We start from the raw sequence: 44,819 nt of genomic DNA on the forward strand, positions 1-44,819 counted from the left end.
GAAGTACATGACTCGCCGCTGGCACGCGTGGCTTCCGATCACCTGCCCATCAAGGCCGTGGTCAGTCTGGAAGCGCTCGACATCAACGCCCAGGCGCATTCACAAACTGCCTAAACGTTGTCGAGATGCTTCATGTCGATCCCACTGATATATGTGATGACGGGCGGAGGACCATCTTATAGGCTGCCCGCCGAAATGACCGATCCGGGAGACAATCATGCTGAAAACTCTGTTGCTGACCGGCGCCGCCGGCGGTGTTGGCCAGGCGATCCGGCCGCTTCTGTCGCAGATCGCCGAGAATGTCGTATTGTCGGACCTCGCGCCGATAAGCGACCTGCGCCCGAACGAGCGTTTCGTCGCCTGCGACCTCGCCGACCGCAGCGGCGTCGATGCGATGGTGAAAGGTGTTGATGGTATCATCCATCTTGGGGGGATATCGGTGGAAAAGCCCTTCGATCTGATCCTGCAGGGCAATATCCTCGGCCTCTACAATCTCTATGAGGGCGCGCGCGCCGCCGGCAAGCCGCGTATCGTCTTCGCAAGCTCCAATCACACGATCGGCTTCTATCGCCGCGACGAGCGGATCGACAATAAGGTGCCGACCCGGCCGGATTCGCTTTATGGCGTCTCGAAAGTCTTCGGTGAGGCGGTCGCAAGCCTCTACTTTGACAAGTTCGGTCAGGAAACACTTTCGGTACGTATCGGCTCCTGCTTCCCCGAGCCGCGCAACACGCGCATGCTCGCCACGTGGTTCAGCATCGGGGATTTCGTCTCGCTGTGCGATTGCGCCTTCAACGCCCCGCGCCTCGGCCATACGATCGTCTATGGCGTCTCGGACAATGACGAACAGTGGTGGGACAATAGCAACGCCGCCTTTCTCGGCTGGAAGCCGCGCGATAGTGCGGCTCCCTGGCGCGCCGAAATTCTGTCGAGGACACCCGCTGAGGATCCAAACGATCCTGCAATCGTCTATCAAGGCGGCGGTTTTGTTTCTGCCGCTCACCCCGACGACTGATCGTCAGACGCCGTTACGAAAGAGCTTCCAGCGTGTCGGCCTGAAAGCAATGCGGTTGCGGTCCAATGCATCCGCCTTGTTCGGCGGCAGTTCGATCTCGATAGGATCGTGCTGGGCACCGATGTTGATCTCAAGATGGCGAGTGCCTGCTACGCGCCTGCTGGCAACGAGCAGACCCGCGATCGCGCTGCCATCGCCATCGCGAATCTCGATATCGTGGGGTCGGAAATACAGATAGGCTTCGCCATCAGGCTCATGCGGCGTGCTGAGCCCCAGAGGCTTGTCATCGAACCAGATCTCACCGCTGGTGATGCGCACCTTTAGACGATTGGATTGGCCGATAAAGCCATAGACGAAGGGAGAGTTCGGCGCGTCGTAGATCTCGTCTGGCGTTCCGACCTGTTCGATCGCGCCCTTGTTGAGCACGACCACCCGGTCGGCGAGCTCCAGCGCTTCTTCCTGGTCATGGGTCACGAAGACGGTGGTGTGGCCGGTGCGGTCGTGGATCTCGCGAAGCCATTTGCGCAAGTCCTTACGGACTTGCGCGTCGAGAGCACCAAAGGGCTCGTCAAGAAGCAGGACATTCGGCTCCACCGCCATGGCGCGCGCCAGTGCAACACGCTGGCGCTGGCCGCCGGAAAGCTGGGCCGGATAGCGCTTCTCTAGGCCGTTCAGTTGCACGAGTTCCAACAGCTCGATGGCACGCCGGCGTATTTCATCGCGTGGCGGACGACGCGATGCCGAGCGGACTTTCAGACCGAAGGAGATGTTGTCGAGCACCGTCATATGCCGGAATAGCGCATAATGCTGGAACACGAAGCCGATATTGCGCTGCTGCACGGTCTTTCGCGACGCATCCTCTTCGCCGAAGAAGATCTGCCCCTCCGTCGGGGTCTCCAATCCGGCAATCAGGCGCAGCAGCGTCGTCTTGCCGGAGCCGGATGGACCGAGAAGCGCAATTAATTCGCTCGAGCGGATATCCAGCGACACGTCATGCAATGCGGGAAAGCGACCGAATTCCTTACGCAGGTTTTGAACGCGAACTTCCATCAAGAATTCCTTCAGTGACGCCGGCTGGCTGCGATCTCTTCGCTATAGCGCATTTCCAGCAGCGTCTTCAGTATCAATGTGACAAGGGCAAGCAGGGCCAGGAGCGTGGCAACCGCGAATGCCCCCGAAAAATTATATTCGTTATAAAGAATTTCGACCTGCAGGGGCATGGTGTTGGTTTCGCCGCGGATATGACCCGAAACGACGGAAACGGCTCCGAACTCACCCATGGCGCGGGCGTTGCAGAGCAGCACGCCGTAAAGCAGGCCCCATTTGATGTTCGGCAGCGTGACATGCCAGAAGGTCTGCCAGCCATTCGCCCCGAGCGAAAGTGCTGCCTCCTCGTCTGCACTGCCCTGCTCCTGCATTAGCGGGATCAGTTCGCGCGCGACGAAGGGAAAGGTGACGAACATCGTCGCCAGCACCAGCCCGGGAACCGCAAACAGGACCTGCAGGCCATGGCTTTGCAGCCAAGGGCCGAGTGTGCTGTTCGAATTGAACAACAGCACGAAGACCAAGCCCGATATGACCGGCGACACCGAGAAGGGCAGATCGATCAGCGTCGTCAGTAAGGCCTTGCCCTTGAATTCGAACTTGGCGATCGCCCAGGCGGCCGCAACGCCGCAGACGAGGTTCAGCGGCACGCTGATGCCGGCAACGATCAATGTCAGCCGGATCGCCGCAAAGGTTTCCTCGTCAACCAAGGCTTCGAAGAAGGTCTCGATCCCCTTGCGGAATGCCTCGACGAAAACGGCGGCGAGGGGCAGAAGCACCATCAGCGTCAGGAACGCGAGCGAGATCAATATGAAGACGATGCGCGCAAGCCGACTTTCGGTGATGACCGAATGACCGGTTTCGACTGATGCAGAAAGATCATGCGCCATAGCCATATCTCCTTCTGCTCCACGACTGGATGAGATTGATGATCAAAAGCATGGTGAAGGAAATGAACAGCATCACCGTCGCGATCGCCGTCGCTGCGGAATAATTATATTCCTCCAGACGAATGACGATGAGCAGCGGTGCGATTTCCGAAACGTACGGCTTGTTGCCGGCGATGAAGATGACCGATCCGTATTCGCCGGCTGCACGCGCGAATGCCAGCGCAAAGCCCGTCAGAGCCGCAGGTGCGAGGCCTGGAAGCAGCACGCGGGTTATCGTCTGGAAACGCGAGGCACCAAGGGTCGCCGCCGCCTCCTCGACTTCGCGGTCGATCTCCTCCATGACGGGCTGCGCCGTACGCACCACGAACGGTAAGCCGACGAAGATCAACGCGATGACGATGCCGACGGGCGTGAAGGCGATCCTAATGCCGAGCGGCGTCAGGAACTGTCCGATCCAGCCATTCGGTGCGTAGAGCGTCGTCAGTGCAATGCCGGCAACCGCCGTCGGCAAGGCGAACGGCAGGTCGACCATCGCATCGAGAACGCGCTTGCCGGGAAAGCGATAACGCACCAGCACCCAGGCCAGGATAAGTCCGAGCACGGCATTGACGAGCGCGGCGATGAAGGCGCCGCCGAAGCTCATGCGCAGAGCATAGAGCGTGCGCACGTCAAGCGCGAGGGCCCAGAAATTCTGCCAGCCGAGGGCGCTGCTTTTCCAGAGGAGCCCCGATAGCGGGATGAGAACTATGAATAGGAGCCAAGCCAAGGTAACGCCGAGCGCCAATCCGAATCCCGGAATGACGCTCGGCTGCCGTAACCGCCACCGTTTGCGGGTTATAGAATGCATTCAGTCTTATTGTCCCGGCTTGTAGATCTGATCGAAGACGCCCCCGTCAGCGAAGAATTTCGGCTGAGCTTGAGACCATCCGCCGAAGTCGTCAATAGTTGCGAGCTTCAGGGACGGGAAACGAGCGACATCCTTGGGATCGGCCGCTTCCGGCTTGATCGGCCGGTAATAGTGCTTCGCAGCAATCTTCTGACCTTCATCCGAGTACAGGTAGTTCAGATAGGCTTCCGCGACCTTGCGCGTGCCCTTGGTGTCGACATTGCCGTCGACAACGGCAACCGGCGGATCGGCGCGGATCGAAACGGACGGTGTCACGATCTCGAATTTGTCGGGACCGAGTTCGTCGAGCGAAAGGTAGGCCTCGTTTTCCCAAGCGAGCAGGACGTCGCCAAGACCACGCTGCACGAAGGTCGTCGTCGCCCCGCGCGCACCGGTGTCGAGGACCGGCACATGCTTCAGCAGCTGAGCGACATAGTCCTGCGCCTTGGCATCATCGCCGCCATTGGCCTGCTTGGCCCAGGCCCATGCCGCCAGAATGTTCCAGCGTGCACCGCCTGATGTCTTCGGGTTCGGCGTAATGACTTCTACGCCGTCCTTGACCAGATCCGGCCAGTCCTTGATGCCCTTGGGGTTGCCCTTGCGCACGAGGAACACGATGGTCGAGGTATAGGGAACCGAATTGTTCGGGAACTTGGTCTTCCAGTCGGCGGGAATCTTGTGCGTCGCCTTGGCGATCGCGTCGATATCGCCCTCAAGGGCGAGCGTCACCACATCGGCATCGAGACCATCGATAACCGAGCGGGCCTGCGCGCCGGAGCCGCCATGCGAAGCCTTGATATTGATGGTTTCGCCCGTGTCCTTCTTCCACTTGGCAGCAAAGGCCGTGTTGAAGTCCTTATAGAGTTCACGAGTCGGATCGTAGGAAACATTGAGAAGCGTCTTGTCCGCCGCCCAGGTCGGCGCGACGGCCGCGATCGAGAAACTGCCGATCAGAATTGCGGTGGCGAGAAGCCGAGAAAGCTTAATCGTCTGCATGGATGCACCCCCTTCGTTTGTCCTTAAACCCTATCAACTTGGTCGTATAAAGTAACGAAGGCAGTTTCCGTTTTCGGTAACTGCGGAGAACAGCATCCCATAGAATCCGAAAAAGTGAAATCACATTCCCGAATGACGCCAGACGTGCAACGAGTGCGTCGTCAGCAGATGGTGTCGGACATAAAGACGGAATAGAGTTCGTCGGCGCTCTTCGTCTGCCGCATCGCCGTCAGAACGCCTTCCGTGCGCAAACGCCTCGCGATCGCGGCAAGCACATTCAGATAGTCGCCCCGGCCGCCCTCTCCGAACAACAGCACGAAGGCCCATTCCGTCGGTACGTCGTCGATGGCTTCGAAATCGACAGGATGTGCAAAATGCACCATCAGTCCCCGAGGCCTCGTCATGCCAGCGATGGCGGCGTGCGGCACCGCAACGCCATTGCCGATACCTGTCGTGCCCAATTTTTCGCGCGTCTCCAGCGCCCGCATGACCACTGCCTCGTCCAGGCCAAAGCAATGGGCTGCCTTCGACGACAGCATCTGCAACGCCCGCCATTTCGTCGGAGTGGAGACGCCGACAAAGACGTGTTCGGGAAGAATGATCGTGGAAAGGTCCATGGTCGCACTCAAGGTCCGGCAATAAATTCTGAAATGGCATTCATCGCCACAAGTCCGAGGCGAGATCGCCTCGATCATGGGCTCGAAATCTCCGCTGCCTCAATCAGGCTCGCGCAGCCGATAGCCGACGCCTGTCTCGGTGGTGATATAGTGCGGCTGATCGGGAATCTCCTCGATCTTCTGCCGAAGCTGGCGGACATAGACGCGCAGATACTGCACATCGGCCGCAGGCCCCCAGATCTGCTTCAGCAGGAACTGGTGCGTCAGCACCTTGCCGGCGTGCTGGGCAAGCACGCGCAGGATTTCGTATTCCTTCGGCGACAGCTTGATCTCCTTGCCATCGACCTTGACGATACGCTTGACGAGATCGATGGAAAGACCGCCGGTCTGGAAAATCGCCTTCTCGCCCTGTTGCTGCAGGCGATGACGCAGCGCCACACGGATGCGGGCAGCAAGCTCGTTGACGCCGAAAGGCTTGGTCACATAATCGTCGGCGCCACTCTCGAGCGCCTTGACGATGCCGGCTTCATCGGTGCGGCTTGACAGGATGACGACCGGGATCTGCACCCCATCCTCGCGCCAACCGAGCAACAGCTCCTGGCCTGATTTATCCGGCAGACCGAGATCGAGCACGATTAGATCGGGCTGGTCTTCATCGATTGACGCCTGGGCTGACGCGGCGCTCTGTGCCTCATTGACGACATAGCCCTGGGCACCGAGGCCTACGCGCAGCAATTTGCGGATCGGCGGCTCATCATCGACAACGAGAATCTTGACGGCAGTGGTGTTCATTTCAGTTCATCCAGCTTCGGGACATCTGTTGGTTTCGGCAGGCGGATGGTGAAAACTGCCCCCTGCCGATCCGTTCTGTTACCGGCGGCGATCGTGCCGCCCATCGCCTCGATGAAACCGCGGCAGATGGAAAGGCCAAGCCCGGTTCCGGCGCGCACCTGATCACCTTTGCGTACCCGATAGAAGGTATCGAAGACGCGTTCCAGGTCGGCGGGCGGAATGCCTTGTCCCTCGTCCATCACGCGGAAGACGATATTGTCGATATCGGCCCAGGCCTCCAGGCGGATGGCCGATCCTTCCGGCGCATATTTGGCGGCATTGTCGAGCAGGTTAAACAGCACCTGTTCGAACAGGACCGGATCGACCTTCACCATCGGCAGATCGACCGGCATCCGCACGTCGACACGATGATGTGCCAGGATCTTTTCCGCCCGCCGCAGCGCGCTGCCGACGATATCGCCGGCATAATGCAGAGCGTAATTCGGCTCCATCGCGCCGGACTCGATCTTGGTCATGTCAAGCAGATTGGCGATGAAACGGTTGAGGCGTTCGGATTCGTCGATGACGGTGGACAGGAGATCGACGCGATCTTCGTGTGGCAAGGTTTCCAGATAGTCACGCAAGGTGCCTGCCGCCCCAAGGATGGCAGCGAGCGGCGTCTTCAGGTCATGAGAAATGGATGTCAGCAGTGCGGAGCGCAGCCGATCCGCCTCCACGGCCAGCTTCGCGCGGTCGACATCGGCCACCAGCTGCACCCGCTCGATGGCAAGAGCCGCCTGATCGGCGAGCGCATCGAGCAGCCGCTGCTGTTCCGGCGTCAGAAGTGGGCCATCACGGCGGTCGCTATCGAGACCGATGACGCCGACGGCGGTTCGGCCGGTGCGGAGCGGAACGTAAAGGCGCTTCGCGCCAGGCAGGGTATCGGCGCCGCGGCCGGCGGCATGATTATGCTCCCAGGCCCACCGTGCCGCCGCAATATCGGCGTCGTCGAGCGTGTCGTCAGGCGGATAGCCGGCCTTGACGGCGATCGTGCCATGCTCCGGCAGAAGCAGCACGACCCGCAGTTTCAGCATCGACGCCAGCTGGAAGGCGGTGGCCCAGAGTACATCGTCGAGCGTGCCGGTTCCCGCGAGCTTCTTCGAGAAAAGATAGAGGTCTTCCGTGGTTCGCGCGCGTTGGCGCGCGGCTGCCGCCTGGCGCTGCACCGTCGCCGTCAGGTTACTCGCAATGACCGCGACACCGAGAAAGAAGAAGAAGGCAAGCACGCTTTCGGGATCACTGATCGTCAGCGTGTAACGCGGAGGCAGAAAAAAGAAGTTGAAGGCAAGAGCGCCGAGAAAACAGGAGTAAAGTGCCGGACGCAGACCTTGGGTCACGGCGCTTACCAGCACCGCCATCAGGAAGACCAGCGCCAAATTGCGGACATCCAGCACCTGATCGAGGATGACGCAGAAGCCGAGCGCGATGGCAACATAGAGCGTTGCCAGGACATAACCACGAAGCTGGAAGGGCGGCGGCGAAGGCGCCACTTTGACACCACGCCTTGCAGCCTCGCCATCCGCTTCGCTACCGGAAATGACATGAACGCTGATGTCGCCGGCTCTGCGGATGAGATCGTAGGACACCGAACGGCGGGACCAATCGCGCCAGGAGCCGATTTTCGGTGAACCGATGACGATGTGCGTCACGTTGTTGCTGGCCGAATGGCGAAGCAATTCCTCCGCCACCTCGCGGCCCGGAAGAGTAATCGCCTCACCGCCGAGCTGTTCGGCGAGCCTGAGCGTTGCGGCAATCGTGTCGCGCTGTGCCTCGCTCAAACTGATCGAGCGGTTGGTCTCGACATAGACGGCTGCCCAGGGGGCCCGCAGACGCGCAGCCATGCGGGCGGCATAGCGGACAAGTGCAGCCGAGCGGGGGTGATGATCGATCGAAACGAGCACGCGCTCGCCGGCAGCCCAAGGGCCCTGGATCGCGTGCGCCTGCATATGGGTCAGAAGCTGGTCATCGACGCGCTGGGCGGTGCGCCGCAGCGCGAGCTCGCGCAGTGCGGTCAAGTTGCCGGGCGTGAAATAATTGGTCAGCGCCCGCTCAGCCGTCTTTGACACATAGACCTTGCCGTCATGCAGCCGTTTGATGAGATCATCAGGCGTCAGATCGATGATCTCGACATCATCGGCCATGTCGATGATGGAATCCGGCACCGTCTCGCGCACGCGGATGCGGGTAATTTGCGAGACGACGTCATTCAGGCTTTCGACGTGCTGGATATTCAACGTCGTGTAGACATCGATTCCGCGGTCGAGAAGCTCCTTCACATCGAGATGGCGCTTCGGATGCCGGCTGCCATGCGCATTGGTATGCGCGAGTTCATCGACGAGCACCAGTTCGGGACGACGTTTCAGGATGGCATCGAGATCCATCTCCTCGAGCGCCCTGCCCTTATAGTCGACATTGACTCGCGGAACGATCTCAAACCCTTCGAGCAAGGCCTGAGTCTCCCGTCGGCCATGGGTCTCGACGACACCGACGACGACATCGACGCCGTCGGCGATCTTCGCCCTGCCCGACATCAGCATCTCGTAGGTCTTGCCGACACCCGGCGCCGCTCCGAGGAATATCTTCAACCGACCGCGTGTCTCGGCCCGCGCCTTTTCGAGAAGCGCATCGGGAGAAGGCCTGCCCAACATATCGCGGCTGTCGTCTGCCATTCGCTGGTTGTCTTTCCTGATAAGATTGAGACGGCGCTAACCGTCTCAACCTCTTCAACTTATTGAGTCATAGAAGCATCGAGCGCCTGGTTCAATGCCAGCACATTGACCACAGGTTCCCCGAGAACGCCGAGCTCTCGCGGCTCTATGGCTGCCTCGACGAGCGACTTGACCTTGGCCTCATCCATGTTGCGGACCTTGGCGACGCGCGGGACCTGGAAATAGGCATCTTCAGGCGAGATGTCCGGGTCAAGTCCGCTGCCCGATGTGGTAAGCAGATCGATCGGAACCGGCGTATTCGGGTTCTGCGCCTGCAATGTCGCTGCATCACCCTTTATACGCGTGATCAGGCTCGAATTGGTCGGACCGAGATTGGAGCCGCCGGAATTGGCGGCATTATAGGGTGCGGAAACCGATTTGGTCGGGTCATTCGGATCGGCGCCGGTCGTGGCCGACGGACGACCGTGAAAATACTTATCCGCCGTAAAATTCTGACCGATAAGGCTGGAGCCGATCACCTTGCCGTCCTTCTCCACCAGGCTGCCATTGGCCTGATGGGGAAAGAGCGCTTGGGCGACACCGGTCATGGCAAGCGGATAGGCAAGGCCGGTCAGAACGGTCGTGGCGACGATCATGACGATCGCAGGTCTGATTTGTTTCAACATGAGAGAAACTCCTTAGGCGAGGCCGATGGCGGTAATCGCCATGTCGATGGCCTTGATGCCGATGAAGGGGACGATGATGCCGCCGAGGCCGTAGATCAGCAGGTTGCGGCTAAGCAGCGCACCGGCGCCGATCGGACGATAGCGGACACCCTTCAGTGACAGCGGGATCAGTGCGACGATGATGAGCGCGTTGAAGATGATGGCCGAGAGAATGGCGCTTTGCGGCGTTGCCAGTCCCATGACGTTCAGCATCTTCAGCTGCGGATAGAAGGCGATGAACATCGCCGGGATGATGGCAAAGTACTTCGCGATATCGTTGGCGATGGAGAAGGTCGTCAGCGCGCCGCGTGTCATTAGCAGCTGCTTGCCGATCTCGACGATCTCGATCAGCTTCGTCGGGTCGCTGTCGAGATCGACCATGTTGCCGGCTTCGCGGGCAGCGACCGTACCGGTATTCATGGCAACGCCGACATCGGCCTGGGCGAGCGCGGGCGCATCGTTCGTGCCGTCGCCGCACATGGCGACCAGCTTGCCCTGTGCCTGCTCTTGACGCATCAGCGCCAGCTTCATTTCGGGCGTTGCCTGGGCGAGGAAGTCGTCGACGCCGGCTTCGGCGGCGATAGCAGCAGCCGTCAGCGGATTGTCGCCCGTGATCATCACGGTGCGGATACCCATGCGGCGCAGTTCCGCAAAGCGCTCACGGATGCCGCCCTTGACGATATCCTTAAGATGGATGACGCCGAGAAGACGACCGTCTCGCGCCACGGCAAGCGGCGTGCCGCCGGCCTTGGCGATCTCATCTGCGATCGCCTGCAACTCGCGCAGCATTTCGCTTGACGTGCGCGACATGACCGCAGTGCCTTCGGTTGCACCATTTGCTGCGCCCTCGACATAGGCCACAACAGCATCGACCGCACCCTTGCGGATCGACGAGCCATCGAGATCGACGCCACTCATGCGGGTCTGGGCGGTAAAGGGAACGAAGGTCGCCTTCAGGCTCGTCATGTCGCGCCCGCGGATCGCATATTTTTCCTTGGCAAGCACCACGATCGAGCGTCCTTCCGGTGTTTCATCGGCAAGCGAGGCAAGCTGGGCCGCATCGGCGAGGTCCTGCTCGCTGACGCCCCGAACCGGGCGGAAGGCGGTTGCCTGGCGATTGCCAAGCGTGATCGTGCCAGTCTTGTCGAGCAGCAGTGTATCGACGTCGCCAGCGGCTTCGACGGCGCGGCCGGACATGGCGAGCACGTTGAAGCGTACCAGACGGTCCATGCCGGCAATGCCGATTGCCGAGAGCAGAGCGCCGATCGTGGTCGGGATCAGCGTCACGAAGAGCGCGACGAGCACGACGGTCTGGATCGAGCCACCGGCATAGGCGGCAAAGCTCGGGATGGTGACGGTTGCGAGCACGAAGATCAGCGTCATGCCGGCCAGCAGGATGTTGAGCGCGATTTCATTCGGCGTCTTCTGCCGCTCGGCGCCTTCGACTAGCGCGATCATACGATCGATGAAGGTCGAACCGGCTGCGGCGGTGATGCGCACGCGGATCTCATCCGACAGAACCTGGGTACCGCCCGTTACAGCCGAGCGGTCGCCACCCGATTCACGGATGACGGGCGCAGATTCGCCGGTGATTGCAGCCTCATTGACGGAAGCGACGCCCTCAATGACCTCACCGTCCGAGGGGATGATATCGCCGGCTTCGACCAGAACGACATCCCCGACCTTGAGGCTGGTGCCGGGCACCATCTTGTAATCGGTACGGCTAGTGCCGCCGAGCAGCTTTGCCTGCGTTTCGGTGCGCGACTTACGCAGCGAATCCGCTTGCGCCTTGCCACGGCCTTCGGCAACGGCTTCCGCGAAGTTGGCAAACAACACCGTGAACCACAGCCAGATATTGATCTGCAGCGAGAAGGCGAGATTGCCGCCGCCGGTGACGAGGTCGCGCAGGAAGAGAACGGTCGTCAGCATCGAAACGACGGCGACCACAAACATGACGGGGTTCTTGGCAAGCGTGCGCGGGTTCAGCTTCTTGAACGAAGCGCCGATCGCCGGAACGAGGATGCGAGAATCCAGAATACTCGCTGATTTTAACTGGCTCATAAGAGGCTCCAGCGTGAAGAGGAAAACGTCAGATCGGAACGCCGCCGATCAGCCGATTAAAAATCCGAAGACGACAAGGCCGAGGAACAGGGCAACCATCGCCAGCAAAATGGCATCGGACGCGCAGGTTGTTCCGGCCGGGCCACGCCTCCTGTCGAAGGGGCGTGGATCGATGGCTTTTCTAAGCTTGCCTAGAAGCGGTTGGCTCATGGCCGTCATTCCTTAGAAGGTCTGGCCTGCGATCATCGCCAGATGTTCGACGATCGGTCCGAGCGCCAGCGCCGGGAAGAAGGTCAGACCGCCGACGATCAGGATCGTGCCGACCAGCAGGCCGACGAAGAGCGGGCCATCCGTCGGGAAGGTACCGGCCGAGGCAGGAACCGTCTTCTTGCTGATCAGGGAGCCGGCAATCGCAAGGGCCGGAACGATGACCAGGAAGCGGCCGATGAGCATGACGATACCGAGCGTGATATTGTACCAGGAGGTATTGCCGGTCAGGCCGCCGAAGGCCGAGCCGTTGTTTGCCGCGGCCGAGCTATAGGCATAGAGGATTTCCGAGAAGCCGTGCGGACCGGCATTCGCGATCGAGGCAACGGCGGAGGGCAATACAACGGAGATCGCCGTGAAGATCAGCATGCCGAAGGGCAGGCAAAGCACGGCAAGCATTGCCATCTTCACTTCCTTGGCCTCGATCTTCTTGCCGAGATATTCCGGCGTGCGCCCGACCATCAGGCCCGCAACGAAGATGGCGATGACGACGAACATCAGGATGCCGTAGAAACCGGCGCCGACGCCGCCGACGATGACTTCGCCGAGCTGCAGGTTGATGAGCGGGATCAGGCCGCCGATCGCGGTGAAGCTGTCGAGCATGCCGTTGACGGCGCCGCAGGATGCCGCCGTGGTGATGACGGCGAAGAGCGAGGAGGCGGCAATGCCGAAGCGGACTTCCTTGCCTTCCATATTGCCGCCCTGGACGCCGAGCGCATGAACAAGCGGATTGCCTGCCGCTTCAGCCCAATAAGTGACGATCACGCCGGCGATGAACAGCGTGCCCATCGCAGCCAGGATCGCCCAGCCCTGCCGCTGGCTGCCGACCATGCGGCCGAAGACGTTGGTGAGCGCTGCGCCGACGGCGAAGATCGCCAGCATCTGCAGGAGGTTGGAAATCGCGTCCGGGTTTTCGAAGGGATGCGCCGAGTTGGCATTGAAGAAACCGCCGCCATTCGTGCCGAGCATCTTGATGGCAAGCTGCGAGGCAACGGGACCGACGGCGATCGTCTGCTGCGCTCCTTCGAGCGTCGTCGCATTGACATAGGGACCAAGCGTCTGCGGCACGCCGAGATAGACGAAAGCAATCGTCAGCACGACGCAGATCGGCAGAAGGACGTAGAGCGTCGCACGGATCATATCGACCCAGAAGTTGCCGATCGCCTTGCCCGAAGCACGTGCGAAAGCACGGATCAAAGCAATGGCAATCGCAATGCCGGTTGCAGCGGAAACGAAGTTCTGCACAGTCAGGCCGGCCATCTGCACGAGATAGGACATCGTGCTTTCGCCGCCGTAGTTCTGCCAATTGGTATTGGTGACGAAGCTCGTTGCCGTGTTGAAGGACAGTTCCGGGCCAACTGCGGTCATGCCGGCCGGATTATACGGCAGACTGCCTTGCAGTCGCTGCAGGGCGTAAAGAACGAGGAAGCCCGCGAGGCTGAACAGCAGCATGGAAACCGAATAGGTCGTCCAGTGCTGCTCTTCGCGCTCATCCGTGCCGGCCAAACGATAAAGCCCCCGTTCCACAGGACGGAGGACGAAGGAGAGGAAGGTGCGCTCGCCGGTAAAGACACGCGTCATGTAACCGCCGAGCGGTTTGACGAGCAGGAGAAGGATCCCGATATAAATGAGGATCTGAAGCCATCCGTTGAAGGTCATGGAGGTAACTTTCCCTATCCAGCGCTGTCAGAAGCGCTCGGGGCGAATGAGAGCATAGACCAGGTAGACGGTGAGAAAGATCGTCACGCCGCCACCGAGAATGTAATCGAGAAGCATTGCCATCTCTCCGACTAGAGGCTGTCGCAGGCCTTGGTATAAGCGACACAAAGGAGGAAGAATAAAACGCCGATCCCGACAAGAAGAATGTCCATCATCGATCGCGAGTCCTTGATTGTTATTGTTGAATGCAGAAATGATGGAGAGCGCCCTTGCTCAGAGCGCCTCTTTTTCCTGCCGGCTAGGAAGATCACTTGGGGTGCATCTTCCAGACGCAATATGCGGCCGAACCGCATTAAGGTTCGAGACGGCGGAAAAGCGGAAGATATAAAAATCTTATAAATGCCAGGGCGGACGATGACGGTCTAAAACTATGTTCATACGCGAAGCAAATGCCTGCCTGCATTGCCGAACTCGTTCGAAGAACGAGGCATATTCCGTAGGCATGTGGCCGCTATTTTATTGAATTTCCTGAATGATCCGCACAAATCACGTGAGATGCCTCATCGATCTCAACCGCCCTCCATAATTGCAATCATACGATATGCAAGAAGTCTAATGTAGAAGGATTTGGCACAGCCAGATATTAAGACCGCATGGATGCCGCTTGATGCGGCATTCTGGCGGTGATTAAGTCCGAGGGCGAGTTGGCCTGCACTCCGACAGTCTTGCTCCCAACCATTCGACCGCAAGCCAAAGAAACGCGAGCAAGTGACGACCAGCATCAGACATATCGCCAAATTTGCGGGAACATCGGTCTCGTCGGTCTCGCGCGTGCTGAACAATAGCGGCTACGCCTCTCCAGAACTCCGGGAGCGCGTGGAAGCTGCTATCCGCACGCTTAACTACACACCAAGCAAAGGCGCGCGCATGCTGCGCGGCGCGCCGAGCCGGATGATAGGATTGATGCTGCCGTCGATCGACGTGCCCTTCTTCGGCATCCTTGCCCATGCGATCGAGCAGGAATTGTTCCAGCGCGGCTATCAGACCTTGATATGCAGCACCGCCGAAAACATCGAACACGAAGCGCGCTATATTTCCATGCTCCTATCCCAGCGCGTCGATGGCGTCATCGTTGCGAGCGCCTTCGGCAGCACCGAGCATTTCGAAGCGCTGCGCGAGGCCCATATCCCGATCGTCGCCATCGACCGCGAGCTTCCGGGAATAGCTGCTGAAGCCGTCATGGCCGATCACGAGGAAGGTGGGCGATTGATGGCCCGTCATCTGATCGAACTCGGTCATCGCGCAATCGGCATTGTCGGCGCCCCTGCCCATAGTCAACCGGTCCAGCTTCGGCTTCGCGGCATCAAGGAGGAAATGGCCGAGCGCGGCATCGCACCCGCCGCCATCGTCATGGCCGAAGAACATAGTTTTGCCGCCGCCTATCCGCTCGCAAAGCAACTGGTCGCCTCCCGGCCTGAGATGACTGGTATCATCGGCACGACCGACATATCGGCGATTGCTACGATCCATGCCGTTCAGGATCACGGCTTTTCCGTACCACGCGACTATTCCGTCATCGGCTTCGACGATCTGCCGGAGGCCGCCTATGTCTTTCCACGCCTGACGACCGTCGCGCAGCCGATCCGCAGTGTTGGCGAGCAGGCAGTCCGGCGATTGGAGGCCCTGATCGAAGAGCAAGAGGCGGACGGCGAATCCCGAGAAGACGCGATCGTCAAAATACCTGTCAGATTGATCACGCGCGACTCCACCGGCCCTGTCCGCAAATGAATGCGCACCGCCGTCAATCGGCTTTTACGGCCGGACAATGACCTTGATCTCACCGGCCAATGGCGCGCTGCCGACCACGCTCGCCACCTCTTCGAGACCTATGGTCTTCGTGACAAGCGAATCCAGTTCCAGAATACCGCTCGCCACCATGGCGGCCGCGCGGGAATGGGTGAAGGGATTGAGATAGGCCGGCCTGATCTCGACTTCGTTGACGAGCAGATCGAACGGTAGAACGGGCACTTCGAAGCCTGCCGGCGTCACACCAAAGAGAATGAAAGCGCCGCCGCGTCGCACCATCTGCACGCCCGTCTGCAGCGTCTCGGGCACACCGGCGCATTCTATGACGACATCGACGCCCCCGCCGGTAGCATCCCGCACGGCGGCAACGGCATCGGTCGCCGTCGGATCGAGGGCCTGTGTTGCACCCAGGCGCAAAGCTGCTTCCCGCCGTGACAGCTGCCTCGTGATCAGGATGATCTGATCAGCGCCTGCGAGGCGCGCCAGTTGGACCATGAGCAGGCCAATGACACCACCGCCCAATATGGCGACGCTGTCGCCCGGACGGATTTGTGCCTTGTCGATGGCATGAATGCAGCAGGCTAGCGGCTCGCAGAAGGCGCCATGAACGGGATCGAGATCCGCAGGCAGTATGAACGCCTGTCCGCAGGGAACTACGACATATTCGGCAAAGCCGCCATCGCGCGTCACGCCGATAGCCGTGAGGTTGGCGCAGAGATTCGGCCGCCCGCGCCGACAGGCGGGGCATGTGCCACAAGCGATATTCGGGTCTACGGTGACGAGTTCACTGCCCACGAACGAGGTAACGCCCTCGCCCACCTCCTCGACGAGGCCACAGAACTCGTGGCCCAAGGTCACGGGGATCGCCGTCGGATATTCGCCCTTGTACATGTGCCGGTCTGACCCGCAGATACCGGCAGCCAGCACCCGCACGACAATCTCCCCCGGACCGGCGCTCGGCTTCTCGACCATATGCATCGCCATATCGCCGATTGCTTCCAAACGGACTGCCCTCATTCGCCTCCTCCAAGCGTAAGATTTGATTCGCTCCCGCGCCGATCCCATCGGCACTATAGCACTCAATGATGAGCGCTGCCGCTTACAGCCGGTGCGCTAGGCACCGGCGGGCTGCATCTCCTTTATATCCTCCAGAAGTGCCGCCATGTCGGGGATGCCGTCCGTCGCGGTCGCTCCTCCAAGGCAACGGGCGGCGGCGGCATGTGCAACAGCGCAGATGCGCTCGACGGGCCAATTCTCATGCAGACCGTAAAGCACAGCGGCGCAGAAAGCATCGCCCGCGCCGACAGTGCTGACAATATCGGCCGGCTCGACCGGTCGGGAGCGTGAGATAATCGGCTTTGCGCCCGAAGCAAACCAGAAGCAGATTTCCGGGGCGTGAATGATTGCACCCTTTGCGACGCCTGCCGCCAGCAACCGTTCGCCGGCTGCCAGAAGTGCGGCCTGGTTCAACTCCCCTGCGGTGCCCCGTACGGTCACGCCGGTTGCCCGCCCTGCTTCGATTTCATTGATGATAAGGTAATCGCAATAGGGCAGCGCCGCGCCAACCTTCGCCGCAAACTCCGGATCCTCGCTGGAGACGAAATCGACGCAGGTGGTCAGGCCGGCATTGCGCGCGGCCTCCAGAAGGCGCGATGCTCCGGATCGGCCATCCACATCGATCCCGTCGAGACCAGGCAGAAGCATCAGATAGCCGAGATAAAACAGCCGATAGCCGGCATTGGCAAAGGTCGCGGGCGAGATGAGCGTGTCTGTCACCGCATCATTGGCACCGCCGTGATAGAAGAAGGTGCGGTTCTGCCCCGGCACGTTCATGACATGCGTATGGGCTGTTGCGCGGTCCGGACGCTCCCGCAGACCGCTTACATCGATGCCGGCGCTCTGAAGTCGGGTCTTGACGATCTCTCCATCGATGTCCGCGCCGATACAGCCGGCGGCGGCGAGCTTTCCGGGAAAGCCGAGGGAGGCGAGATCGGTGACGACATTGGCGGCCCCGCCGCCAACGCCCACATCCTGATGCTGAATATAGGCAAGATTACCCTGCTCGGGCCAATAGGACAGCGTATGGACACGGTCGACGATGAAATTTCCCGCGCAAACGATGCCTCCCTTGTCTTTCTTTTCACTAGCGCGAACCTCCTCCCCGGTCCTCATCAGCCACCTGCCTCGTTCCACAGAGGCCTTAGAGGCGGTTCATCCTCCTCGATCGCGGCGAAGCGCCCGAGCGGCTCCAGGAAGTAATTATCGCTATTGTCGTCATTGACTTGGCTGACCTCGCCGACGAAGACCGGACCGCCGCCCTTGTGGCCGTAGAAGCGATGATAAAGCCCGGTTCGGATCGTCACGCTCTGGCCAGGAGAAAGCACCAACGGCTCCCATACAGCAAGCTTCCTCGGCAAGCCGTCGACCGGGACGGTCACGTCATCCTGCAGAACATTGCCTTCGGCGTCGGTCGCCGCGAATTCAATGACGAGATCGCCGCCGGCCCTGTTGATGATGTCTTCCATCTTCGCTTGATGGCGGTGGGTCGGCGTGACCTGCCCTTCCGCGACGAAAAGCAGCTTCTCGGCATAGGTCCGCTCGCCTTCGACACCGACAACGCCGTTGCGCAGGCAAAAGAGCACGAGGCCGCATTCGGCAAAACGGCCGGAGCCGAAATCCGTGACGTCCCACCCCAGCTGATGGGCACGCAAATAGCGCGCCGCCTCCGGATTGGCGGCGAAATCCGCCGCAGTCCAATAACCCCATTCCGGCAGCGACCAGCGCCAATGGTCTAGGGTTTTGCTTGCGCGCCGCAGCGCTTCGTTGATTTCGGAGCGCTTCATCAGGTGGTCGCTCCTTCGTAATCGACCGGTACGACGATATTTTCACGGCCGGATTTCAGTGCCGCCGTCAGTACTGCGTGATGCGCCTGCGCTTCTTCGGGCGTCGCACAGGCAAAGCCATTGGCGTTTCCGCCGGCCAGTTCATCGACGAAGGCAGCCCACATTTGCTGGATGGCATCGGCGAAGCCGAACTCGAAAATCTTGCCTGTTATCGCCGGGAAGAGCGAACCATATCCCAAATCTTCAGTGCTCCAGGCCTGCGCGCCGCCATCATAGTCCATCCACTGCCACTGCCGCGGCGCTTTCGTGGTGAAGAAGGCACTCTTCTTCATGCCGAGGATGCGGATGTACCAGGTATTGGCCTCGCCCGGTGCGATCCGCCAGGTCTTCAGCACCATCGGAAAATCCTGGCCACCCGCGTTGACGCGCGTGCTGATCGTCGCATTGTCCCAGGTCGTACACGGTACCATGCCGCCCTTGCCATCCGGGCGCTCCGTGATCTTCTTGACCAGTTGCGCATGCAGCGTCTGCGGGCGCCAGCCGAGCCGCAGGGGCACATGCAGGACATGCATGCCGAGATCGCCCATGCAGCCGTATTCGCCGTTGATATCGGCCATGCGCTTCCAGTTGATCGGCTTCTGCCTGTCGATATCGGAGGAGTGCAGGAAGCCGGCCTCGACCTCGAGAATATCGCCCATCTCGCCGCTTTCGGCGAGCGCGATGACCTTCTGCGCCCCAGGAAAGAAGGGCATTTCCGACGAGCAGCGAACCAGAAGCTTCGGGTTTTCGGCAAGAACCGCCATGATCTCGCGGTTCTGTGCCGCATCCATGCCGAACGGCTTTTCGCCGAGCAGATGCTTTCCAGCCTTCAGAATGTCGACATAGAACTGCTGGTGCAGCACATGCGGCACGGCGCAATAAACCGCATCAACATCCTGATTGGCCAGCAGCTCCTTATAATCGCCGGTGAACTGCCTGACTGATGGCACATTGTCCTTGAACCAGTCGAGAAGCGCAGGATTGGTATCGCAGACGGCAACGATTTCCGGCCGTGCCCTCGTGTCGGCGAGATGCAGCCAGCGCGCCGCAGCGCTTGCGAATTCACGCCCCATCAGGCCGCAGCCGATGACGCCGAAGCGGAATACCTTCTTCATATTTCCTCCTCCAAGAATGCGTCAGGCGAGATGCCGCGAGGCGTCTTCGACGGAAGCCTCCTCATGGACGATCGCCATCAGGGCGCGCGTCATGCCCGCCGGATTGTTGTGCTGGATGACGTTGCGGCCATAGACGATCCCGCGGGCGCCCTGCTCCATCAGCTGTTTCGTGCGTGAAAGTATCTCCTGATCTGACACGCGGCCTCCGCCGCGAACGAGCACAGGAAGCCCTTGGGCGATCTCAATGACACGATGGTAGTTCTGAACATTGTCACACGGGTCGGCCTTGATGATGTCGGCGCCGAGTTCGGCGGCCTGACGCACCAGCGGCAGAATCTTGTCGATCGCGCCATCGACCATATAGGCGCCCTTGGAGTTATCCTGCATGACCAGCGGCTCGACCATCAGCGGCATGCCATAGATCTCGCACTCGCGCTTCAGGCTATTCACGTTGCGCACGCAGGCGCGATAGACTTCGGGCTGGTCCGGCAGCATCAAAAGATTGACGACGACACAGGCTGCATCGAGTGCCACCGCCTGTTCCACGCCCCGGTCGATCATCTCGGAAAACAGTGCGGAGGGCAGCGGATTGCCATAGATATTGGCGATATCGGTCCGCAGCACTAGAGCCGGACGATGCTTGCCGGGGATTGCCTGCAGAATAGGCGCGGTACCTGGCGGAAGCTGAATGGCATCGGGCGCAGCATCGGCAATGACCCTGATCGCTGTTCTCATATCCTCGATGCCGGCGAGAAAGGTCCGTTCATTGAACATGCCATGATCGATGGCGACGTCGAAGCAATTTCCGGACACGCCGAACAGGCGGTTGAGCCGCGCGGATTTCATCTATTTCCTCCCAGTGTGGTAACGTTTCCACATCAGCACATTAAAGGAGAGATTTGGCGAGTCAAGGCGAATGCCGCGTCGTCTTCGACACCCACCAGACGCCTTCAGGTTTAAAGGATGAGGACAATCAATTTATGGATATGACGAGCCGCCCGCGATCCCTCGCGAGGCGGTTCTTTGCGGAAGCTGCGCAGGATTAGTGCAGTTCCGTTCCCTGGATTGCTGAAAGCGTCCAGTCCGAACCGGGCTTGCGCACGAAGGTCCAGAGTTCCGTCGTTTCCGAGGGATTGCGGTCGTCGCCGTCGACGAGTTTCCCGGTCGCACGATCGACCATCGCGTCGATGCTCGAATAGCGCATGGCAAGCGTCGCATATTCGGCATTGCCCTCGCGCCACGCCTCAGCGATATCGCCTTGCAGCAGGCGGACGTCGGAAACGCTGTTGCGTACGCCGCTGGTCGCGTTTTCCCCAAGTTCTTCGGCGAGGTAGGACATCGCCTCCGGCGTGGTCAGCCGGCGCAGCGTAGCATAGTCTTCCTTGCCATAGGCCGACTGGATTTCGGTCAGAAGGTGCTCGAAGCGATCGAGATCGGCCTGCTGCAACCCGATCTCGTCATTCGCTTGGCGCGCCTTCGGCGCGGCTGCCGCTCCACCACCGATAGACGGAATGGAGAAGGAAGGGCGCGGGGAAGCACCTGCGTTGTTCATCGGATTCATATTGTAGGACGTGCCCGATCCCGGTGCTGCATATTGCGTCCGCTGGCGATTTGCAAAGAAACGCATGGCAAAACCGATCAGCAACACGATCAGACCGATCTGCAGCAGCATGCCGAGGAAGCCGACACCGCCGCCAAAACCGTGACCCAGCATCATGCCAAGCAGCCCACCGGCGATCAGGCCACCGATCATCGATCCGCCAAAGCCGCCGAAAAGGCCTGGACGCTGTGGCGCGCCGAGCGGCGGCTGCGTCGTTGTCTGCTGCTGCGGCCGCTGCGTCATCGACCGGTCGATCGGGGCAGCCTGCGTAGGCGCCGTCCGCGTTATGGCCGGTGTATCAAAGGTGCGCGTTCCGCGGCTTCCGAAGCCGCTGGATCCAGCCCGACGCGCGTCGGCGGCATCAAAGGTCGCCACGGACGAAGCGGCGGCAACGACGACGATGGCTGCAATCTTGGCGAAACGCGGTACTGCACTGAACATTGGCTCTCCTGTCATAGGGCAGAAAGACTAATCCGCCCCCTATATGGGGATGCCTGTTCGTGATTGTAAGGCTGCGATTTTAAGTTGGTGCAACTTTCAGATTTCAATCCAGAGCAAGCCGGCCGCGCGAGCACGCGGATGACTGGCCACACCCTTCGAGACGATCCTAATCTTCATCCGCTCCTTCGATCAAACCGTCATAAACCTCCATCATCGCGTTGGTAATGGCCTGGCCAAGTGCGTTACCGGCCGCGCGGACATCATCCTCTGTGCCGTCCCGTGCGGCTCTTGCCAATTCAAAGCCCTCATCGCTGATGATCTGCTTTGCGACCTCGATAGCCCAAAGCCCGAAATCACCGCGGTTGTCTATCTTGATCTCGTGTTCCATTGTCCGTTCCATCCGTTGATCACAGCCGAGCCTCTATAGACCTATCAGGCAAAAGGCCAGTTTCAATGAATTCGTCACCGCTCGCATCCGGATGGCGAAGAGAGTGCCGGAGCTCTGATTCCGGCCCTTCCCGCAGATTCGCAGGCGTCTGCGGGTATCATGGAGCGCTCTCCCATCGGCCGCCCAACCGAGCCATTGACTGGAAAAACGCCTGCGGAAAGCGTTCGAAATGGCCCCGATGCGTCGGAACCTGTGGAAATACAGGCATTCTCGGCCTTTCCGACCCCGACTCCAGGTGACAATGGACATCGGCAATGGAAATGATTCCAGCGTCATCAATGCGGGGGAAGCCTCATGACCACCACCAATGAAATCGCAGACAAGATCGCTGCAGACCACAAGCTTACCAAAGTCCAGAGCAAGGCGATTGTCGAAGCCGTCTTTGCAGCCATTACCGGAGCCGCAACATCCGGCGCCGAAACCTCGATCCCGGGCTTTGGCAAGTTCAAAGTCAAGGATACGCCGGCGCGCGAAGCACGCAATCCGGGAACGGGCGCAACCATCAAGGTTGCCGCATCGAAGAAGCTCGCCTTCACGCCGGCCAAGGCGTTGAAGGATGCGCTGAACAAGTAATCCGGATCGTCAGGATCCGACAGTTCAACGGCCGGCTCTATTTGTTAGAGCCGGCCGTTTGTGTTTCCAAGCGGAGGCGAGCGCCGCTCAGCGACGGCTGCCGTCAGGGCACCGTTTCCAAGGCGACGGCTCGAACCGCCTGAGCTGCGCCAAGCTCGATCCTCAGAAATTCCAGTCCTCATCCTCCGTCGCAACGGCCTTGCCGATCACATAGGACGAGCCGGAGCCGGAGAAGAAGTCGTGGTTCTCATCCGCATTCGGAGACAGCGCCGAAAGGATGGCCGGATTGACCTTGCAGGCTTCCGCGGGGAAGAGCGCCTCATAGCCGAGATTCATCAGTGCCTTGTTGGCGTTGTAATGCAGGAACTTCTTGACGTCCTCGGTCAGACCGACGCCGTCATAGAGCGCTTCGGTGTACTTGGCTTCATTGTCATAAAGCTCCAGCAGCAGATCGAAGGCGAAATCCTTGATCTCCTGCCTGCACTCTTCCGAAAGCCGCTCAAGCCCGCGCTGGAACTTGTAGCCGATGTAATAGCCATGCACGGCTTCATCACGGATAATGAGACGGATCATGTCGGCGGTGTTGGTGAGCTTGGCGCGGCTCGACCAGAACATCGGCAGATAGAAGCCGGAATAAAATAGAAAGCTTTCAAGGAAGACGCTGGCGACCTTTTTCCGTAGGGGATCTCCGGAAGAATACTGCTCCATGATCAGCGTCGATTTCTTCTGCAGGAACTCGTTCTCTTCCGACCAGCGATAGGCATCGTCGACATCGGGCGTCAGGCAGAGCGTCGAGAAGATCGACGAATAAGAGCGCGCGTGCACCGCCTCCATGAATGAGATGTTCGACAGCACCGCTTCTTCATGCGGGGTGGCGGCATCGGCCATCAGCTTGACGGCGCCGACGCCGTTCTGGATCGTGTCGAGCAGCGTCAGGCCGGTGAAGACCCGGATGGTGAGCTGCTGCTCCTCAGGCTTGAGTGTCGCCCAGGATTGAATGTCGTTCGACAAGGGCACCTTTTCCGGCAGCCAGAAATTCCCGGTCAGGCGATTCCAGACTTCGAGATCCTTGTCGTCCTCGATGCGGTTCCAGTTGATGGCGCGAACGCGGTTTGCCGGCTTGAATTGCATGTTCATTGTCGTCCCTCAAAGGTTCAGAGCGTGCAGGAAACGCAGCCCTGAACCTGCGTGCCTTCGAGCGCCATCTGGCGAAGCCGGATATAGTAGATGGTCTTGATGCCCTTCTTCCAGGCGTAGATTTGCGCCTTGTTGATATCGCGCGTGGTTGCGGTGTCGCGGAAGAACAGCGTCAGCGACAGGCCCTGGTCGACATGCTGGGTGGCCGCGGCGTAGGTGTCGATGATCTTTTCAGGCCCAATCTCGTAGGCGTCCTGATAGTAATCGAGATTGTCGTTCGTCATGAAGGCGGCCGGATAATAGACGCGGCCGATCTTGCCTTCCTTGCGAATCTCGATCTTGGAGACGATCGGGTGGATCGAGGAGGTCGAGTGGTTGATGTAGGAGATTGAGCCCGTCGGCGGCACGGCCTGCAGGTTCTGGTTATAGAGCCCGCCCTCCATGACAGCTTTTCTCAGATTCTGCCAATCTTCCTGCGTGGGGATGGCAATACCCGCCTTTTCGAAGATTTCCGCGACGCGCTCGGTCACTGGCCTCCATTCCTGCTCAGTATATTTGTCAAAATATTCGCCGGAAGCGTATTTCGAATTCTCGAAGCCCTTGAAGCTCTGGCCGCGCTCGACCGCAAGCAGGTTCGAGGCGCGAATGGCGTGGTAGGTCACTGTGTAGAAATAGATATTGGTGAAATCGACGCCTTCTTCCGAGCCGTAGAAAATGCGCTCGCGGGCGAGATAACCGTGCAGGTTCATCTGACCGAGGCCGATCGCATGGCTTTCGTCATTACCCTTTTCGATCGAGGGTACGGAGGAGATATGGCTCATGTCGGAAACAGCCGTCAGCGCACGGATCGACATTTCGATCGTCTTGCCGAAATCCGGGCTGTCCATTGCTGCAGCAATATTCAGAGAACCGAGATTGCAGGAGATGTCCTTGCCCATATGCTTGTAGGACAGGTCATCGTTGTATGCGCTGGCTTCGCTGACCTGCAAGATTTCCGAGCAGAGATTGCTCATGGTGATGCGGCCGGCAACCGGATTGGCGCGGTTCACCGTATCCTCGAACATGATGTAGGGATAGCCGCTCTCGAACTGGATTTCGGCGATCACCTGGAAGAATTCGCGCGCCTTGATCTTCTTTTTGCGGATGCGGCTGTCGGCCACCATCTCGCGATACTTCTCCGTCACCGAAATCTCGGTGAGCGGCACGCCATAGACGCGCTCCACGTCATAGGGCGAGAATAGGTACATATCCTCGTTGTTCTTCGCGAGCTCGAAAGTAATGTCCGGAATGACCACGCCGAGCGACAGTGTCTTGATGCGGATCTTCTCGTCGGCATTTTCGCGTTTGGTATCGAGGAAGCGCATGATGTCGGGATGGTGAGCGTTCAGGTAGACGGCGCCCGCCCCTTGCCGCGCGCCAAGCTGGTTGGCGTAGGAGAAGGAGTCTTCCAGCAGCTTCATGACGGGAATGATGCCGGACGACTGGTTCTCGATATGCTTGATGGGTGCGCCGGCCTCACGGATGTTGGTGAGCGATAGCGCCACGCCTCCGCCGCGTTTCGAAAGCTGCAGAGCCGAGTTAATGGCGCGGCCGATCGATTCCATATTGTCTTCGACACGCAGCAGGAAGCAGGAGACCAGCTCTCCGCGCTGCTTCTTGCCGGCATTGAGGAAGGTCGGTGTTGCCGGCTGGAAGCGGCCGGAGATAATCTCGTCCACCAGATCGCGCGCAATCTGCTCGCTGCCCTGCGCCAGCGTCAGTGCGACCATGCAGATACGGTCTTCATAACGCTCAAGATAGCGCTTTCCATCGAAGGTCTTCAGCGTGTAGCTGGTGTAGTATTTGAAGGCGCCGAGGAAGGTCGGAAAACGGAATTTCTTCGCATAAGCGTGGTCGAAGAGATCGCGCACGAAATTGAAGGAATACTGATCCAGCACCTCCTGCTCGTAGTAGCCTTCCGTCACTAGATAATCGAGTTTTTCCCTCAGGTTATGGAAGAAGACCGTGTTCTGGTTGACGTGCTGCAGGAAGTACTGCTTGGCCGCCAGGCGGTCCTTGTCGAGCTGGATCTTTCCGTGCTCGTCATAGAGGTTCAGCATGGCGTTCAGTGCGTGATAATCCAATGCTGGTTCCGCGGCCTTGGCTGGCCGATCATTCGTGGTAGCAGAAAAAGTGCTCTGCGGTTTTTCGCCCGCGTCCCGCGACAAAGAAGAGCTTAGCGTATCCAAAATCGTTCCAATCCCTGTCTGACATTGGCGACATCCTCATCCGTGCCCAGAAGTTCGAACCGATAGAGATACGGCACCTGGCATTTGGCAGAGATGATGTCGCCGGCGATCCCGTAGGTCGCGCCGAAGTTGCTGTTGCCCGCGGCGATGACCCCGCGGATGTTCGAACGGTTGCCCGCATCGTTGAGGAAGCGGATCACCTGCTTGGGCACGGCCCCCTTGCCACCGTCGCCGCAATAGGTCGGGACGATCAGGACATAGGGCGAGGTCGCACAAAACTCATCTCCCACGGCAAGCGGGATACGAGCAGCCGGCAATGCGAGCTTGACAACGAAGCGATGGGTATTTTCCGACCGGCTGGAGAAATAGACGATCTCGCCCACCGCCCGGCTCCCTAAGCGAGAGCGCTGATCATGTCGGGACGGAAGCCAGCCCAATGCAGTTCGCCGGCGACGACAACCGGAACCTGGCGATAGCCGAGACCCTGCACCAGCTCATAGGCGGCGGCATCGGTCGATACGTCGACGATAGTGTAGTCGATGCCTTGGCGATCAAGCGCACGAGTCGTGGCTGTGCACTGGACGCAGGCGGGCTTGCTATAGACGGTGATGCTCATGAGATATCCTCGTATGGATGGGCACGGAAAATCGCTCGGGCATCGGATGATGCCCGCTCGGCGGGTGAAAAGTGGAGGCAAACCTAGCCGGCGGCTGGACGCATTTAAGCGGCCGTCACTCGCGCGGGCGACTATGGATACTCAGGAACATGCACTTCACCCCGAAGTTGTTCATGCGGGATCTTCGAGGAAGCGACGGCGGCCATCATGCCGCATGGATCATCGCTCGCCAGCCGAACACCCCGCCCGTGGACGTCAATGCTCAAGGCAGGTCTCCTGGCTCGCGGGTCATAACATTCGTCCTGCCTTCCCAAGACACGAGGTCTCAGTGACGTCATCAAACGAATGCTCACCGCTCACAGTTGCGGGGGCAGCTCCGGCTTAGCGATCATCATGTTCGCCGACCGGATTCCCGTCTTAGCCTCCAATCCTTGCGAATCAGAAGAACCTCGAACACTAGATATAGTATCTTCGGTTAAAATTGCGTCAACTGCTTCGATGGCGTCAAGCCAATTTCGATGTTGATGAACTCCGACAATCTCGCCTGACGCGTGCACAGGGGGCTGGACAGATGCATCGTCACTTCTTTACGTTGCATATGTAATGTTATTACATAAAGGGCTCTCCATGCCAAACACAAGCTCTGGTACCTTCCTTGCAGCCTCATCCTTGGCTTGCGCCTTGCTGCTTCCCTTGCCGTCGTTTGCCGACGACGAAAAGGGGATGGAAAGCTGGCGACTATTCGTCGCCGATCACAGCCTGCCTATCGTCCGTGCGATCGATGCCTCGAGCGGCGAGGAAATCGGCCGGTTCGATCTTGACGGCTATGCCTCCCTGTCTCTCAGTCAGTCCGGCCGCACCATATTTGCCGTGCAAGGCGAAAAGAATGTGGTCCACGCGATAGCAACCGGCATATCCCTCTCCGACCACGGCGAACATCGCGATATCGAGCTTTCCGATCCGAAATTGCTTCCAGCATCGATCAAGGGCGAAAAGCCTGGGCACGTGGTGACCCACGGCAACGATGTCGCGATCTTCTATGACCGCGACGACAAGTTCGACCTCCTGTCCGAAAGTGGCCTTGCCGAAGGCAAAGCGGATATTCGTTCATTCCGGACCATCGCCGCCCACCACGGCGTTGCCGTTCCGATGGACAACCATCTTCTCGTGTCGGTGCCGAACATTGAGGCGCCTGTCAAGGAAGGCGAATTGCCGCCGCGCCTCGGCTTGCGCGTGCTGGACCGAAAGGGAGAGCAGGTCGGCGATATCAAGCGCTGCACAGGGCTTCATGGGGAAGCGACTTCCGCCCGGCTGGTTGCCTTCGGCTGCGAGGAAGGTGTCCTGATCGCTCGCCCCGGCGGTATCGACGGCCCAAAGGTCGAGATGCTCGCCTATGGCTCCTCCCTGCCAAAGGGCAAGGTCTCGACATTGCTCGGCGGCACGTCCATGCAATTCTTCCTCGGCAATTATGGTGAGCAGAAGGTCGTATTGATCGATTCGGACAATTCTGACCAACCCTACAAGCTGATCGAACTGCCGACACGACGGGTCGATTTCATACTCGATCCGGCAAAGCCGCAGATCGGCTACATTCTCACGGAGGACGGCAATCTGCATCTTCTTGATGTCGTGAAAGGCGCGATCGTGAAATCCGAGACCGTTACCGAACCTTACAGCAAGGACGGTCACTGGCGCGACCCGAGGCCTCGTCTGGCGATCGCCGGCAATCTCATCGCCATTACCGATCCGCGCCACAGCCTCGTGCGTATGGTCGATAACCAATCACTGAAGGAAGTCCGCAGCATTCCCGTCGAGGGACAACCCTTTGCGATCGTTGCGGCCGGCGGATCGGGCGCAGTACATTGAGAGCCTGAGGTGTAGAGGTTGTGATCCGCTTCAGATCATCGATCGTTCGTAGCCAGTATCTGACTGCCGTCGCCTTTTTGGAGCGCTATGTTTAAGCGCGATGCCATCGATCACCAACTGCAGATCATCGCAACGGAAGCCGGCTGTCCGGGCCGGCTCTCGACACTTGGCGATCGATAAGAGCCCGGCTTGCCAAACAGCCCTTGATATCAGGCAGCGTGCGGACGCAACTTTGCGTTCGCGGCACTCTCCAGACGAAGCTTCAGTTCGTAAACCACAGCGCAGATTGCCAAAGTGGCAACCGCAATTGGGATAAACGACACGGCGGACAAGAGCCCCATACGATCCAATCCGTAGGCGATCAGCAACATAACAGTCTGGTGGAGAACATAGTAGGTGAGAACCGCCCTGTTGAGATAGCGGATCACGGCGTTTTCCGATCGGCACCAAATCCTGGCATAGCCGAGAACGGCGACGATCGCGCACCATTGGAACGTACCACCAAGTATTCTCCCGACAGACAGCCGCCACATTTCTGGATCACTGGATGGCAGGCTGGGAAACAGGCATACCAAAGCCACCGCGCAAGCGACCGTCAGAATCAACGCCGGTCTCCGCATGTTGACAATAGCATCCCAGCAATCGTCACGCGTTGCCATCACAGCTCCCATCACGAACGCAGCCATATAAACGGCATGGCTATACCAATCAGTCAAAAACTCCAGTGACGGGGGGAAAATTGGTCTCAAAACGAGCCGAAGGAAAATGAACAGCAAGGCGGGCGCTATTAGTACCCATTTGCCCGTAAGCCAAGGGGCAAGCCGATCTCCAATATAGGACAACAACGATGGCCACACCGCCACCGCGAGCGTGATGATCACGGTATAGCTCCACAGATATAGGAGATACCAAAGATGCTGCATGCCGGCGAGCAGCGTCTGCTCACCGCTCGGCAAGGAAACCGGAGTCAAGGTCAGATAATTCCAGAAGACCTCCAAAAGGCTGATATGCACTCCCATCTCGGCGTTCAAAAATACATATATCTGTGGGGGAATCAGAAACGCCATGCCCGCCAGAAAAGGCAGCAATAATTGTCTTGTCCGCGCACTTCTCAATGCGCCTGGAGGACGCTTCACAAGCAGCATGCCAGTCACGGCGCCGGAGATGAAAAACAACAGCGTCATTCGCCACGGATGCGTCAACAAATGGATTATATCGAAGGCGGGAGAACTGTCCGGTGCCTTCAGCATGAAATTTCTCGAATTATAAATCAGGCTAACGTGGTAGACGATCAGCAGCAAAAATGCTGCCACCCTGACAAAATCCAGATCATGCCGACGTGATGGTCTCTCCATATTTTCGCATTTTAGATTTCAACCATTAATTGATTATGTAGTGAACTACTCAAAATTTCCCGTTGGGCCGCAAGCCTCCCTGAAGCTTGGCCGAGCAGGCCAGAGCACCCTGAGGCGAACGCCCATATCGAAAAACGGCACCTTTCCCAAGCACGGCAGTCTCTCCGCCAAAAGGATGGGCAGAGCCCGACGGGACGCTTGACACTCAGCCAGCGAACTTTTATTGATACGTATAACTAATACGTATAAGTACGCGAGCGATGACAAACGGACGAGCAACGCAAAAGGATGTCGCAAGGGCTGCGGGGGTCTCGCAGGCCACCGTTTCCATGGTGCTGAGCGGCGGCGGAGCATCCATACCGGCGGAGACATGGGAGCGCATCACCAAGGCGGCAAAGGACCTCGGCTACGTACCAAACCGTTTTGCGCAAGCGCTCAAGACGAGCCGCACGATGACCATCGCCTGCATCGTGCCCGACATCACCAATCCGTTCTATCCGTCTTTGATTCGCGGCATTCAGTCGATCGCCGACGGCCAGAACTACGATGTGATCACGGTCAACACGGACGGGACGCCCGAGCGCGAGCGTCATTTTCTCGATTGGGCCCGACAGGGCCGTGTCGATGGCGTGGTCGGCGTCTTCTTCACGCTGAAGGCCAAGGATTTCAATCCCTTGGTCGAGGCCGGCGTTCCCATAGTGAGAATTGAATCATCCAAGAAGCGCGGTGGCGAAATTCCGATCGACGACATCTATGTCGACAGCAGGGCGGCGGCGCAGACGGTGACGGAATATCTGCTGCGCCTCGGTCACAAGCGCATCGCGCTCGTCGCCGGTCGCGGCGGTCCGCAGGCCCATCGTATCGAGGGTTATCGTACGGCGCTCTCAAAACTCGGCCATCCCGATCACGTCGTCATTGATGACGAATTTTCCGAGATGGGCGGCGTCCGCGCGGCCGAGAGCATCCTCGGCGGCGATTTCAGACCGACCGCCATCTTTGCCGCAAACGACCTGATGGCGATCGGGGTAATGCAGTCGCTGCGCGAGCACGGCATCCGCATTCCCGAGGATATCGCCGTCGTCGGTTTCGACGATATTTCCGCCGCCAAGCTCGTCACCCCGACGCTGACGACGGTCGCGCAATTTCAATGGAAAATGGGAGAACGTGCCGCGCAGACGCTGATGGATCGCCTTCGCGGACAGAAAACCGGTGCTGGAACCGCTGTTGAAATGCCTTTCGATCTCATCGTCAGGGGTTCGACGCGCAACGAATAAAATCAAATCGGGAGGAGAAAACCGATGCACAGACGTACAGTTTTGAAAGCCGGCTTCGGCCTGGCTGCCCCGCCGCTTATGTCCCGCTTCGCATTCGCGGCGGATCAAAAGCCCATATCCTTCTGGTACGAATCCGCTTCGCCAGAGAACCAAGATAACCTCAAGAACATTCTGATCGACCCGTTCAATGCGGCACATCCCGAAGACCTCCTGAGCATCGACTTCCGCGGCTCGGATCTCGACAAGCAGCTGCGCGTCGCGATGCTGGCCGGCACCGGCCCCGATGTCGTCTTCACGGCCGGCCCGAGTTATGTCGCGGCAATGGCACAGGCCGGTCAGCTTATGCCGCTTGACGACTACGCCAAGAAATACGGATGGGACGAGCGTCTGCTGCCGCTCTTCCTCGATCTCGGCCGCTACAATGGCAAGCTCTACGCGCTCGCGAAGACATACGAAACGCTCGGCCTCTTCTACAACAAGACCTTGTTCGAACAGAACAAATGGAAGGTCCCAACGACGATATCAGATTTCGAGGCGCTTGCCGACGAGATGAAGGCCAAGGGCCTGACCCCATTCGGTGCCGGCAATGCCGACTGGCGCCCGGCCAACGAGCATTATGTCTCGATCGCCATCAATTCGATTGCCGGACCCGAGAATGTCTACAAGGCGCTGACAGGCGCCATTCCGTGGACCGATCCCGCCTTTGTCCACTCGATCGACAAGCTCGCGGAGTGGTGGGATAAGGGATATTTCGGCGACAACTATTTCTCGCTGACGCTTGAGCAAGCCTTTGCGCAGATCGCCAGCGGCCAGGCCGGCATGGCGCCGACCGGCACCTGGAACTTCACCAACGTCCAGACCTATTTCCCGCAGAACAACGCGGAACCCGGTTTCGTCGGCTTCCCGAGCGAGAAAGGCGATCCGATCTTCGCACTCGGCATCGGCTCGACGCTGTCGATCAACGCCAAGTCGGGCAATGCCGATGGCGCCGCAGCCGTTCTCGACTACATGTTCACGGACGACTACTACAGCAAGATGAACTCCGTCTGGCAGGGCGAATGGAACCTGCCGCTGGCTGATCTCTCCAAAGTCAAGCTTTCCGATAAGGTCTTGCCCCTCTACGAGGACGCCATGAAGGAGCTGGCAGGCGCAGTCGCCGCCGGCAAATACGGCTACACGACCTGGACCTTCCTGCCGCCGGCCACAGACACATACCTGGTCAGCGGCATGGAAGAGGTCTGGCTCAAGAAAACGAAGTCGGCCGACTTCCTGAAGAAGCTTGACGAGACCTTCAAGCAGGAACGTGACGCCGGCAAGGCGCCGGCGGTCCCGCCCCGCACCTGACAAGCCGCCGCAGGACGGCGCTGAAAGCGCCGTCCTCGTCCGGAGGATATTATGCACCGACTCTATCTCGTTCCGACGATGATCATTAATATCATCATCGTCCTCGTCCCTGCTTTGCTGACGGTGGCACTCGCCTTCTGCAACTGGGACGGCATTTCCCCGCCCACCTTCGCGGGCCTCGACAATTTCCGCGCGCTTGCCGGCGACCGCGTCTTCTGGCTGGCGCTCGGCAACAACATCATCTGGACCATCGTCTTCCTGACGGTGCCAATCCTCATGGGGCTGCTTGCCGCCTCGATGCTGCTGATCGTGCGCCGCGGCAGCAATTTCTTTCAGGTCGTCTATTTCCTGCCCGTCGTCATCGCGACCGCGATCACGTCCCGCATCTGGCAGGGGATGATCTATAGCCCCGTGACCGGCGTCTTCGGCCTCCTCAAGAAATACGGATTGCCGATCCCCAATCCGCTAACCCAGCCGTCGATCGCACTCTTCGGCGTCGCAACCGTCGACCTGTGGCACTGGTGGGGCTTTCTCTGCGTCATCTTCTTCGCCGCATTGCGGCAGGTGCCGCAGGAGCAGATCGAGGCGGCCCGCATCGAAGGCGCCACCTATTTCCAGATGATGCGCTATGTGCTGCTTCCCGGCATCCGGCCTACGATTACGCTGATGATGATCATGACCGTTATCTGGTCGTTCCTCGCCTTCGATTTCGTCTACATCCTCACCCAAGGCGGCCCCGCCTTCTCTAGCGAACTGTTGTCGACACTCGCCTATCGCAAGGCTTTCTATGATCTGAACGTCGGACAGGCGGCCGCGGCAGCCCTCGTCATCAGCCTGTTCGGGCTGGTCGGCACCTTCTTCTACGTGCGCATCCAGACCAGGGAGGGCGAACAATGAGGCTCGTGGAAAGCCGCTTGACCCTCTGGGTCTGCTATATCCTTCTCGGCATATTCGCCTTCATTGCCCTCTTCCCGATCGCCCTTCTGGTGCTGAACTCGCTGAAGTCGGCGGCTCAGATCGTGCAGAATCCACTCGGCCTGCCGCAACTGATCCGTTGGCAGAATTTTGCCAATGCCTGGAATCACGCGAAATTTTCGCAAACCTTCGTCAACTCGCTGATCGTTTCCGGCACGACGATCGCGCTCGTCTGCACGACATCGTCGCTGACGGCCTATGTGATCGCGCGCCGTAAGATCAAAAGCTGGAAGATCTTCACCTTCTATCTGCTGGCGACTACGACCGCACCGATCCAGCTCTATATCTTCCCGCTCTATTTCGGCTTCGCCAAGCTCGGGCTCATCAACAACATCTTCGGCGTGGCGCTGATCTACACCGCGCTCTACAGCCCCTTTGCCGTGATGCTGCTCAGAACCTATTTCCTGGCGGTTCCAAAGGAGCTTGAGGAAGCAGCGATCGTCGACGGCGCTACGCATTGGCAGGTCTTCTGGCGGGTGATGCTGCCGATCGTCTCGCCGGGCATCCTCACCGTGGCGCTGATTATCGGATTGAACTCCTGGAACGAGTTCCTGATCGCCACGACCTTCCTGCAGAAGCAGGAGAACATGACCGCCGTCATCGCCTTCTTCCTGCTGTCCGGCCAGTACAGCTCCGATTGGGGTGAGATCATGGCCGCAGCGCTCATTATCGTCGTGCCCGTCGTCGCGCTTTTTGTCTTCATGCAGAAGCGCTTCATCGAGGGCATGGCTGGCGGCTCCGTCAAGGGCTGAACGAATTTATCGATAAATGGAGTAAGCAATGCAGCTTCCGAACGACTATCTCGAACGTGTCTATGCTGGCGTGCTGGGCAAGCTCATCGGCGTCTATCTCGGCCGCCCCTTCGAGGGGTGGACCTACCAGAAGATCATGGAGGAACTCGGCCCTATCGAATATTACGTGCATGAACGCCTGAACCAGCCGCTCGTCGTCACCGACGACGATGTCGCTGGCACCTTCACCTTCATCCGCGCGCTGGAAGATTACGGCATCAAACCGAACCTCTCGGCCGAGGAAATCGGCAAGGCCTGGCTCAACTACATCGTCGAGGAACGCGCGATCCTCTGGTGGGGCGGCAATGGCAACTCCACCGAACACACCGCCTGGCTCAATCTCAAAAAGGGCGTGCCAGCCCCGCAGTCCGGTTCGATCGCGACCAATGGCCGGGGCGTTGCCGAGCAGATCGGCGCCCAGATCTTCATCGATGGATGGGCGATGGTCGCCCCTGGCCAGCCGGAACTCGCGGCCAAGCTTGCGGAACAGGCCGGCAAGGTCAGCCATGATGGCGAATCCGTTTATGCCGCCATGCTGTGGGCGGCGATGGAGGCCGAAGCTTTCATCGCCTCAGACATCGACCATCTGATCGACACGGGGCTGAAGCAGATCCCGAGCGATAGCCAGATCGCCAAGCTGATTGCCGACATCAGGGCCTGGCACAAGGCTCATCCCGATTGGCGCGACACGCGCCAGAAGATCCAGGACAATTACGGCTACGACAAATATCCCGGCAACTGCCATATCATGCCCAATCACGCGCTGATGATCATGACGGTGCTCTATGCGCCGCACGATTTCCAAAAGGCGCAGATGATCGTCAACACATCGGGCTGGGATACCGACTGCAACGCCGGCAATGTCGGCTGCCTGCTCGGCATCATGAACGGCCTCAATGGACTTGCCGAAGGGCCGGACTTCCGCGGCCCTATCGCCGATCGCATGCTGATCTCGTCTGCCGACGGCGGCAATTCCATCAACGATGCCGTGCGTCAGGCCTATTTCTTGACCAATCTCGGTCTCCAGCTTGCCGGGCAACAATCGCTCAAGGCCCCGAAAAACGGTGCGCAATTTCACTTCTCGCTTCCCGGCAGCCAGCAGGGCTTCCGCCCACTGACAGGTCTCGACGCGACAGGCGGCGTGCGTGTCGGCAATGCCGAATTCGAAAGCGGCCGCGCGCTGACGATCGATTACGAAGCCCTCGGACCGGCGCAAAGCGCCGTCGTGACGACGCCGACCTTCTCGCCACGCGAAATGCTCGACATGCGCACCTACGACCTGATGGCGACACCACTCGTCTATCCGGGCCAGACGGTGAAGGCCCGCGTCAAGGCCAACGGCCAGAACCGCGGCATAATCGAAGCGCGTTTGCGCATCCGGGTCTATGATGGACGCGATCAGTTGAGCGACATCGACTCGGCGCCGGTCGTCATAGAACCGGGCTCGGAAGCCATTCTCGAATGGACCCTTCCTGAGATCGACGGCCAGCCGATCGCCGAGATCGGCATCGTCGTAACCGGCACCGGCAGGCGCGCCGATGGCCGCCTGTTCGTCGATTATCTCCGCTGGGACGGCGTGCCCAAACTGACATTGAAGCGCCCGGCAGGCGATGGCGATTTCTGGCGCATGGCTTGGGTGAACGGCGCAAGCTTCTTCTCCAAGCGCTTCCCAGCCGCCTTCCGCATCGCGCAGAACCGAGGCGAAGGCATCATCATTCACGGCACGCGCCAATGGGCCGACTACCAGGCCTCGGGCCAGGTTATGATCCATCTCGGCAATTACGGTGGCCTTGCCATCCGCGCTCAGGGCCTACGCCGATACTACGGCGCCCGCGTGACACGCGACGGCAAGATGCAGATCGTCAAAGTGCGCGACGAGGAAACCAAGGTTCTTGCCGAAACCGCCTTCAAGACCGAGTTCGACAAGCATATCGCCATGAAGGTCTCGGCGCAGGGTGCGCGCATCACCTTCGAAGCCGACGGTGTTTCGGTGACGGCGGAAGATACCGCCGCCGATGCCTTCCGTGACGGCGGCGTCGGCCTTCTCATCCATGAAGGCGCCTTGTCATCGAACGAGATCCGGATCGGAGGGGTATGATGGCAACGGTCAGCATCGATAAGGCACGCAAGGCCTATGGCGCCGTGGAAGTTCTCCACGGCGTCTCCGCCGACATTGCCGACGGCGAATTCGTCGTGCTTGTGGGCCCCTCGGGCTGCGGCAAGTCAACCCTCCTCAGAATGATCGCCGGCCTTGAAGATATTACCGGCGGCACGATCAGCATCGGAGGGCGCGTCGTCAACAACCTGCCGCCCAAGGAGCGCGACATATCCATGGTCTTCCAGAATTATGCGCTCTACCCGCATATGACGGTTGCCGAAAACATGGCCTTCTCGCTGACACTTGCCGGAGCCGCGAAGGAAGAAAAGCAAAAGCGCGTGGCACATGCTGCGCAGATTCTCGGCCTCACCGATCTCCTCGGGCGCTATCCCCGCCAGCTCTCCGGCGGCCAGCGCCAGCGCGTCGCCATGGGCCGTTCGATCGTCCGCAATCCGCAAGTCTTTCTGTTCGACGAACCTCTGTCCAATCTGGACGCGAAGCTTCGCGTCGCCATGCGCGCCGAGATCAAGAGCCTGCACCGGCGCCTGGCAACGACGACCATCTACGTCACCCACGACCAGGTCGAAGCCATGACCATGGCCGACCGCATCGTCGTCATGAACGGCGGCCATATCGAGCAGATCGGCAAGCCGCTCGAGCTTTACGACAACCCGCAAAGCACCTTCGTTGCCGCGTTCATCGGCTCGCCGGCCATGAACCTCCTGAATGGACGCTTCGACACTGATGGCGGAAAGCCTGTCTTCAAGACCAATGAAGGCGTCCTGTTGCCCCTGCCCGACAACACTCCCAGGGTTTCCGGCGTGAAAGGCGTCTACGGCATCCGACCGGAATATCTCATCCTCGCGCCCGCAAATATCGGCATTCCCGCGCGCGTGGTGGTGGTAGAGCCGCTCGGTTCCGAAACGCATATAACGGCAATCGTGGGCGGGCAGACAATCGTCACCGTCTTCCATGACCGGCTCGATATCGAACCGGAAGAGACGATCTGGCTGCAGCCGCGGACGGAACGGATCTGCCTGTTCGATGCCGGCGGGCGCCGGCTGACCGATACGGCCGTCGAGCGAGACCTGCAACATTCGTGACGCCAAAGCGCCGCCGTAAGGCGGCACTTCAACCCGCGCCATGTCGAATTTGCGGGATACATGCTCGATCAGTTGTTCGGCCCGGCGACACCGGTCCTGACTGCCATATCGGCAAGACTGACATCGAGTGTTGCCGGATCGATCGACTGGCGCACCTTCAGCAACATATTGCCGAGGTCCTCCATCATCTCTCGCACGAACTTCTCGGTGCGGATGCGGTCTCCCGAAACGATAAAGCGCAGCAGGGATATATGGCTCCCGACAGTTGTCTCCATCGGAGCGCCAGGGCCGAGATAGGTATGATAGATCCATCCGGTGCGGCGATAGAGCGTCTGGAGTGGAATGAGCGTGTTCGCCAGGAGCGGCTCTCCGGATGCCGTCAGGATCGCTCTGTTCAATAGGCGGTCCGTGACATTGAATCGCTCAAGGCTGAGTTCCGCCTTGGAAGCCTCCAGATCGGTAATGAAGGTTCTGAGGATCTTGTGATCCTGAGGCGTCGCCCGCTCGGTCGCAAGCCCGCAGGCAATCGCCTCCATTTCCGTACGCAAGGGAAGCAACGTCCGCTCCTGCGCCAGATTGACAGGCGCGATCCGGAGGCCTGAGCGCGGGCTGACATGGATAAGCTGGTTTGCGGAGAGGCGCTTGACCGCGTCGTGGACAGGCGTGCGGCCGAGGCCCGACTGCTGCTGCAGCTGCTGGATCGTGTAGCGTGCGCCGGGCAGCAGCTCGGTGGAAACGATCATGCTTTCAAGGCGATCATAGGCTTCCTCCGACAGGCTTCGAGACTGCTTTTCCTTTTTGATCATCGCTCTGTCGATCTTTTCCGGCTCGAATTCACCACCGTCCTCCCGCCCGATTCACGAAAGTCGGTATTGACTTTTGGCTGTCTATATCAAAATCATTGCCTCATGTGAAATTTCAGATTACCAGTGTGATATTTCTTTGAGGGAGGAGTTTATGACAATCGAACACGCATCAGCCGTTGGCGCCATGCGGCGACCATCCACCAATCGACGCTGGTGGATCGGCGCGCTTCTCGCGCTCGGCGTTCTCGTCAATTATTTTGACCGGGTGAACCTGACGGTCGCTTCGCCGCTCATTCAGGACGATTTTCACATCGGCCCTGCAGAAATGGGCATCTTGTTCAGCGCCTTCGGCTGGACCTACGGTTTCCTGCAAATTCCTGTCGGAATGCTACTTGACCGTTTCGGCGTAATGCGGGTCATGCGTTGGAGCACATTCTCCTGGGGTGTCGCCTCCGTCATCACGGCCTTTTCGACGGGCATGCAGACGCTCTTTCTTTCCCGCATGCTCCTGGGCGTAGCGGAAACTCCGGGCTTCCCGGCCAATTCGAAGGCGACCGGCTATTGGTTCCCACGCCATGAACGCGGTCTCGCAACCGCGCTCTTCGATGCTGCCGCGAAATTCTCCAATGTCATCGCCATTCCGCTGGTCGCCTTCCTGATGCTGCATTTCGGCTGGCGCGGCGGCTTCCTGGCGACGGCTGTCATCAGCTTCGTCTTCTTTGCCATGTTCTGGCTGTTCTACCGCGATCCCAGTGCCGACAGGAACCTTTCCGATGAGGAGCGGACCTACCTGAAGGCCGGCGGCGCTGCCCAGGAAGGCGAAGCCTTGGCCAATGCCGTCGGCATGCTCGGCTACCTCCTGCGCAATCGCAAGGTCTGGGGCCTTTCGATCGGCTTTGCCGCCTATGGTTACGCTTTCGCCCTCTTCATCTTTTGGCTGCCGGATTATCTGGTCAAGGAGATGCACATGGACATCCTGAAATCGGCAAGCTTCACGACGATCCCATGGATCTTCGCGACGATTTCGGATCTCCTGATCGGCGGCTGGCTGATCGACCATCTCATCCGCAAGGGCCACGACGAATCCAAGGTTCGCAAGTCGATCATCGTTTTCGGCATGCTGATGGGGCTTGCCGTCGTCGGCGCCGGCCTCACGGCCGATCCCTATTGGGCCATCCTCTGGATCACGATTTCGTTGAGCGGCCTTGCCGCTGCCGCACCGGCCGGATGGTCGATCCCTGCGCTGATCGCTCCCAAAGGTGGCGCGGCCACGGTTGGCGGCATCATGAACTTCCTGAACAGCGTCACCGGCATCGCCGCGCCGATCATCACCGGCTTCATCGTAGGCGCCACGCAGTCCTTCAGCCGCGCCTTCCTTCTGGCCGGGGCGATGCTGGCGATCGGCATCGTCTCCTATGTCTTCGTCCTCGGCCGCATCGAACCGATCGCCGATCCGAAGGCATGATTTACATTCTTAGACCATGAAAGGGTTTCCATGAAAATCACCAATGCGAAGGTCATCGTCTGCTCGCCCGGACGCAACTTTGTCACGCTCAAGATCGAGACAGACGAAGGGATTTACGGCATCGGCGACGCCACGGTGAACGGCCGCGAACTGGCCGTCGCCTCCTATTTGCAGGATCACCTCGTTCCCTGCCTCGTCGGTCGCGATGCATCGCAGATCGAGGATATCTGGCAATATTTCTACAAGGGTGCCTATTGGCGCCGCGGCCCAATCACCATGGCGGCAATCGCCGCCGTGGACGTAGCACTGTGGGACATCAAGGCCAAGGCGGCCAACATGCCGCTCTATCAACTGCTCGGCGGAGCCAGCCGCACGCATATGCTGGCCTATACCCACGCCAACGGCGAGACGATCGAAGAGACGGGCGACAAGGTCGCCGCCTTCAAGGAACAAGGCTGGAAGGCAATCCGCGTGCAGAGCGCCGTTCCCGGCCTGCCCATCACCTATGGCGTCGAAAAGGTCGGTTCGCTGGCCCAGGCGGAAGACAAGCCAAGGGAAACGTTATGGGATACGCCGACCTATCTGCGGTTCCTGCCGAAGCTCCTCGACCATCTGCGCGATCGCTTCGGTTATGATCTCCATCTGCTGCACGACGTCCACCATCGCCTGACGCCGCAGGAAGCGGCAGGGCTCGCGAAGGAGGTGGAGCGCCACAGGCTCTTCTGGCTCGAAGACGCAGTTCCGGCCGAAAACCAGGAATCCTTCCGCCTCATCCGCCAGCACTCGACCACGCCGCTCGCACTCGGCGAGGTCTTCAACTCGATCCATGATTGCCGGCAGCTGATCCAGGAGCAGCTGATCGACTATATCCGCACGACGCCGCTGCATGCCGGCGGCATCACGCATGTGCGGCGCATCGCCGATCTCGCCGGCCTCTATCACATCCGCACGGCCTGCCATGGCGCGGCCGACATGTCGCCGATCACGATGGGTGCGGCTCTGCATTTCGATCGCTGGGTGCCGAATTTCGGCATTCAGGAATATGCCTTCCATCCGAACGAAGCCAAAAACGTCTTCCCGTATGAATGGCATCTGAAGGACGGTCATCTCTACAGCGGCGAAAAGCCGGGGCACGGCGTCGACTTCGACGAGAAGGCAGCCGAGAAATACCCCTATCGGCAAGCCTATCTCGATGTCGCGCGGCTTTCCGACGGAACCATGTGGAGCTGGTGATTACATTGCAGGCCAGCCGGCTTTCCGGGCCGGCTGGTCCTTTCAGTCGACATCGCTTTCGCGGATCCGATCGGCAAGATCGAGAAAATTCTGCCTAATCCGGCGCAGAGTGAAATCAAGTCCAAACAGACGGCCGGTCTCGTTGAAGTCCATCGATTGGGCCTCTGTCGAATTCTGCAGAGCGCTGAAAGCGGCTTCGAAGGCCTCATCACCGGCGGAGAGCACCTTGGGATCGATCTCGTCGCCTGAACGAAGCGCCCGGCCACATGCTTCCGCGAAGCGGGCCTGTGCCTCGAGCACTTGCCCTGCTTGCGGCCCGATCGCTTCGACGATCGCCGGTGGGAACGGCGTTTCCACGATATGGCTGACATAGGTCATGTCGTTGCGAATGCGCCAGAGGGAGCGAGGGATAGCCTCAGAAATCCCATGCTTCGTCAACCAGAAGGCGCGCTCGCGCTGCGCGTCGGTCAAAAGCGTTTCCGTTGCCATCAGCGATTGACGCAGCGCGATATTGGCTTCCGAAGCCGAGACCGGCTCGCCTTTTTCGACTGCGGTTGCCAGAGTGCGCAATATCTGCGCCATGACATCGAGGGCCGATCCGAAACGATCGAGCACCATGGTTCGCGAACGCGTCGGCAGGATGAAGAGACTGGCGAGCACGCCGACGACACCGCCTAACGTGATCTCGGCGATACGGTCGATGACGAAAATCTCGACAGGAACGGCGGCCGAATGCGTCAGCATGACGATCGCCGCCGTCAGCCCGGCATTGCGCAGGCGAGGGACGCGCGCTGACACAAAACTCGAAAAGCCGACGACACAGATAAGCGCGATCCCGATAGCGAGTGGCTCTTGCGGTGTGACGAACACCGCTGCTCCTCCGAGCATAGCTCCGGCGACGGTCGCCACCAGACGGTCGACAGCCATGCCGGCGGTGGCGCCGACAGATGCCTGCATGACGATCAGCACGGTGAAGACGGCCCAATAGCCTTGCTGAAGGTGTAGGAGCTGGGAGACGGCATAGGTGATCGTGCAGGCGATCATGACCCGCAGTGCCTGCACCGCGGCGCGCTTGGTCTGGATCAGCGATATCCTGGGCTTTGGTGGGGGCTGGCTTTGAGGCGATACGGATTCGGTCATCGCGCTACTTTTGATCTGAAAACGTATGCTGACAATGGCCTTAGGGTCTTGCCCCTCCCCCTGCTGCAACGCCAATCGCAGGAAGAACCCGCAGCTTACAATGGCAGTGTTCGTCCTGATATGGAAGGAGAGCGAATAATAGCAAATCACCCGGTGTCTCGCCGTGCCCTCTGCGGAAGCACGGCTTGACTGACCGTTACGGATCGGATTTTACGCTCAAACGGTGGCGGACGCCGCAGATGGCAGTGAGGTCTCCTCAACGAGAACCTGTCGCAGCCGTGCTTCCTGATCCGGCGAAAGCGAAGTGCGCAACAGCCGCGCATGCTCGCCCTTGAATTCGGCAAGGACCTTCTCGGGCTGAACCTTGCGGATCAGCAGGAAGAGCGCGGAACTATGCACCGGAATGGTTTCGGCAAGCTTTTCGATGAGGCCGTCGTCGATGCCGTAATCGGCCATCGATCCGGCAAGAGCACCGGAGCCGGCACCGATCGCACCGCCGACCACCAGGCCCGCAAGAGGATTGAGGAAGATCAGGCCAACGAGGGAACCCCACAACGCACCCGAAAGGCCGCCACTTGCGGCACCGGCAGCGGTCAGATTAACGCTCTGCTTAAGACGGACCTTACCGGATTCGTCACGAATTGCGATAACGGCATCTTCCAGATCGATCAGATATTCTTTCTCGAGCTGAACGAGACGGTTAAGGATAGCATCCGCCTTATCGGCATCATCGAAACCAAGCACTATGAGTTCTGACATCGAAGTCCTCCAGGTCGTTTTGTCGAGACAAGAAGTAGGGCATCGGGCCGACTAGTGAACAGCCGTGCTGATCAACCGGTAAGGATGAGTAGCATTGAACTGCGAGATCATTGCGACAGCCTGCTGCAGCAATTGTTCCGCTTGTTCGGGATCGTCGCGCGCCAGTTCATCGGCATGGATGCGGATCGCTTGCGCCATATTGGTCGAAAGCGCCGCAAATTGCTGATTGCCTTCGACGAGAGCCTCGCGTGCATTGCCCTCCAGCGTCCGGGCGGCGTCAATGAGGATTTCCTCGCGCTCTTCGACGCTGAGGTCTTCGATGGTTCTGGTTCTATCTTCCATTTTGGTCACTCCTAACAGACGTGATTGCAGCCGAGCTCATAAAGCCTCGACCGCTACTCACGTAGGAAGACGCAAATTCGGGTTCAAGGTTCCCTTCTGCCCATCCCGCTGGCCGCGAAACCTTGTCATCACGTCGCAGCCGATACGGAACAATGCGGCTGCCGTACGGTTTGATTGATATGGCCCGGCCGCCTTTTCACGCGGAAAAGCTCCCGGCCGTGCTGCATTCGACGTGACGCGAGATCATGGGGATCAGACGAACAGGACAATCGACATGACGGACACGCGACAAGACAAAGGCAATGCAAGGACCGAGCATGACGCCACGCATCATGGCATCGGATCCGTTCCTGCCGACCAGACCAAAGGCGAGATCGACGCGGCGTCGAAGCACGTCAAGGAGCGCACTCCGGACGATCTGCCCAATATCGAAGCGGAGAAGGAGGCCGTGCGCCAGCACGACGATGCCTTCGTCGTAAAGAGCGATCTCGAAGATGCGGATCAGCGTGAGGCTGCACCAGGAACCCGCGAGCAGCCGTAGGCTTCATCGGGATGATTTCACCCGCTCCATCCTTTTGCAATCAAGAACAGGAGACAGCCATGACCGACACCGACGAAAACGCCCGCGTTTGGGAGCTGGTCGACAAGATCGGCTTTTGCATGTTGACCACGCAAATATCCGGTAGCCTGCGCGCCCGGCCGATGGCGGCGCATCCGGAGCCAATTGAAAATGCAATCTACTTCCTGACGGATGTTGCGGGCCACAAGGATGAGGAGATCGCCCGCTGGCCGAATGTCTGCCTCGCCTTTGCCGACACCCGGGGTCAAAAATATGTTTCGATATCCGGGACGGCTGAAATCAGCAACGACCGCGAACGCGTCAGGGATCTCTGGTCCACGGGCGCCAGGGCCTGGTGGGACAGCGCCGACGATCCCTCGATCCGCGTTTTGAAGGTAACGCCCGTCTTCGCCGAGTATTGGGATAGCCCCGGCAGCATCATCAGCTACATCAAGATGGCGGCCGCCGCAGTCTCGAATACAAGACCCGACATGGGCGACAATGTAAAGGTCGAGCTTTAGCCTTTAGCTGGAGCCATGCCGCGCATATGTGGCGGCATGGCTTGCGTCAGGCCCTGAGAAGGGCACGAATTGCTATTCTTCCCATTCCTCGTCGTCGGCGGAAAGCAGATCCACCAGCGCTGCCACCTTCCCGGCGGGCAGATGGCGGCCTTCGCCGATCAAAGCCTCATCGCTGTTGACCCATGCCCACGCCTCGGACAGTTCCGTTGGCGTTGCACCTGTCGCAACAATATCAGCGATAAGGGCCTCGTCTACAGGGCCGAGTACGGAGGTGACGTCTTGTGAGGTCAATGTCATGTCCTGCTCCTCTTCCTGTTTGTCAGACCATGAGCATCCCTGGAATATAGAAACTCGGGGATGAACTTCCACCCGGGACCAAGCCGCGCCGGTGTGAAATATCTCCATCAATCGATTGAAATATCAGGGAAGATCTCCCTCACCGCAAAGGAAATCTTGCCGGTGAGGGAGGTTGATTGCATCTCAGTGTCGCGGTTCGCCGAAATATGGGCGCCAGCTTTGAAAGCGCAGGAGATCAAAGCGTGTTGCGTGGGGAAGCGCTTACTCCGCAGCCACAGCAACAGCATCCCGAGTTTCCTCGAGCGCACGCACCAGCGGAATGACGTGCTTGCCGAAATATTCGACCTCTTCCTGGAAATGCAGGAAGCCGAGAAGGATCAGATCGGCACCCACCTGCTTCAGAGCG

General features: G+C 59.4%; 45 protein-coding genes, 1 pseudogene and 1 riboswitch (1 of these 47 cut by a window edge). Of the genes and pseudogenes, 15 read left to right on the top strand and 31 right to left on the bottom strand.

Features of this window, described 5'->3' with window-relative positions; all coding sequences use genetic code 11:
- Positions 1 to 114, top strand: partial view of an endonuclease/exonuclease/phosphatase family protein gene (locus PH558_RS29975; RefSeq protein WP_285208064.1) — the end only. It extends 729 nt beyond the left edge of the window; 114 of the gene's 843 nt are visible here — the last part of the coding sequence; its start codon lies beyond the left edge, outside the window; it ends in the stop codon at positions 112 to 114.
- Positions 115 to 217: 103 nt separating this feature from the next.
- A complete protein-coding gene (locus PH558_RS29980) occupies positions 218 to 1,015 on the top strand; it encodes an NAD-dependent epimerase/dehydratase family protein (RefSeq protein ID WP_285208065.1) in 798 nt (265 codons plus the stop codon).
- Between the two features lie 3 nt (positions 1,016 to 1,018).
- On the opposite strand, the gene PH558_RS29985 is transcribed toward PH558_RS29980, so the two are convergent.
- The 12 genes from PH558_RS29985 to kdpF all read right to left on the bottom strand — a co-directional run bounded on the left by PH558_RS29985 (position 1,019) and on the right by kdpF (position 13,756).
- A complete protein-coding gene (locus PH558_RS29985; RefSeq protein ID WP_113228728.1) occupies positions 1,019 to 2,065 on the bottom strand; it encodes a sulfate/molybdate ABC transporter ATP-binding protein in 1,047 nt (348 codons plus the stop codon).
- A gap of 11 nt (positions 2,066 to 2,076) precedes the next feature.
- Positions 2,077 to 2,949 (bottom strand): sulfate ABC transporter permease subunit CysW, encoded by an 873-nt coding sequence (gene cysW / locus PH558_RS29990; RefSeq protein WP_285208066.1) that lies wholly within the window; start codon positions 2,947 to 2,949, stop codon positions 2,077 to 2,079.
- The gene (cysT, locus tag PH558_RS29995) at positions 2,939 to 3,796 is read right to left on the bottom strand and encodes a sulfate ABC transporter permease subunit CysT (protein ID WP_113407120.1); all 858 of its coding nucleotides are present in this window, start codon (positions 3,794 to 3,796) and stop codon (positions 2,939 to 2,941) included. Before cysT ends, cysW begins: the two co-directional genes overlap by 11 nt.
- Positions 3,797 to 3,802: 6 nt before the next feature.
- A complete protein-coding gene (locus PH558_RS30000; protein WP_095437459.1) occupies positions 3,803 to 4,831 on the bottom strand; it encodes a sulfate ABC transporter substrate-binding protein in 1,029 nt (342 codons plus the stop codon).
- Between the two features lie 161 nt (positions 4,832 to 4,992).
- Positions 4,993 to 5,448 carry a PTS sugar transporter subunit IIA gene (locus PH558_RS30005; protein WP_113228726.1) on the bottom strand — a complete coding sequence of 152 codons (456 nt, stop codon included), beginning with the start codon at positions 5,446 to 5,448 and terminating at the stop codon, positions 4,993 to 4,995.
- A gap of 99 nt (positions 5,449 to 5,547) precedes the next feature.
- The gene (locus tag PH558_RS30010; protein WP_285208067.1) at positions 5,548 to 6,240 is read right to left on the bottom strand and encodes a response regulator transcription factor; all 693 of its coding nucleotides are present in this window, start codon (positions 6,238 to 6,240) and stop codon (positions 5,548 to 5,550) included.
- Entirely contained in the window at positions 6,237 to 8,948 is a 2,712-nt protein-coding gene (locus PH558_RS30015) for a sensor histidine kinase (RefSeq protein WP_285208068.1), read from the bottom strand. The genes PH558_RS30010 and PH558_RS30015 overlap by 4 nt, the downstream gene beginning before the upstream one ends.
- Positions 8,949 to 9,007: 59 nt before the next feature.
- Positions 9,008 to 9,613, bottom strand: coding sequence for a K(+)-transporting ATPase subunit C (locus PH558_RS30020; protein ID WP_095437455.1), 606 nt, complete (start codon positions 9,611 to 9,613; stop codon positions 9,008 to 9,010).
- A gap of 12 nt (positions 9,614 to 9,625) precedes the next feature.
- On the bottom strand, positions 9,626 to 11,713 hold the full coding sequence (gene kdpB / locus PH558_RS30025; RefSeq protein WP_285208069.1) for a potassium-transporting ATPase subunit KdpB: 2,088 nt from the start codon (positions 11,711 to 11,713) through the stop codon (positions 9,626 to 9,628).
- A 48-nt stretch (positions 11,714 to 11,761) separates the two neighbouring features.
- On the bottom strand, positions 11,762 to 11,923 hold the full coding sequence (locus PH558_RS30030; RefSeq protein ID WP_162751385.1) for a hypothetical protein: 162 nt from the start codon (positions 11,921 to 11,923) through the stop codon (positions 11,762 to 11,764).
- A 12-nt stretch (positions 11,924 to 11,935) separates the two neighbouring features.
- A complete protein-coding gene (gene kdpA / locus PH558_RS30035) occupies positions 11,936 to 13,639 on the bottom strand; it encodes a potassium-transporting ATPase subunit KdpA (RefSeq protein WP_095437453.1) in 1,704 nt (567 codons plus the stop codon).
- 27 nt (positions 13,640 to 13,666) lie between these two features.
- Positions 13,667 to 13,756 carry a K(+)-transporting ATPase subunit F gene (gene kdpF, locus PH558_RS30040; RefSeq protein WP_041678183.1) on the bottom strand — a complete coding sequence of 30 codons (90 nt, stop codon included), beginning with the start codon at positions 13,754 to 13,756 and terminating at the stop codon, positions 13,667 to 13,669.
- A 651-nt stretch (positions 13,757 to 14,407) separates the two neighbouring features.
- On the opposite strand from kdpF, the gene PH558_RS30045 reads away from it, so the two are divergent.
- Positions 14,408 to 15,427 carry a LacI family DNA-binding transcriptional regulator gene (locus tag PH558_RS30045; protein WP_285208070.1) on the top strand — a complete coding sequence of 340 codons (1,020 nt, stop codon included), beginning with the start codon at positions 14,408 to 14,410 and terminating at the stop codon, positions 15,425 to 15,427.
- A 24-nt stretch (positions 15,428 to 15,451) separates the two neighbouring features.
- Here PH558_RS30045 and PH558_RS30050 read toward each other — a convergent pair whose 3' ends face one another.
- The 7 genes from PH558_RS30050 to PH558_RS30080 all read right to left on the bottom strand — a co-directional run bounded on the left by PH558_RS30050 (position 15,452) and on the right by PH558_RS30080 (position 21,871).
- Positions 15,452 to 16,462 (bottom strand): zinc-dependent alcohol dehydrogenase family protein, encoded by a 1,011-nt coding sequence (locus PH558_RS30050; RefSeq protein ID WP_285208071.1) that lies wholly within the window; start codon positions 16,460 to 16,462, stop codon positions 15,452 to 15,454.
- Positions 16,463 to 16,558: 96 nt separating this feature from the next.
- The gene (locus PH558_RS30055; protein WP_113407128.1) at positions 16,559 to 17,617 is read right to left on the bottom strand and encodes a carbohydrate kinase family protein; all 1,059 of its coding nucleotides are present in this window, start codon (positions 17,615 to 17,617) and stop codon (positions 16,559 to 16,561) included.
- The gene (locus PH558_RS30060; protein WP_285208072.1) at positions 17,617 to 18,288 is read right to left on the bottom strand and encodes a D-lyxose/D-mannose family sugar isomerase; all 672 of its coding nucleotides are present in this window, start codon (positions 18,286 to 18,288) and stop codon (positions 17,617 to 17,619) included. The genes PH558_RS30055 and PH558_RS30060 overlap by 1 nt, the downstream gene beginning before the upstream one ends.
- Complete coding sequence (locus PH558_RS30065) at positions 18,288 to 19,442, bottom strand: Gfo/Idh/MocA family protein (protein ID WP_285208073.1); 1,155 nt, start codon at positions 19,440 to 19,442, stop codon at positions 18,288 to 18,290. The genes PH558_RS30060 and PH558_RS30065 overlap by 1 nt, the downstream gene beginning before the upstream one ends.
- Before the next feature lie 21 nt (positions 19,443 to 19,463).
- Positions 19,464 to 20,288 (bottom strand): class I fructose-bisphosphate aldolase, encoded by an 825-nt coding sequence (locus PH558_RS30070; protein WP_285208074.1) that lies wholly within the window; start codon positions 20,286 to 20,288, stop codon positions 19,464 to 19,466.
- Positions 20,289 to 20,484: 196 nt separating this feature from the next.
- Positions 20,485 to 21,483, bottom strand: coding sequence for a Tim44 domain-containing protein (locus tag PH558_RS30075; protein ID WP_113407132.1), 999 nt, complete (start codon positions 21,481 to 21,483; stop codon positions 20,485 to 20,487).
- A gap of 166 nt (positions 21,484 to 21,649) precedes the next feature.
- On the bottom strand, positions 21,650 to 21,871 hold the full coding sequence (locus PH558_RS30080; RefSeq protein ID WP_095437446.1) for a hypothetical protein: 222 nt from the start codon (positions 21,869 to 21,871) through the stop codon (positions 21,650 to 21,652).
- Between the two features lie 354 nt (positions 21,872 to 22,225).
- Between PH558_RS30080 and PH558_RS30085 the strand changes: the two genes are divergently transcribed.
- Complete coding sequence (locus PH558_RS30085) at positions 22,226 to 22,504, top strand: HU family DNA-binding protein (RefSeq protein ID WP_069609985.1); 279 nt, start codon at positions 22,226 to 22,228, stop codon at positions 22,502 to 22,504.
- 162 nt (positions 22,505 to 22,666) lie between these two features.
- On the opposite strand, the gene nrdF is transcribed toward PH558_RS30085, so the two are convergent.
- Genes nrdF through nrdH form a run of 4 tightly spaced genes read right to left on the bottom strand, consistent with a single transcriptional unit; the run spans position 22,667 to position 26,485 of the window.
- Complete coding sequence (gene nrdF / locus PH558_RS30090; protein ID WP_285208075.1) at positions 22,667 to 23,641, bottom strand: class 1b ribonucleoside-diphosphate reductase subunit beta; 975 nt, start codon at positions 23,639 to 23,641, stop codon at positions 22,667 to 22,669.
- A gap of 17 nt (positions 23,642 to 23,658) precedes the next feature.
- The gene (gene nrdE / locus PH558_RS30095; RefSeq protein WP_285208090.1) at positions 23,659 to 25,848 is read right to left on the bottom strand and encodes a class 1b ribonucleoside-diphosphate reductase subunit alpha; all 2,190 of its coding nucleotides are present in this window, start codon (positions 25,846 to 25,848) and stop codon (positions 23,659 to 23,661) included.
- A gap of 8 nt (positions 25,849 to 25,856) precedes the next feature.
- The gene (gene nrdI / locus PH558_RS30100; protein WP_095437443.1) at positions 25,857 to 26,252 is read right to left on the bottom strand and encodes a class Ib ribonucleoside-diphosphate reductase assembly flavoprotein NrdI; all 396 of its coding nucleotides are present in this window, start codon (positions 26,250 to 26,252) and stop codon (positions 25,857 to 25,859) included.
- An 11-nt stretch (positions 26,253 to 26,263) separates the two neighbouring features.
- Positions 26,264 to 26,485 (bottom strand): glutaredoxin-like protein NrdH, encoded by a 222-nt coding sequence (gene nrdH, locus PH558_RS30105; protein ID WP_095437442.1) that lies wholly within the window; start codon positions 26,483 to 26,485, stop codon positions 26,264 to 26,266.
- 249 nt (positions 26,486 to 26,734) lie between these two features.
- Positions 26,735 to 26,952: riboswitch (cobalamin riboswitch) on the bottom strand.
- A 160-nt stretch (positions 26,953 to 27,112) separates the two neighbouring features.
- Between nrdH and PH558_RS30110 the strand changes: the two genes are divergently transcribed.
- Positions 27,113 to 28,351, top strand: coding sequence for a hypothetical protein (locus PH558_RS30110; protein WP_285208076.1), 1,239 nt, complete (start codon positions 27,113 to 27,115; stop codon positions 28,349 to 28,351).
- Positions 28,352 to 28,560: 209 nt separating this feature from the next.
- On the opposite strand, the gene PH558_RS30115 is transcribed toward PH558_RS30110, so the two are convergent.
- Positions 28,561 to 29,706, bottom strand: coding sequence for an acyltransferase family protein (locus PH558_RS30115; protein WP_285208077.1), 1,146 nt, complete (start codon positions 29,704 to 29,706; stop codon positions 28,561 to 28,563).
- A gap of 260 nt (positions 29,707 to 29,966) precedes the next feature.
- Between PH558_RS30115 and PH558_RS30120 the strand changes: the two genes are divergently transcribed.
- The 6 genes from PH558_RS30120 to PH558_RS30145 are packed head-to-tail and all read left to right on the top strand — an operon-like array spanning position 29,967 to position 37,291.
- Positions 29,967 to 30,980 carry a LacI family DNA-binding transcriptional regulator gene (locus PH558_RS30120; protein WP_285208078.1) on the top strand — a complete coding sequence of 338 codons (1,014 nt, stop codon included), beginning with the start codon at positions 29,967 to 29,969 and terminating at the stop codon, positions 30,978 to 30,980.
- A 24-nt stretch (positions 30,981 to 31,004) separates the two neighbouring features.
- Positions 31,005 to 32,324 carry an ABC transporter substrate-binding protein gene (locus PH558_RS30125; RefSeq protein WP_285208079.1) on the top strand — a complete coding sequence of 440 codons (1,320 nt, stop codon included), beginning with the start codon at positions 31,005 to 31,007 and terminating at the stop codon, positions 32,322 to 32,324.
- A 51-nt stretch (positions 32,325 to 32,375) separates the two neighbouring features.
- Positions 32,376 to 33,221 carry a carbohydrate ABC transporter permease gene (locus PH558_RS30130; protein ID WP_285208080.1) on the top strand — a complete coding sequence of 282 codons (846 nt, stop codon included), beginning with the start codon at positions 32,376 to 32,378 and terminating at the stop codon, positions 33,219 to 33,221.
- Positions 33,218 to 34,051, top strand: coding sequence for a carbohydrate ABC transporter permease (locus tag PH558_RS30135; protein ID WP_095437437.1), 834 nt, complete (start codon positions 33,218 to 33,220; stop codon positions 34,049 to 34,051). Before PH558_RS30130 ends, PH558_RS30135 begins: the two co-directional genes overlap by 4 nt.
- A 28-nt stretch (positions 34,052 to 34,079) precedes the next feature.
- Complete coding sequence (locus tag PH558_RS30140; RefSeq protein ID WP_285208081.1) at positions 34,080 to 36,188, top strand: ADP-ribosylglycohydrolase family protein; 2,109 nt, start codon at positions 34,080 to 34,082, stop codon at positions 36,186 to 36,188.
- On the top strand, positions 36,188 to 37,291 hold the full coding sequence (locus tag PH558_RS30145; RefSeq protein WP_285208082.1) for an ABC transporter ATP-binding protein: 1,104 nt from the start codon (positions 36,188 to 36,190) through the stop codon (positions 37,289 to 37,291). The genes PH558_RS30140 and PH558_RS30145 overlap by 1 nt, the downstream gene beginning before the upstream one ends.
- A 68-nt stretch (positions 37,292 to 37,359) precedes the next feature.
- On the opposite strand, the gene PH558_RS30150 is transcribed toward PH558_RS30145, so the two are convergent.
- Positions 37,360 to 38,097: a GntR family transcriptional regulator gene (locus tag PH558_RS30150; RefSeq protein ID WP_285208083.1), complete on the bottom strand. Its 738-nt coding sequence runs from the start codon at positions 38,095 to 38,097 to the stop codon at positions 37,360 to 37,362.
- 151 nt (positions 38,098 to 38,248) lie between these two features.
- Between PH558_RS30150 and PH558_RS30155 the strand changes: the two genes are divergently transcribed.
- Both PH558_RS30155 and manD read left to right on the top strand, forming a co-directional pair.
- Entirely contained in the window at positions 38,249 to 39,562 is a 1,314-nt protein-coding gene (locus PH558_RS30155; protein ID WP_095437433.1) for an MFS transporter, read from the top strand.
- A 30-nt stretch (positions 39,563 to 39,592) separates the two neighbouring features.
- The gene (gene manD / locus PH558_RS30160) at positions 39,593 to 40,795 is read left to right on the top strand and encodes a D-mannonate dehydratase ManD (protein WP_095437432.1); all 1,203 of its coding nucleotides are present in this window, start codon (positions 39,593 to 39,595) and stop codon (positions 40,793 to 40,795) included.
- A gap of 42 nt (positions 40,796 to 40,837) precedes the next feature.
- Here the strand turns inward: manD and PH558_RS30165 are convergent, their stop codons facing one another.
- The 3 genes from PH558_RS30165 to PH558_RS30175 form a co-directional block, all read right to left on the bottom strand.
- Positions 40,838 to 41,935 (bottom strand): FUSC family protein, encoded by a 1,098-nt coding sequence (locus PH558_RS30165; protein ID WP_285208084.1) that lies wholly within the window; start codon positions 41,933 to 41,935, stop codon positions 40,838 to 40,840.
- Between the two features lie 216 nt (positions 41,936 to 42,151).
- Positions 42,152 to 42,694: a DUF1269 domain-containing protein gene (locus tag PH558_RS30170; protein ID WP_095437430.1), complete on the bottom strand. Its 543-nt coding sequence runs from the start codon at positions 42,692 to 42,694 to the stop codon at positions 42,152 to 42,154.
- 51 nt (positions 42,695 to 42,745) lie between these two features.
- Positions 42,746 to 43,036: a hypothetical protein gene (locus PH558_RS30175; RefSeq protein ID WP_095437429.1), complete on the bottom strand. Its 291-nt coding sequence runs from the start codon at positions 43,034 to 43,036 to the stop codon at positions 42,746 to 42,748.
- A gap of 274 nt (positions 43,037 to 43,310) precedes the next feature.
- Here PH558_RS30175 and PH558_RS30180 point away from each other — a divergent pair, with 274 nt between their 5' ends.
- Together PH558_RS30180 and PH558_RS30185 are read left to right on the top strand one after the other, a co-directional pair.
- Entirely contained in the window at positions 43,311 to 43,577 is a 267-nt protein-coding gene (locus PH558_RS30180; RefSeq protein WP_285208085.1) for a hypothetical protein, read from the top strand.
- 59 nt (positions 43,578 to 43,636) lie between these two features.
- Positions 43,637 to 44,116 (top strand): pyridoxamine 5'-phosphate oxidase family protein, encoded by a 480-nt coding sequence (locus PH558_RS30185; RefSeq protein ID WP_095437427.1) that lies wholly within the window; start codon positions 43,637 to 43,639, stop codon positions 44,114 to 44,116.
- Between the two features lie 72 nt (positions 44,117 to 44,188).
- Here PH558_RS30185 and PH558_RS30190 read toward each other — a convergent pair whose 3' ends face one another.
- From PH558_RS30190 to PH558_RS30200, 3 genes and pseudogenes are all read right to left on the bottom strand, one after another.
- Positions 44,189 to 44,413: a hypothetical protein gene (locus PH558_RS30190; protein WP_095437426.1), complete on the bottom strand. Its 225-nt coding sequence runs from the start codon at positions 44,411 to 44,413 to the stop codon at positions 44,189 to 44,191.
- 107 nt (positions 44,414 to 44,520) lie between these two features.
- Complete coding sequence (locus PH558_RS30195; protein ID WP_285208086.1) at positions 44,521 to 44,700, bottom strand: hypothetical protein; 180 nt, start codon at positions 44,698 to 44,700, stop codon at positions 44,521 to 44,523.
- Positions 44,675 to 44,819, bottom strand: a pseudogene (locus PH558_RS30200) (dimethylsulfone monooxygenase SfnG); the annotation flags it as partial. The gene PH558_RS30195 and the pseudogene PH558_RS30200, both read right to left, overlap by 26 nt.

It is taken from the genome of Rhizobium pantanalense (assembly GCF_030182525.1).
In the GTDB taxonomy this organism is placed as follows: Bacteria; Pseudomonadota; Alphaproteobacteria; order Rhizobiales; family Rhizobiaceae; genus Rhizobium.

Bases quoted from the DNA above. Each gene is read 5' to 3' on its own strand.
- PH558_RS30020 (WP_095437455.1), bottom strand. From the start codon at position 9,613: ATGTTGAAACAAATCAGACCTGCGATCGTCATGATCGTCGCCACGACC.
- PH558_RS30165 (WP_285208084.1), bottom strand. From the start codon at position 41,935: ATGACCGAATCCGTATCGCCTCAAAGCCAGCCCCCACCAAAGCCCAGG.
- PH558_RS30030 (WP_162751385.1), bottom strand. From the start codon at position 11,923: ATGAGCCAACCGCTTCTAGGCAAGCTTAGAAAAGCCATCGATCCACGC.
- PH558_RS30190 (WP_095437426.1), bottom strand. From the start codon at position 44,413: ATGACATTGACCTCACAAGACGTCACCTCCGTACTCGGCCCTGTAGAC.
- PH558_RS30135 (WP_095437437.1), top strand. From the start codon at position 33,218: ATGAGGCTCGTGGAAAGCCGCTTGACCCTCTGGGTCTGCTATATCCTT.
- PH558_RS30005 (WP_113228726.1), bottom strand. From the start codon at position 5,448: ATGGACCTTTCCACGATCATTCTTCCCGAACACGTCTTTGTCGGCGTC.
- kdpA (WP_095437453.1), bottom strand. From the start codon at position 13,639: ATGACCTTCAACGGATGGCTTCAGATCCTCATTTATATCGGGATCCTT.
- PH558_RS30110 (WP_285208076.1), top strand. From the start codon at position 27,113: ATGCCAAACACAAGCTCTGGTACCTTCCTTGCAGCCTCATCCTTGGCT.
- PH558_RS30140 (WP_285208081.1), top strand. From the start codon at position 34,080: ATGCAGCTTCCGAACGACTATCTCGAACGTGTCTATGCTGGCGTGCTG.
- PH558_RS30180 (WP_285208085.1), top strand. From the start codon at position 43,311: ATGACGGACACGCGACAAGACAAAGGCAATGCAAGGACCGAGCATGAC.
- PH558_RS30000 (WP_095437459.1), bottom strand. From the start codon at position 4,831: ATGCAGACGATTAAGCTTTCTCGGCTTCTCGCCACCGCAATTCTGATC.
- nrdH (WP_095437442.1), bottom strand. From the start codon at position 26,485: ATGAGCATCACCGTCTATAGCAAGCCCGCCTGCGTCCAGTGCACAGCC.
- PH558_RS30145 (WP_285208082.1), top strand. From the start codon at position 36,188: ATGGCAACGGTCAGCATCGATAAGGCACGCAAGGCCTATGGCGCCGTG.
- PH558_RS30060 (WP_285208072.1), bottom strand. From the start codon at position 18,288: ATGAAGCGCTCCGAAATCAACGAAGCGCTGCGGCGCGCAAGCAAAACC.
- PH558_RS30175 (WP_095437429.1), bottom strand. From the start codon at position 43,036: ATGGAAGATAGAACCAGAACCATCGAAGACCTCAGCGTCGAAGAGCGC.
- cysW (WP_285208066.1), bottom strand. From the start codon at position 2,949: ATGGCGCATGATCTTTCTGCATCAGTCGAAACCGGTCATTCGGTCATC.
- nrdF (WP_285208075.1), bottom strand. From the start codon at position 23,641: ATGAACATGCAATTCAAGCCGGCAAACCGCGTTCGCGCCATCAACTGG.
- PH558_RS30075 (WP_113407132.1), bottom strand. From the start codon at position 21,483: ATGTTCAGTGCAGTACCGCGTTTCGCCAAGATTGCAGCCATCGTCGTC.
- PH558_RS30065 (WP_285208073.1), bottom strand. From the start codon at position 19,442: ATGAAGAAGGTATTCCGCTTCGGCGTCATCGGCTGCGGCCTGATGGGG.
- PH558_RS30085 (WP_069609985.1), top strand. From the start codon at position 22,226: ATGACCACCACCAATGAAATCGCAGACAAGATCGCTGCAGACCACAAG.
- PH558_RS29980 (WP_285208065.1), top strand. From the start codon at position 218: ATGCTGAAAACTCTGTTGCTGACCGGCGCCGCCGGCGGTGTTGGCCAG.
- PH558_RS30125 (WP_285208079.1), top strand. From the start codon at position 31,005: ATGCACAGACGTACAGTTTTGAAAGCCGGCTTCGGCCTGGCTGCCCCG.
- PH558_RS30015 (WP_285208068.1), bottom strand. From the start codon at position 8,948: ATGGCAGACGACAGCCGCGATATGTTGGGCAGGCCTTCTCCCGATGCG.
- PH558_RS30050 (WP_285208071.1), bottom strand. From the start codon at position 16,462: ATGAGGGCAGTCCGTTTGGAAGCAATCGGCGATATGGCGATGCATATG.
- PH558_RS30115 (WP_285208077.1), bottom strand. From the start codon at position 29,706: ATGGAGAGACCATCACGTCGGCATGATCTGGATTTTGTCAGGGTGGCA.
- kdpB (WP_285208069.1), bottom strand. From the start codon at position 11,713: ATGAGCCAGTTAAAATCAGCGAGTATTCTGGATTCTCGCATCCTCGTT.
- PH558_RS30185 (WP_095437427.1), top strand. From the start codon at position 43,637: ATGACCGACACCGACGAAAACGCCCGCGTTTGGGAGCTGGTCGACAAG.
- PH558_RS30150 (WP_285208083.1), bottom strand. From the start codon at position 38,097: ATGATCAAAAAGGAAAAGCAGTCTCGAAGCCTGTCGGAGGAAGCCTAT.
- PH558_RS30070 (WP_285208074.1), bottom strand. From the start codon at position 20,288: ATGAAATCCGCGCGGCTCAACCGCCTGTTCGGCGTGTCCGGAAATTGC.
- PH558_RS30130 (WP_285208080.1), top strand. From the start codon at position 32,376: ATGCACCGACTCTATCTCGTTCCGACGATGATCATTAATATCATCATC.
- PH558_RS29985 (WP_113228728.1), bottom strand. From the start codon at position 2,065: ATGGAAGTTCGCGTTCAAAACCTGCGTAAGGAATTCGGTCGCTTTCCC.
- PH558_RS30120 (WP_285208078.1), top strand. From the start codon at position 29,967: ATGACAAACGGACGAGCAACGCAAAAGGATGTCGCAAGGGCTGCGGGG.
- PH558_RS30080 (WP_095437446.1), bottom strand. From the start codon at position 21,871: ATGGAACACGAGATCAAGATAGACAACCGCGGTGATTTCGGGCTTTGG.
- PH558_RS30155 (WP_095437433.1), top strand. From the start codon at position 38,249: ATGACAATCGAACACGCATCAGCCGTTGGCGCCATGCGGCGACCATCC.
- manD (WP_095437432.1), top strand. From the start codon at position 39,593: ATGAAAATCACCAATGCGAAGGTCATCGTCTGCTCGCCCGGACGCAAC.
- kdpF (WP_041678183.1), bottom strand. From the start codon at position 13,756: ATGCTTCTCGATTACATTCTCGGTGGCGGCGTGACGATCTTTCTCACC.
- cysT (WP_113407120.1), bottom strand. From the start codon at position 3,796: ATGCATTCTATAACCCGCAAACGGTGGCGGTTACGGCAGCCGAGCGTC.
- PH558_RS30010 (WP_285208067.1), bottom strand. From the start codon at position 6,240: ATGAACACCACTGCCGTCAAGATTCTCGTTGTCGATGATGAGCCGCCG.
- PH558_RS30055 (WP_113407128.1), bottom strand. From the start codon at position 17,617: ATGAGGACCGGGGAGGAGGTTCGCGCTAGTGAAAAGAAAGACAAGGGA.
- PH558_RS30195 (WP_285208086.1), bottom strand. From the start codon at position 44,700: ATGCTGTTGCTGTGGCTGCGGAGTAAGCGCTTCCCCACGCAACACGCT.
- PH558_RS30170 (WP_095437430.1), bottom strand. From the start codon at position 42,694: ATGTCAGAACTCATAGTGCTTGGTTTCGATGATGCCGATAAGGCGGAT.